Below are 57,671 nucleotides of genomic sequence, written 5' to 3'. Positions count from 1 at the left end.
AATTATACATGAAATGGGACACATATTCGGACTTAGACATTATTTCGCTCAAGAAAGAGAGAGTTCCTGGAGAAGCGAAGTATTTGGGACACATGTCCCATTAACAATCATGAACTACGGCCCCAACTCAGTCTTAACAGATCAGGACAAACTTGATTTACACAGGTTATACGACGCTGTTTGGACCGGTACACTTCAAAACATTAACGGCTTACCTATCCAATTACAGAACTGTTACACTCAGATTAACTAAACCACTAAAAAGGAGTCTACTGCTGAACTCTCACTCCTCTCCCAGCACGCATACTGTAAAAGAAAAAGGTCAGAAAAGCCGGGAAAATCAAGTGAATCCAATACTTGTAAGAGATGTAGAATCACCACCCTCCTTACTCCTTCCGACGGGTTCCTGTCGGGACAGACTCCTCAATAGAGGAGCCTCAAATCGCGCTTCGAACTGAGATTTCCGCATTCTCATTCTCCACTCCCACTCTGAAAACAAAAAATCCCGGCAGAATGAGAAGCGGAACGAGCATGAAGCACAAAACAAAAAAGCTCCATCTTTCGATGAAGCTTTTTTTGTTGACCCACTAGGGCTCGAACCTAGACTCTTCTGAACCAAAATCAGACGTGTTGCCAGTTACACCATGGGTCAATTGCGGTGGCAAAGTTAATACTAAATTCTTTTCGTACAAGGATTCTTTTAAAAAAACTTGAAATTTTCATGCAGAAAATGAAAAAAACATTGAAATTCACTCAATTAGCATTTTTAGACACTTCGATGCGGAATCGTGACAATATATTTATAACTTCGCGAGTCAAACTTTCAAAGTAAATCATGAATTACAATAAACTGAATAACCTTACAGGCTGGTTCGTTTTTTTAATCGCAACGATTGTTTATTTCCTGACCATTGAAGATACTGTTTCACTTTGGGATTGCGGGGAGTATATCACAGCAGCATATAAATTAGAAGTTGGACACCCTCCGGGTGCGCCGTTGTTCATGTTACTTGGACGTTTGTTCTCCTTCTTTGCAGAACCTCAAATGGTCGCAGTATGGATTAACCGCCTTTCAGCACTTTGTAGTTCATTCACCATCTTGTTCATGTTCTGGTCGATTACCATGTTCGGTAAGAAGATCATGCAGCGTAAAGACCGAAACTGGTCCAAAGGTGACCAAATTGCCACATTGGGTGCCGGAGTTATCGGAGCATTGGCTTACACCTTCTCTGATTCATTCTGGTTCTCTGCGGTTGAGGGTGAGGTATACGCGATGTCTTCCCTGTTCACTGCAGCAATTTTCTGGATGATCCTGAAATGGGACGCAGAAATGATCAGCATCAAACACGGTGAAATCAAAGACAAAAGATCTCCGATGCGTTGGATGATCCTGATTTGGTTCATGTTCGGTTTGGCAATCGGGGTTCACTTATTGGGTCTCTTGGCTGTTCCGGCAATTGCTTACGTGATTTACTTTAATTTGTGGGAGAAAACAAGCCTCAAAGGAATCATCCTGACCGGTTTGATCTCCATTGTGGTTCTTGGTTTCGTTCAGGAGGGAATCATCCCGGGAAGCGTTGCGATGGCATCCTGGTTTGAGGTTACTTTCGTGAATTCATTCGGCCTTCCGTTCTTCTCCGGAACCTTCTTCTTCTTCATCCTATTGATTGCCGCATTTATCTGGGCTTTCAGATATGCAAAGCGGAAAGCGAAGCCGATCCTCAACACCGCTTTGTGGAGTTTGGCGTTCCTGTTGATCGGATATGGCTCTTTTGCCGTAATCGTGATTCGTTCCAATGCCAATACGCCTTTGGATGAAAACGATCCTGAAAACTTAGTAACCCTTCACGCTTACCTGAAACGCGAGCAATACGGTTCCTGGCCGATTTTGAACGGTCCGTACTGGAACTCTGCTCCGGCTGAAAACTCCGAATACGGTGACGCAAGTCCGTTCTTCCTGCGACGTTTTGTTGTGATTAACAACAGCACAGGATTAGATGCAAAAGCATTCGTAACGGAAAAAGAAGCCGCAGATTGGGCGAAATCAAAAGAAGGAAGCTACTCCATCAAAGAAAAATACTTCTCCAGTAACGAGAGCGTCCGCAAAAACAGCAAACCGGCTTACAGGCAAACGACTTTCTTACCGCGGATGTACTATACGTCCAACAATCCGAACGATCCGAAGATCATTTCCTACAAAAACTGGTCTGGCTACGATCCGAAAGATGTTTCCGATGCAGATGAAATCGGTACGGATGGATTACGCCTGCCGCATTTCAGTGAAAACATGTCCTACATGTTCAGCTACCAGATGAACTGGATGTACTGGCGTTACTTCATGTGGAACTTCTCCGGACGTCAGAACGACTTCCAGGGACACGGCGACGCGATGCGCGGAAACTGGATCTCCGGATTCTCATTCATCGATGATGCCCGCTTGGGAGACCAGGCAAACGCACCATACTACACGCTGGAAAACCCGGCACACAATACCTTCTGGATGCTTCCGCTTATTTTGGGTGTGATCGGTTTGATTTTCCATTTTTACCGTGCACCGAAAGATGCCTTTATCGTATTCCTGACATTCTTCTTTACGGGAATCGCCATTGTGATTTACCTGAACCAAAAACCATTCGAACCACGTGAGCGTGATTACGCCTACGCCGCCTCCTTCTATGCCTTTGCATTCTGGATCGGTTTGAGTGTATTGGCTCTGTATGACGCTTATAAAAACTTCCAGAAAGCAGACTGGAAAAACATGCTGATCGGATTCGGTGCGGTAACCGGCTTGATGTTGTTCTTTACCGTAGGTGGTGGGATGCTCATTTTGGTAACCTGGTTATTCATTGCACTGATTGCATTAATCATTCTCGGAATAGCCTACGGATTACGCAAAGCACTTCCGAATCACACGGTCGGGGCGGCATTATTTACCCTTTTGACTTTGTTCGTTCCGTACATCATGGGAGAACAGGGATGGGATGACCACGATCGTTCGAACAAAAGTTCGGCACGCGACCTGGCATACAATTACCTGCAGTCTTGTGAGAAAAACGGAATCATTTTCTCCGTTGGAGATAACGATACGTTCCCATTATGGTACTTACAGGAAGTAGAAGGTGAACGAACAGACGTGCGCGTTTGTAACACCAGCTTATTCGACACGGACTGGTATACCAACCAGATGAAAATGAAAATGTACGATTCCGAACCCCTTCCTATTACCTTCAGAGAGGATCAAATCCTGATGTTTGCGGGAGGAACGGATCAGGCATTCTTCATGTCTACAACTCAGTTGCTGAACCAGGGAATCAAACGTGAAACAGTAGAAAAACTGTTCAAGGAAAAAGTAAAAAACAGCTCGCAGCAATTCAAGCAGGCATATGCTTCTTTCTCTAATACGGCTTCAACAGTTCTTTCTTCTGTGAAAGCAAAAGATCCTTCCTACGAACCGCGCATTGCACAAATCCGCGGAGCTTTCGGAGTTTCTGCCGATTCTGCCGATCTTGCAACTATTGAGAACATGGAAAACGGAATCCTTGAAATCTTCGAAGGATACCGAAGCCAGGTGATTGATGCAGATGTAAGCGGATTGGAGCAATTACAGCAAGTAATGGCTTCCTGGGAAGATTCCTGGTCTTTCTTGCCAATCAAAGAAGTGATTGCATTTATGCAGGACGACGATAACATGATCAAATACGGAACAACCTACCTGAGAGTGATTCCAAGCACCGGGTTTATTTTACCGGTGAACAAGAAAAATGCACTGGCTTCCAAAATTATTTCTGCGGAAGAAGCTGAAAACTGTGAAAACGAAATCCGTTTCCGTTTCAACTCCCGATCTGTTCAGGGAATCACGAAGTCAGACATCATGATCCTGGATATGTTGGCAAACAACGACTGGAAACGCCCGATGTACTTCACATCTCCGGGTAACACCGAAGTTTCTACGGCCATGTACCAAAGCGGACACTTGCGTACCAACGGTATGGCATGGGAAATCACTCCGATTCTGGCGCAGGGAAGAACTCCTGCTAACGAGAAACTGATGTTCAAACACCTGATGGAAACATACCAGTATGGGAAAATGAACGATCCGGATGTATTGACAGATTACTACGCACGCCGCCAAACCGTTCAGTTCAGAACGATGTTTGCTCAATTGGCTGAGAACTATGTACTCGAAGCAGAGCAAATGGAAATGAGCAAAAAACAATACGGCCCGATGCTGAAAAACTTAAGAGCAAACGGACAGGCTCGCGTGGCTGACTCCCTGGAGCAATCATTCAGCGGACGTTTGGGAATGACTCCGGAACAATTGCGCAAAAAAGCTTCTCAGTTGATTCACAAATCACTGGAAGTAATGCCTGCTAATGTGGTATTGGATTACGGTGAAAGACCTACGGGAGCCGGACCGATCAAAGACGCAAGCGGAGCAGAATACAGCAAATACCAGGATGGTGTACTACAGGATTACGTAGGTTTGTTGTACCGTGCACACGATAAAGAAGGTGCTGAAAAACTGGGAGCAGAAGTTGCCCGTCAGTTGGAGAGTATTTTGGGTTACTTCAAAAACAGCAAAGCAACTTTTGCAGCGAACAACAGCGCAGATTACATTGCAGCAGTGATCAACTATGCAACAATCCACAAATATGCAGGAGATCCTGAAGTTGGAAATCCGGACGGAGCATTATCGAAAAGAGTGACCAAAGGATTAGAGGAATTGTACAACATGGATTTGAAACGTATCTACGGCGAGTTGGATCAGCTGGCAATGGAAAACGACGATAATTCATTGATCGGAAGCAGACAAAACCTTCAGGGGACTATGAACGCGATCGATTTCACGTATCAATTGACAGGAACACAAATGCCTGGAACTCCAACACCGGCTCCTACAGGTGGAATGCCTGCAGGAAGTGATGCCGTTCTGAATGAAGAAGTATTGAACAATGTTCAGCCTTCAGACGATAGTGTAATGTAGCATTGAAATGAAATTATTTAAACCTCCACGCTTAGCAGACTGGGTTCTCCCAAGGTTAAGGTGGAGGTTTTCTGTTTCCGAGCCAGTCGTTTTTATCACCTTTGATGACGGCCCGAACCCGGAAATCACTCCTTTTGTACTGGATTTGCTGAAAGCATACAACTGGAAAGCGACCTTCTTCTGTGTCGGGGAAAATATCCGGAGATCCCCTGAACTATTCCAGCGGGTGATAGATGAAGGTCATGCGGTTGGAAATCACACCATGAAGCACCTGAATTCCATCAAAACGGACAATGAAACCTACCTGGATTCATTTCGCGCATTCGAAGAAGTTCACCCGGGGAAATTGTTCAGACCTCCCTATGGAAGAATCAAACCGAGCGTTGCAAAAGAAATCGGGAAAACACACCGGATCATCATGTGGTCGTGGTTATCCTATGACTACGATTTAAGCGTGAGCAACGAGCGCATTCTCGACGAAGCGCAACGCATCAAACCAGGCGATATTCTCGTATTGCACGATAACGCCAAAATTGCTTCAAGACAACAGGAATTGCTGCCCCAGTTATTTGAATTACTCCGAAAAAAGGGATTTCGATCTGAAATTATCGCTGTTTAGGCTTCTTGTAGATCGGTACGCTGGAACACGCTTCTCCGTACATGATACTGGAACAAATCGGCTGTACTTTTACCAGGAATTGCGACATCGCTGCTTCCGGCTGTGGGATATCCGAACAGCCTTTTACAATCAGTTTCCCGTCTGTAAATGGTGTTGTATCAAGTTGGTCAATGTATAATTCAAGTGCCTTCTGCTTTGCTTCCGCCAACGTTCCGATACTCACCGAAGCGGCAATACCTACCAGTTTGGAACTCACGAGCATGAAAGCCCAGGAAGGCAAAATGGCTTCCACAGAGCAGTACAAATAGGCATGTTTTCCTGCAAACTGGTTCCAGTCGAAGGTCTTCACATACTCCCGGAAATCTTTTTCTTTCAGAACCAATCCATTCCAGAGAGAAGGCTCGAAATCAAAGCCCATGAATTCGGAATTCTTCGGGCAGTAATCCGCCAGATCCACGGAGATCAGCCCGCTTTGCTCTACTCTATTTACAATTTCAGACATAACACAAAATTACGGAATTCTCCTGCTCGCTTTTCGTGAGATGTTAAAATACGGGATCGCAGCGCTCATTTTAACAAAAATTGGTGAAACGCTTCTTGCCTTTGCTTTAATTTTACGATCATCAAAATAAAAAGCCATGAAAAACGCACTATTTATTGGGATTGCAACGGTATTTATGCTTGGATCCTGTTCATCCGGAGAGAAAAAAATCATTTCCGTAGAAAAAAAGGTTGCCTACAAAAAGCTGGATCCGGTTCATGCAGATCGCAAACTGGCTGTGGAAGTTTCAGGAATGAGCTGCGAGCATGCATGTGGTGGTTCCATCCGCATGGCTTTGAAAGAAACGGGGGCTGTTGACCGTGTTTCCTATGATTTTGAAAGCGGCAGAAAAACCAACACCGCTTACATCACATTCGACAAGTCTAAAATCTCTGCTGATAAAATTGTTTCCATTATCGAAACGATCAATGAAAAGCAGTTCACAACCGGAAAAGTAAGCTCTACCGACATTGAAGGAGAAAGCAAATCCGAAAGTCCGGTTACCAGCGACAACCAGGAGGTGAAAACAAGCAAAATCCATGTCGAAGTTCCTGAAACATCCTGGGAAATTCCGAACGTTTTCAAGTTTTTTGCCCGACTGATCGATTAAAAACGATCGCTTTCGTAGTTTTGTAGTATGAAACTGCAGCACCGCATTATCGGAGAGGGAAAACCTCTCATTATTCTCCACGGACTTTTCGGTTCTTCTGATAACTGGCAAACTCATGCCAAGCGTTTTTCAGATTACTTCCAGGTGATCCTGGTTGACCAGCGTAATCACGGTCACACCGATTGGAGTGATGATTTCAATTACGAACTCCTGGCAGAAGACCTGCATGAACTCATTACCGATTTGGGCTTTGAAAAAGTGCATTTATTGGGTCATTCCATGGGTGGAAAAACGGTTATGCGCTATGCACAACTTTATCCCGACACGATTGAAAAACTGATCGTGGTCGATATGGGGATCAAGAAGTACCCGCCGCATCACCAGCAGATTCTTGCCGGGATTCACGCACTTAGTCAAACTCCGATGGATTCCCGCTCCAAAGCAGAAGAAATCCTGACTCCTTTTGTTCCGGAAACCGGAACCCGCCAATTCCTAATGAAAAACCTGTACTGGATTGAGAAGGGAAAACTGGCCTGGAGAATGAATGTGACCGTTCTGGAAAGGGAAATGGAGAACATCCTGGCTGCACTTCCGGAAGGAGAAGTCCTGGTTCAAACCCTGTTTATCCGCGGAGCACTTTCGGGCTATATTCCGGAGGAAGATATCTCTGCTATTGAAGACCAATTCCCGGATTCGACTTTTGTGACCATTCAACATGCCGGCCACTGGGTACATGCCGAGCAACCGGAAGAGTTCATGAATACCGTCCTGGAGTTTTTGTTGAGATAAGTTTTTCTGTATCAACAGCAACTCTGTGAGGACAGAGAATCAGTGAGAAATCATTGGGGAAAGAGAATCAACAGGAAATCAGTGGGGATGCGATGCATCGCGTCCCCACTGAGATGGATTCCTCAAAATATAATTCTGAATATTTTCAAATTGATCCTGAGACCGGACAATGACATCATAATACCTGGATTGCCAACAGAAATCCAACCCTGAGATTTTACATTGTGTTGTAACTGCTGATTTGTAACCTCTTATAATTGATCCCAAATTATTAGACTGGGGTTTAAACCTATTTCTTTTGAGATCTCCTGATTCATCAAAAAAGGTGTCCTTTCCATTAAACTCTGTCAATCCGATAGTCAACATGGCATGAAAATGATCCGGCATAACCACATAATTGTGCAATGCTATTTTCATCTGGGGTCTTAAATGAATCGTCTTGATCCACTCTTCAGCAGCAATCTTTCCTACTTCACTTAATTCCATTTTACCCAACAGAACCTCTCCCAAAAATGGTACCCGATCTTTTGTACAAATCGTGATAAAATAGGTTGCGGCATTGGAATAGTCCCACCACTTAGCTCTCAAAGAATCATTTTTAAACTTCAATCCCATGATGTTTTCTTATATCATTTAAAGAAAAATATCCTTGAAAGGAAAGAAAATCAGCGATTATCTGAGCTTAAATGTTATCGGCAAGCTATAATACATCGAAATAGGTTTCCCGTTTAGCTTTCCGGGCTTCCAAAGCGGCATGTTTTCAGCCAAACGGATTGCTTCCTGGTCGCATTCCGGGCATCCGGAGATTCCCCGTGCTACTTTCACATCCTGGATTTTGCCGGTTTCCATGACTTTAAATTTCAGGAATACTTTGCCTTCAATCCCGTTTTCTTCAGCGGCCTTCGGGTAGTTCATGTTTTCCGAAAGGTACTTTTTCAACGCTGCCATTCCACCCGGAAACTCTGCCGGCTCTTCAACAACATCCAACACAACCGGTTGCTTTTCCCGTAGCTCCGGAATAGACCGGGGATCCCGGAAAACCATACGGTCTTCTTTCGGAATAAATGCCGGCTCTCCGATCTCTTCATAGACGGAGCGTTCTTCAATCATCGGTGGAAGAAAAATTAACTGGTTCGGGTTCTTCTTTCTTCTCCGCTCCATTTCTTTCATCTCTTCTGCGGTTTCTTTTTCCCGTTCGATTGCTTCTTCTCTCATGCGCTGTTTTCGAACTTCGAAGAATTTCGTTGCCAGCAGATCGGATTTCGTTGCCAAATCGTTGTTGAACTCTTGATAGCTTTTGAAATAAGCCGCATACTCTTCCCGGATGTTGGTAATCTGATCGATCACCCCCTGCATGTCAGTGAGAACGGCTCCGTTCAGTTTGTTCACACTATCATATTGAGCCACTTGCTGCTTCAGGAGTTCATTTTGCGCTTTCAGTTTCACGTCCGTCAAATCCCGGATGGAATCCATCGCAGCAAGCTGGAATTTCTGCTTCTGCAAATCGCTGTTTTTGTCGTAGCTAACCACAGCTTTCGGTGCAGGCACTTTCAGAGTCTCATTCAAATTACAAACCGTATTTGCATCGAAATTCAGTTCCTTCAACAAACGGTGGTTCCGGAGCAAGATCGTCCGGATTTCGGTCTCTTTATTTTTAAACTTAACACTGAATTTAGCGTCTCCCAGGGCTTCTTCCCGAAGCGTATTCAACTGCTTTTGTTTCGACAACAAAGAAGTCTGCATGGAATCGTAAACAGCTACCTGGTGCGCCAGCTCACTTTTCAATTGCTGGTTCATCACCTTTTTGGATTGTGCTGAAACGGCAACCGGTAGTAAAAATGCCGCCAAAAGGAATAAAAGATGTATTTGTGATTTCATTGGGGTTGATTTAATTTAAAGCAAACTGGATGGGTAATGTGAAGTAACAGCCCACGGTTTTTCCATTCATCTTTCCGGGAGCCCACTTCGGCATTTTTTTCACCACCCGAATCGCTTCCTGATCGCATTCCCTGCAACCGGAAACTCCTTTCACAACTGTTACATTGGAAACAGATCCATTCGCAGTAACCACAAAGCGGATTAACACTTTTCCTTCAATGCCATTTTCCGCCGCAAACTGCGGGTATTTCAAATTCTCCGACAAATACTGCATCAATGCAGACATTCCGCCCGGGTACTCCGGAGATTCATCCACAAACTCGTAGATTTCCGGGTTTTTATCCTCCACTACTTTATTTGTTGATGGAAATTCATACCCTCTTTGTTCGTGAATCTCCTCAGGATGCACATCCGGAAAAACAGTCGCATAAGCGCTTGAAAAGCCTTTCGGCCCTTTCAAACGGTAATTTTCACGCAGTGTTTCGAATTGTTTATCCAATTCCTTTCGTTTCAAATGAAGCACACTATCGGCAGTCTCATATACCGAAATAACCGAATCCAAACGCGGAAGTGCCAATTCCAACAGTTTCTTTTTACCTTCATTTCGCTCCAAACGAAGGGTATTCGCCTGGGCAAACTCACGATATTGCGTCAACTTGACTTTCATCAATTCGTTTTGCTGTTTTCGTTTCAATCCGTCGAGTTCAATCTGATCCGGAACCTTCTCAAACGATTCGATCTTTTTTCCCAAATCCTTGATCGGTCTGATCACATCCCGCGCACCGGGCAAATCCATGTAGTTTGCTACTCCGCTCATATCCGGATGCTGATCCAGCTTACCAAGTGTTTTTATTGTTTCCCGGATCGAAATCTGGTTCTGCCGCAAAGCCCTCGCCTGCTGCGACAATTCTTCTGATTTTTTATCTGTCCGGTTTTTGGCCTGGCTCACCGCTGTAACTGATTTCAAAAATACCACGTAGGCTGAATCTTGTTTTTGCTGTTCCACAGCCAGTTCTGCACGCAAGATCCGGTTCAGTTTTTTAGCTGATTGACCGTAAACCGTCGTTCCCGAAACCAGGATTAAAAGGAGTAACACATGTTTCATAAACAAAAATATGGATAAAATGACGTGTACAAACGTGACAACTGATTAATCGGCTCTAAAAGTAATTGGAAAACTGCTGTAAGAACTGACTTGTTCCCCATCCTTTTTTGCAGGAATCCATCGCGGCATTCCTTTGATCACACGAACCGCTTCTTCATTGCACTCCCGGCAGTCCGGAATTCCCTTCTGAACAGTGACATTGGAAATTTCTCCCCGGTCAGAAACCACGAACTTCAGATACACTTTTCCACCAATCCCTTCCTCCCATGCAGATTCCGGGTATTTGATGTTTTTTGCCAGGTAGTGCATCATGGCTGCACGTCCGCCAGGAAACTCAGCTGGCTCATCAACCAGTGAATAAATCTCGTCTTCCATGGAATACGAAGTGTAAAAAGGAGGTAAAAAGACTTCCACAGGTTGAGGCTGGGGTTCAAACTCATTTCGGGGATCGCGGGGATCCGGGTGAATGTCCGGGAAAGCCATTTTATATGCTTCCGGAAATCCTTTCGGTCCTTTCAAACGGTAATTCTCCCGTAACAATTTCAATTGACTGACCAACTCCTTTTGTTTTGGAAGCAGGGCTTTATTTGCATTCCGGTATACCAGGGAAAGTGAATCCATCTGTGTCATGAGTCCTTCCAGTTGTTTCCCTCTCGCTTCATTACGCTGTAAACGCAGGGTATTTTCCTGCATAACCGTCCTGTATTCGGCAATTTTCGCTTTCAGCAATTCATTTTGCCGTTTTCGCTTCAATCCTTCCAACGAAAGGCTATCCGGAGTATGTTGTGCCGTTTCAAATTGTTTCACCAACTCTTTCACCGACCGGGTCAAGTCCGGGTTATCGGACAAATTCAGGTTACCGCTCACGCCGCTCGTATCGGGATGCTCTCCCAGGTAATTCAATGCCTTGAAAAGTTCCCGCACCAACCGCTGCGTCTTGCGAAGCGTTTCCAGCTTCCCCTCAAGTTTTTTGGTCTCCGCACTACTTAGCAACTTCAATCGTTCCTGTTGTTTCCCGGATTGAATAAAGATCAAAGCAACCGAATCCTGCTTCTGCTGTTCTGCAACCAATACCGAACGAAGCTGCTCATTCAGTTTTTTGGCAGACTGTCCGAAAACAATCGTTCCGGAGATCAGGAATAAAAAGAATAATCCGTTTTTCATCGCCTAATTGATTTTAAAAGTCACCGGCAAATGAAAATAAGATTTCACGGGCTTTCCGTTGGTCTTTCCGGGAATCCAATCCGGCATTTCTTTCAGCATACGCAAGGCCTCTTTATCGCAATCAGGGCAATCCGGAATCCCTTTCTTCACCTCAATAGAGGAAATTTTCCCTTTATCGGAAACCACGAACTTCACGTACACCTTTCCCTGGATAGCCAGCTCTTTTGCACTTGGCGGGTACTGTAAGTGATCTTCAATATACTTCTTCAAAGCAGTCATTCCTCCGGGAAACTCGGCCGGTTCGTCTACAATCATATAAATTTCCGGCTCCTGACGATTACGGGGAGCTTCCACCGGAGGAGGCGCAACTACATCATGATCTGAGTAGTATTTGGGAGGAATTACGCCGTTAAATAAATCGTCCGGCAACTTCTCTTTTGTGGCAACAGGATGAATCTCCGGAAAAAGATCCCTGTAGGCATCCGGAAAACCCTTTGGCCCTTTTAAACGGTAATTTTCACGCAGCTCATTGAACTGAAAATTCAGGCTTCTTTTTTTGGCGGCAAGAATCCTGGTAGCATTTTCATAAACCAACGAAGCCGAATCCAAAAGCGCAATGGCCGATTCCAATTGTTTGATTCCGGATTCATTCTGCTGCATCCGGAGTTCATTGCGTTTTGCCAAATTGCGGTATTCTGTCAACTTTACGGTTAATTGTTGATTCTGCTGCTTCCTGTTCAACCCGTTCAGATCCAAAGCCGATGCAACGGAATCAAGTGGTTCGATCTCTTTGTTCATCCCAAGCACGGATTGTAAAAAATACCAACCATTTGACATCCTCATCTGTTTTTGCACATCACTTAAATCAGGGCCCTGTCCCAAACGCTTTAAATCATACTGCAACTTTGCAATCGAATCCCGGCAAAACAAGGTGTTGCTTGATTCCGTAATAAACCGTTGTTTTTCTGATTTAAACTGATCTTTCAAATGTTCCTGTTCCTTGTTCAGCTGAGCAAATGCCCTGAAGATCGAATCATGCTTCTGTTGTTCAACGGCCAGTTCGGCGCGGAGCTGCTCATGCTGTTTTTTGGCAGACTGCCCGAAAACAACCATTCCGGAAACCAGGAATAAAAGAACTAATGCGTTTTTCATACCATTTAGTTGAGTTTAAAAGTCAGCGGTAAATTAAAGTATGATTTGACCGACTTCCCGTTGTTCTTAGCCGCAATCCAATTGGGCATGCCTTTCACCAAACGGATCGCTTCTTCACTGCACTCCGGGCAATCGGAAATTCCTCTCATAACAACAATATTCGAAATTTTGCCTTCCTCGGAGATCACAAACTTCAGGTATACTTTTCCCTGGATTTCATGTTCTATAGCGGTCTGCGGATAGCGGAGGTTCTCTGACAGGTATTTTCTCAAAGCAGCCATTCCACCCGGAAATTCGGCCAGCTCTTCCACCACCACATAAATTTCCGGTTCCTGGCGGTCAGTCCGAGGAGCTTCAACCGGTGGCGGAGGCGGAACAGCATCTCCTTCGTTCATAGAAGAACTTTGTTCCAAATAAGTTCCCCGCGAGAAAGGCTGATCATCCTTTAATTTCTCTTTTGGTAACGGATGAATTTCCGGGAACACATTCCGGTATGCATCAGAGAAACCTTTCGGGCCTTTCAAACGATAAGCTTCACGCAGTGTATTCAGCTGTTCATTCACTTTATTTTTCTCCGAAACGAGCACCTCATAAGCCTGGTCATACACACTACTCGTCGAATCGAGCCGCGCTGTTAATTGCTCCAATTCCTGTTTTACCTGTTCATTTTGCTGCAAACGAAGCTCATTGGAAGGGAACAGCTTTTTGTATTCGTTGATCTGAAGTGTCATCGTTTCATTCTGATCTTTCCGCTTCAGTTCTTCTAAGTTCGGGTAATCGCCATTCGAAAAGGCTTCATACGGCTTGATTTTTAACGACAGTTCCTGAACAGATGATTTGAAATCACGGGGCTGCAACAAGTTCTTGAACGGTTCCAACTCACTCAAATCCGGATTTTGATCCAGTTTCTTCAACTTTTTCACGGTGGCAAAAAAATCTTTGCCCTGTAATTTGACCGCATCCGATTTAAGGGATAATTGACCGATTTTCTCTTCAGTCTGTGTTTTCAACTGGTGAAACCGGGTATCTGCGGCTAAAAATATCACGCGCAGCGAATCGTGTTTCTGTTGCTCCAGAGCCAGTTCGGTGCGGAGCTGCTGATTTAATTTTTTGGCTGATTGCCCGAAGGACACTGCTCCGAAGAACAGTACTAAAAGTAATAAAGGTGTTTTCATCGGTGGAAAGGTACAAACTTTCTATCAGGTACGCGACGCAGTCCAATTCCTGATAAGGTGTTTTCAATCAATGAAGTCGGGCGCGCCATGTATGGCGCGCCCGACAAAATCAAGCTATATAATGATGTTCACTTTAAAATCCGTTTAAAGAGTTGAAAAGTTCAATAGTTTCAAAAACATTCCATTGAACTTTTTAAACCCTTGAAACCTTTTCAACAGGTTACCTTTTCATCCATCCAATAATTAGGAACAAAATCTATCATAACCTGCCCTTTCGTAAACTACCTACATCTACTGAACAGACTGGTCCAATCGTTTGACCATGGTCAAAATGGTTGCAATACCTACCAATGGTTCATCGGTATCATCCAGCATTTCAACCAGCCATTTCACCACTCCGCGCTGAATCAGTGTCTTCGGATCATCCTCTTTCGGCGTTACGTCCGTACTCACTTTTTCCTTACAGGTAAATCGGATATGGATTTTCGCTCCCGGGTATACCGGTTTGGTGAATCGCAGTTCATCAATACCGTAATTGAGCAATACCGGGTTGATTTCGTAGCTGTCTACAAATAATCCCGCTGCAATACTCATGATCAGGTATCCGTGTGCCACCTGCTGGTCGAACATCGTTCCGGCAAAATTCGTTTCCCGTTTATGTGCATAGAAATTATCCCCGCTCAAAGCAGCAAATGCATCGATGTCTTCGGAAGTAATCAAACGGCTGTCTGTGATCAACTGATCTCCCACTTCCAGTTCTTCGTAATGTTTCTTGAACGGGTGAACGGAACTCAATTTTCCTTGTGCTCCCTGCTGGTATTGCTGGGTAATTTCAGTAATCGTTGTTGGGTGTCCCTGGATCGCTGTGCGCTGCAAATAATGCATGATTCCGCGTTTTCCACCCATTTCTTCTCCGCCTCCGGCTCTTCCCGGACCACCGTGCGTCAACAAAGGCATCGGTGAACCGTGCCCCGTACTTTCTTTTGCAGAATCTTTGTTCAGTACCATGATTCGCCCGTTGACACAAGCTGCTTCAACCACAAATTCACGTGCTTCTTTGTCATCAGCCGTTACAATCGACGTCACCAAAGATCCTTTTCCTAATTTGGTCAATTCAACCGCTTCGTCCAGGTTTTTATACGGCATAATCGTTGAAACCGGCCCGAATGCTTCGATGCTGTGCACATCCTGCTTGTCAAACGGGGCATCGTTCAGGAACAGGATCGGCGAGAAGAAAGCTCCTTTGTCCTTATCTGCTCCGACTACATCAAACTGATCCATGTTTCCGTAAACGATCTGCTGGGATTTTGCCAGCAACTCTACGTTTTCACGTACACGATCCACCTGCAAACGGTTGATCAAAGCTCCCATACGCACTCCTTCTACTTTCGGGTCACCGATAGTCGTAGAAGCCAAACGAGCCGAAACTCCTTTTTGTACTTCTTCGATGAAGTTTTCAGGAACCAGGATCCGGCGAACGGCTGTACATTTCTGTCCGGCTTTGATTGTAATTTCTTTTGTTACCTCTTTAATGAAGATATCAAACTCTTCGGTTCCCGGAGCTGCTTTTTCCCCCAACACCATTGCATTCAGGGAATCTGCCTCCAGGTTGAACGGCACCGATTCTTCAATCAGTCTCGGAAGCGCCTTCAATTTTCTTCCGGTGTGCGCACTTCCTGTAAAAGTCACCACATCCTGGCTGGTTACGTGATCAATGATTCCGCGGCCAAAGCCTGAAACCAGCTGCAACGCTCCTTCCGGCAAAATGTTCGATTCGATGATGTCTTTCACCATCACTTCCGTCAGGTAGCTGGTAAACTCAGAAGGTTTTACCACTGCAGGAACTCCCGCCATGAGATTCACCGCGATTTTCTCCAGCATTCCCCAAATCGGGAAGTTGAATGCATTGATATGCACTGCAACACCTTGCTTCGGAACCATGATATGGTGTCCGATAAATGTTCCGTTTTTCGACAAAGGAGCTGCCGTTCCGTCTACGTAATAAGGCAAATCCGGGAATTGTCGTCTCAATGAAGCATTGGCAAACAAGTTCCCGATTCCTCCTTCGATATCGATCCAGGAATCCACTTTTGTTGCCCCGGTCCACGCCGAAACTTCGTAATACGTTTTTTTGCGATCCATCAGGTACAGGGCCAACGCTTTCAACATGCGTCCGCGCTCCTGGAAAGTCATCTTGCGCAATTGCTTTCCTCCGGTTGTTCGTCCGTAGTTCAACACTGCTTCAAAGTCAATTCCGGCACTTGAAACCGAACCGATCTGATCTCCCGTAATAGCGTTGTAGATCTTCTGTTCTTCTCCTTCACCTGCTACCCACTGGCCGCATATGTAGTTCTTAACTTGTATCATTTTAATTGGTTTGTGTTCCATTTTTAATTTCCTCCCAAATATACAACGCCCGGAGGGCATGGGTGCAAATCCGGTCAAATTCTTTGTTAAAAAGACTTTTTCGTTGAACGAAATGAGAGTTTACTTGTATTGAGAGATGGAATAAAAGGAGTTTATATTGTGTTAACATGTGGTTGATTTAAGCGTAACATTCAACAAAATCAATCATTTCTTTCGTTCAATTGAAAATGAAGGTACTTCACATGATTTTTGGAACACTTGGATAAAAAAGGAAAAGCATTTCACTCAAAGGATTGAAACTAATTAAAACCTTTTTAGTATGTTTGGGCCTTAAACATGTAAAAGTTTCAATAAAGACTAAATTATGAGCAAGACAAAAACAGGAGGAGGTTTTTCATCATTAATTGCCTCATTATCTATTGCAATTGCATTAGGAATCGGATTTCTTATCTATTACTTCATTTTAGGAGATCCAGCAAACTTCGTTAACGGAGACGTAAATGAGCACCCAATTGACGGGAACACGCTTGGAACCATTTACAAAGGAGGGATCATCGTACCTTTCCTGATGGCGGTAAACTTGATCGTGATCATTTTCTCCGTTGAGCGTTTCGTAAGCATCTCTAAAACAAAAGGACGCGGAAACATCAACAAATTCGTTGAAAACATCAAATCTTTGATGGAGGCAAATGACATCCAGGGAGCTTTGGAAGAGTGCGACAAGCAAAAAGGATCTTTGGCGAACGTAATCCGTGCAGGATTGGAGAAATACGAATCTGTGAGCAAAGACGCTTCATTGGATAAAGAGCAAAAATCAGAAATCATCAAAGCTGAAATCGAAGAAGCTATTTCTTTGGAATTGCCGATGATGTCTAAAAACCTGGTAATTATCTCTACGTGTGTATCTATCGGTACGTTGATCGGTTTGATCGGAACGGTATTGGGGATGATCAAATCCTTCCAGGCGATGGGTGCTGGTACTCCGGATACAACAAAACTTTCTATCGGTATCTCCGAGGCCTTGATCAACACGTTCTTTGGTATCTTCGCTTCTACTGTTGCAACAGTTATGTACAACTTCTTTAACACGAAGATTGACCAAATGACACACGCAATGGATGAGGCTGGATTTGCTATCGTTCAAAACTTCAACGCAAACAATTAATTCGATCCGTTTCGGCGGTAAAAAATAATACATTAAGGAATGGCAGAAATTAACAAACCCAAAGGATCCCCATCCATCGACATGACGCCGATGGTTGACTTGGCTTTCCTATTGGTTACTTTCTTCATGCTTGCAGCAACATTCCGTACCGATGAACCAGTTGAAGTTTCAATCCCATCGTCAATCGGTGATCAGGAGATCCCTGAAAAGACCTTGGTGTTGGTAACTGTTGATAAAGGTGGACGTGTGTTCTTTTCCTGTACGGGTGAAGAAGTACGTAAAAAAGTGTTGGCTCAAATGGCGGCAAAATACAAAGTGCCGTTGAGTGACGACAATGTGAAAGAATTCGTAAGAATTACAAGTATCGGTTGTTCCATGAGTCAGCTTCCGCAATACCTTGCCTTAGACGGCGAGGGTAGAAAGAAGTTCCCTACTGAAACGGGAATTCCTTCCGACAGTTTGCACAATGAATTGAAAGACTGGGTCAATTTCGCCAACCGCGAAATGCTGGACTACGGAAAGAAAATGTTTGAAGAAGAAAGTTCGAAACAAGGAAAAAATGCAGCTCCTTTGAAGCCTGAAGATTACAAACCGAAGTTTGTATTGAAGGCAGCAATGGATGCGGAATACGTACGTGTTAAAAACGTGATTGAAACATTCCGCGACCTGAATTTGAACAACTTGAACTTTGTGACCTCCCAGGAGGCTGCACCGGTAATAAGATAATTTAACTAACAAGAAAAAGATGGCAGAATTAGCACAAGATGACGGCGGAGGAGGCAAAAAAGGAGGCAAAAAGCGTCCTAAGAAAGGCCCTGCGCGCATCGATATGACTCCCATGGTGGATTTAGGTTTCTTGTTGTTGACATTCTTCGTTTTGACTTCAACGTTTGCGAAACCGAAAGTAATGAGCCTGGTGTACCCTGCGAAAGAGGTTGATAAACCACCGGGTAAGGAGAATGAGGTAAACAATGCGATTACTTTCATCGTGTCTGACGATCGTTTGTTCTATTACAAAGGGGAGTTCTACCCGGAAGGAAATGCAAAAGGGAAACCTGCAACTGAATTGACAGAAACAGATTTTGGCCCTACAGGAATCCGCAAGTTACTGGCTGATGAAAACAAATTCGTTTTGCGTAAAAAAGTTGAGTTAGACAGAAAGCTACAGACCAAGCAAATCAACGATTCGATCTACAAAAAAGAAATGATCGAAGCAAAGAAGAATAAAGAAGCGCTGAAAGTACTGATAAAAACAGATATGAAGGCGAAGACGAAAAACTTCATTGACGTGATTGATGAGTTGTACATTGCATCCATCGGGGTAATTGCTCCGGTAGACATCATGAACAGCGAACAGGCATTGTTAGATAAAACATTAAACAAATAATATGTTAATAACAATCGTAATTCTATTGGTAGCCGGTATTTCGTTATACGAATACCTGAGCTCGAAGACCTGGCAGCAGGTAACTTCTACTGAACGGAATGACATCGTATTCGAGGATCGAAACCACGAATACGGAGCATACCAACTCCGTAAAAATTACAGTAGAAACTTGTTACTTGTCATGGCAGGTGTGATTCTGTTCATCGGTACCACTTTCGGGATTTATAAATTGATTATGAATCTTCCGGAAGAGAAACCGAAGGAAACTCCCCTGGATTTGACAGCTTTTGCTGTGGATGCTCCAATGGACAAAGAGGACATCGTTGAACCTCTTGAACCGGAAATTCCACCGATGGAGAAAACCATCCAGTTCTTACCTCCTGTAGTAACGGATGATGAAGTAGATACTCCTCCGGCAACAGTTGACGAATTGCAGGACACAAAAGCTTCCACCACAACGAACGAGAACGAAGGTGACCCGTTTGCGAAAGTAGACCCGACACCTCCGAAACCGAAAGAAGAAAAGATCGAAAAGGAAAAAGAAATCATTTACGACATCGTAGATGAGAGCGCTGATTTCCCTGGAGGTCGTGCTGCTTTGTTGAAGTACTTGAGTGAAAACATCAAATACCCGCAAACAGCTGTTGAAATGGGCTTGCAAGGTAAATGTTACCTGCAGTTCGTTGTCAGCGAAAACGGTTTCATCTCCAACGTAAAAGTGAAGAAAGGTGTAACAGACTGTCCTGAGTGTGACCAGGAAGCAATCCGCGTAGTAAAAGGAATGCCGAAATGGACACCAGGTAAAGTAAACGGTAAAGCGGTAAACTCAACGTTCTCGCTTCCGGTATCTTTCAAATTGAATTAATTAGTCTATTCAAATGTTATCCCCGCCTTGCAAAAGTGCGGGGATTTTTTTCATCCGATATGTACAAAAGCGTCACTTATTTTATTTCAGGTTTTATGATTATCATGTGTTTGATATTCGCGTACTACCTGCTTTTTACGGATTTGGTTCTGCAAACACTTTACGGTACCAAACGACAAATCATGATCTCCATGCTGCTGGTGTATGCCTTCTATCGTGGTTACCGTTTGTATATTGGTCTCCGAAACGACAGAAAAGAAAAAAGATGAAGCAGTTTAACACCTTCCTGGCAATCATCGGAACCGGCTTGCTGATTTCCGCATGCGATAATGCAGCCAAAACAAAAGACACTCCGCGGAGAGGTCAAAAAGTATTTTATGCAGACGAATCCTTTCAGCCTTTAATGGAAACGTCGAGCTACACCTTTATGGGAATTTACCCGGATTCCGAACTGGATTTCGTATACACTGGTGAAACCGCAGCCATGAACGCCATGGCACAGGGAAAAACCCGGACAATTTTCGTATCACGGGATTTCACCGAAAAAGAAAAGAAAAGCCTGCACAATTCAAACATCCAGGTCGAAACAGGCGTTTTTGCCCATGATGCTGTTACCTTCATCGTCAATCTGGGGAATAATGACACACTTTTGACACAGGCACAACTCAAAGCTATTCTTAGCGGGAAAAGCACCGTGTGGCCTGCTTCCAATAAACCGGTCGAGGTGGTATTTGACCGCGTTCAGTCAGCCAACTTCAACTACATGCTGAAATGGCTCGGCGGAACTTCCTACGGAAAAGGAGTTCACGCCACCAAATCGACTGCTGAACTGATTCAATATGTGCAGAATCACCCGCTGACTTTGGGAGTGATCGGGTACAACTTCATCAGCGACCTGGACGATCCCGCAGTAAAAAACCGCCTGAAACAATTCAAAGTTGTTGCGGTTCAGGGAAAAGAAGGTAGCTACTGGCGCCCAAACAAAGCAACCATCACCGAAGAGAAATACCCCTTCCATCGTGAAATCTGGTACATCAACTCCGGTGCTCCGGATGGTCTGAATACCGGCTTCATTCATTTTCTGACCGGAAGACAAGGGCAATTACTCCTCGAAAAGTGTGAACTCGGCCCCGGAAAAGGAACCCCGCGTGAAATCAATTTTATTACGGAGTAATTCCGAATGTCGAATGCCTAATTCCAAAAATTCGTAATTCGTAATTCGTAATTCGTAATTCGTAATTCGTAATTCGTAATTCGTAATTCACTAAAAAAACATTTAGTTCCCTCCGATTCACTTCAATCAATGAAGCACACACTCAAGTCGATTTGTATGAAATAATCGTTAAGAAATACTTCGATTTGATCAGTTTATACTAATTTGGCAAAGGAATTGTACAATGTATCACTACGTTGAAAAGACAAAATAACATGAACAAGTTACAACTATTCGTTCTTGCACTAGGTTTAGGAAGTGCCGCACAGGCTCAAACATTGCAAGACGCAAACAAGAAAACGGAAAACGAGCGCTACGATTTGGCGCGCAAAGAATACCAGAAATTGGTTCAGGCAGATCCAGGCAGCGTGGAAAACGCTTTCTTTTTTGGAAACTTCTATGCAACAATCAATGAGAAGGATTCTGCCATTATCCAATGGAAAAAAGCGGGTTCAATCAACCCGGAAGATAAATTGGGAATGGTTGCCGCTTCAAAGGCCATTTACTTCTCCGGTGATACAGCAACAGCAAGCGCTCAGTTTTGTGAGTTGATCAAAAAAACCAAGCGTAAAAACCCGGTTGTGCTTTACCGCATTGCGGAAACGTATGCAACAGGTCCTTTGAAAAACCTGAAACTGGCAGAAGTATACCTGAGAGACGTAATCAGACTGGAGCCAAAAAACATGGATGCTTACGTATTGTTGGGGGATGTATTACTTGCTCAAAGTGCGTCAAACGCTTCCCAGGCAACAGAACAGTACAACAACGCATTGGCTATCGACCCGAATTCTGCAAAAGTAATCGTTCGTAAAGCACAGATTTACCAGCGCGTTCAGAACTACAAACTGGCAAACGAAGAGTACAAAAAAGCACAGGCTGTTGACCCGAATTATGCTCCGGCATACCGTGAAAACGCTGAGTTGAATATCTTGTTCGACCAATATGCAGCTGCAATCGAGTGTTGGGAAAAATACCTGAAACTAAACGACACGGACGAAGCGCGTTACCGTTATGCAAGTTCCTTGTTCGGAGGAAAACAATACTGCAACGTATTGCCGCAGGTAGAAAAAATTGAGAAGGATGGATTCACAAACCTGTACACCAAACGCATGTTGTTCTACTCTTTGTACGAATGCAACGAAATGGGCGACAGCCTTCGCTATGTGGAAGCATTGAAAGAAAGCGACAACTTCCTGAAAATTGCTCAGAAAGACAAAATCATTTCTACCGATTACAAATACCGCGGGATGATTTACGACAAATTGGGACAGGAAGATAAAACCATCGAACAATACTACCTGGCTGCAGGAATTGATACGGCGAAAGCAGCTGAATACCTGGCAGACATCGCGAAATTGTACGCAGAGAAGAAAGATTACCCGAAACTGATTGAAGTGTACACGAAGAAAATGACGCAATACCCTTCCAAAATGCAGGCAATTGAGTACTACGATTTCGGACGTGCATACTACTTCGGGCCAAAAGACTTCAAAATGGCTGATTCTATCTTCGGACGTTTGGTTGCATTTTCACCGACATTCCCGGGAGGACACTTCTGGCAGGCAAGAGCACGCGTTCAGTTAGACAACAACCCGAAAGCAAAAACGTACCTGGCAAAACAACAGTACGAAAACTTCCTGGCAGCTCTTTCTGAAGAAGATTTGGCTTCCGGTTCATACAAAGCTTACATCATCGAAGCTTCCAAGTACCTCGGAGATTACTACGTAAACTCTCCTGAGAAAGACAAAGTAAAAGCAGATGCGATGTGGAACAAAGTATTGGAATTGGATCCAAACGATGTTCAGGCAAAAGCTTACTTCAAGAAATAAATTTCAAAGAAATACCAAAAAGTCCCTTCGCATAGCGAAGGGACTTTTTTTGTTTATAGCTATGCAGAAAGCATCCTGTTGTTTTGTTTCCGCAAGGCTCGCTCTTCTATAATACACATCAGTAAGAGCTGAACGAAAACGCAGGGTTCATGCACTCCATCATTACTTATTTGTCAGGGAACCTTACTCCGGGAAATACATTCTGAAGGGATCACAAAAAAAAGGGACGCGATGCATCGGGGTATATGTACTATTCACACCCAAACCATTTTACAATAGAAACTTTGTCATATTTTCCCGCAAATGCACAAATATTGGAGGCGCTTACCAGTCGCCTCTTTACTTTGTAAACACTGAAAAATCCATGTTTATCTGGTTCAAAAGCGAGCGCAGCCTGTCCCGATTTCTTTCGGGAGTAGCCGAGCTGAAAATTTGCATTTATGGGAATAATTATGTCTGGGTGTCAATTATGATTAATTTCCGATGCGTCGCGTCCCTTTCTGATCAAAAATACAGGCTTCTTATTTCTTTCCGATCGTCAATGCATCGTTCCAACGCAATGGAATCACTGCACGATCCATTTTTGTCTGCGTACTTTCCTGGAAAACTCCTTCGAAATGAATCAGCATTTCAACCAGCTGCATATCCATTTTCGATCCACCCTCCATGCGATCCCAGGAAGCCTGAAATGTTTCCGTCTCTCCTTTTTTCATGGCAAATACATCCGCTTTCGAACGCGTAGTCGCATACAAGTTTCCGTCGGGCATTTTCACCGCTACTTTTGCCGGAGAAATGAACGCCAGGCCTTCACCGTTGTAAGTCACCTTGAATTTCACATCTGTTCTTCCGGTTTCTTTCAGTGAATTTGCCAGTGTAATTTTAAAGTTCCCGGCAACAAACTCATTGCTCGAAGCCGGCAAACGGAATTCCGGTGTTGCAACCGCTTCCTTCAAAACCACTTTGTAGAATCCTTCGCACACAAAATTGAAAGACCGCGCTTCATTCAGGTTTGCTCCCACCGCACGCATCACTTTTTTCTTACTGTCATGCGGAGCGATCAAAATGAACTTGTCTTTTGTATCGAGAGACTTCCCTCCTATTTCAAATTTACTCTCATCCGAATTGTACAAAACCCAATCATTGGTTTTATTGGTAATCGACATCCGGAACTTCACTTCTTTCGGAAGCGCAACGATGTTATCAATTTCCACTTTGTAGCTTTCGGTCTCAAACGTAGTGTCGTTGTAGTATACTTTTTCGTATTGGCCGTAGGTATTTCCCGCAAGTGTCATGCTTCCCAAAATCCCGGCAGCAACTAATATCTTCATAGGTTTTGATTTAAATTTCGCCCAAACTTACCAAATTCGTGCCAATCCCGTCTTACGAGAGCTTCTTTAAAAAGGGTTCAATAAGTTTAAAGCGTTCAAATTGAACTATTCATTGGAAATTTCAAAAAACACGCATTTCAAGCTCGTTAAATTCACAGAATTGCTTCAAACTACCATTAAATAAGACATTTCAACACTTAAAATTCTTTTCAAAAATCACCTTTAAATAATACGTAGATTAGAATAGAGGTAAACCCAAAAAAGGCCTGTTGGATCAACCTTATAGTCAGATAATAAACTTAAAAACCGAATGAATCATGGTACTTACACTTTCAATCATGGCAATCATCGTAGCATTTTCGCTCTATGATTATTTTTCTTCCAGATCCTGGCAAATGGTCACTTCCAGAGAGCGAAACGAAACGGTATTTGAGAACCGCAACAAAGCATACGGGGCTTATCAAATCCGGAGAGATTACGACAAACGCATTCTATTGATCTTTTTAGGATTCATTGTCGGAATCGGAGGATTGTGGGCTGCTTCCGGGCTGTTCAGACCGATCGAACGCACAAAACCACATGTTGTGATCATTGATCCGTTTGCAGGAACAATGGATGAGCAAAAGGATCAACTGCCTGAAATTCCAAAACCGGAAGTCGAGAAGCCGGCAGCACAATCGCTTGCAGACATCACTGCTTTTCGTGTTCCAACACCGACAGATGACCGCATCGACGATCCTAAAATCAACATTGTGGATCAAAACACCAATGTAGGATTGGTAGATCAAAAAGGTGATCCGAATGTGGATCCGTTCGATCCGAACAAAATCCTGACCAATAAAGGTACTGGAGACGGACCCGGCATTGAGACAAAAATCGATGACAAACCTGTCGAAATCGTTGACGAACCGGCAAAATTCCCCGGAGGAATGGATGCACTTCGCCAGTATATTGCGGACAACATCGACATCAATTCCATCGAGGGAAGCGCAAAAGTGTATCTGAAATTTGTGGTAGACACAGACGGAAGCATTTCCCTGGTAACAGTTACCAAAAGCTCGGATGATTGCAAAACCTGTGAAAAAGCAGCGATCAAAGTGGTGAAATCCATGCCGCACTGGACTCCGGGAAAAGTAAACGGACAGCCTGTAAAAAGTTATTACAGAATGCCGATCAACATCCAATAAAACAATCTTTTCTTTTTTTTACGACTTCCAAGCGCCCGTCGGTCGACGGGCGCATTTTTATTGCCCGCAACTTGAACTGCTTTAATTCTAAAATTTTAGCAAGTATTTTTCAAGAAAAATTGGATAAAAAAATAAAAACCGTAACTTTGCGCCCAAATTGAAGGAATACACTTAAAAGGCAACAAAATGTCCAAAATTCAAGGTAAAATATCACAGGTTATCGGACCGGTTGTCGATGTAACATTCGACAAAGGCGTTTCGCTTCCAAATATCTACGACGCACTTGAGGTGTTCAAGGTAGATGGAACAAAAGTAGTACTGGAGGTACAATCACACGTTGGAGAAAACTCAGTTCGTACCATTTCGATGGATTCAACGGATGGTTTCCGTCGCGGAATGGATGTTATCTCAACAGGAAGTGCAATCAAAATGCCTACAGGAGACCAAATCAAAGGTCGTTTGTTCAACGTAGTTGGTGAAGCAATTGACGGAATCAACACGGTAGACAACGCAAATGGTTTGCCGATTCACCGTGAAGCACCGAAATTTGAGGACTTGTCTACTGCAACAGAAGTGTTGTTCACAGGTATCAAAGTAATCGATTTGATCGAACCTTACGCAAAAGGAGGTAAAATTGGTTTATTTGGTGGTGCCGGTGTAGGAAAAACAGTATTGATCCAGGAATTGATCAACAACATCGCGAAAGGACACGGTGGTTTGTCTGTATTCGCTGGTGTAGGTGAGCGTACCCGTGAAGGAAACGACTTGCTTCGCGAGATGTTGGAATCAGGAATTATCAAATATGGAGAGGCTTTCCTTCACTCTATGGAAGAAGGAGGATGGGATCTTTCCAAAGTGGATTTGAACGAAATGAAAGAGTCTAAAGCTACTTTCGTATTCGGGCAGATGAACGAGCCTCCGGGAGCACGTGCACGTGTAGCTCTTTCCGGATTAACCATGGCAGAATATTACCGTGACGGGGATGGTGAAGGACAAGGTAAAGACATTCTTTTCTTCGTTGACAACATCTTCCGATTCACTCAGGCAGGTTCTGAGGTATCTGCACTTTTAGGACGTATGCCTTCAGCGGTAGGTTACCAGCCTACTTTGGCAACTGAAATGGGTGCGATGCAGGAACGTATTACTTCAACGAAAAAAGGTTCCATTACTTCCGTACAAGCGGTTTACGTACCTGCGGATGACTTAACGGATCCGGCTCCGGCAAATACCTTTGCTCACTTGGATGCAACAACCGTATTGTCCCGTAAAATCTCCGAGTTGGGTATCTACCCTGCGGTAGATCCACTGGATTCTACTTCCCGAATTCTGACTCCTGCAATTTTGGGCGAAGAGCACTACAACTGTGCAATGCGCGTAAAAATTACGTTACAGCGTTACAAAGAACTTCAGGATATCATCGCGATTCTTGGTATGGACGAGTTGTCCGAAGAAGACAAATTGGTTGTACTTCGTGCACGCCGCGTTCAGCGTTTCCTTTCCCAGCCGTTCCACGTTGCTGAGCAGTTTACAGGAATCCCGGGAGTATTGGTAGACATCAACGAAACAATCAAAGGATTTAACATGATCCTGGATGGTCAGATGGACAAATACCCTGAAGCAGCATTCAACCTGAAAGGAAGCATCGAAGATGTGATCGCTGCAGGTGAGAAAATGTTGGCTGAAGCTTAAAAATAGACAACAAGACATTAAGACGTCAAGATATTAAGACTTAGATTTTAGGATACTGTATCATGCAGGTCCTAAAATCTTAAAGTCCTAAAGTCTTAAAATCCTAAAGTCCTAATATCCAAAAAAGATGCAATTAGAAATTATCACTCCGGAAACGTTAATTTTCAAAGGTGAAGCTACTGCGGTTCAATTTCCGGGGTTAGACGGTTCTTTTCAGGTGTTAAACAATCACGCTCCGATTATCTCCGGTTTAGCTGCCGGAACAATCAAAGCAGACTTGTCTGAAGCGATCAAAACAACCGGGAAAACAAATCCTCACATCACGACTGAAAACCAGGGAAAAATCATCCACGTGGCTATCAAAGGCGGTGTAATGGAAATGCAAAACAATAAAATCATCGTATTAGCAGAATAATACGTAGTAATAAACAAATAAAAAGGGGCTCGCCGTGGCGGGTCCTTTTTTGTTTTTACCGGTTTGAAAACGAAACAACGCACACCGATACATTGCAACCAACTCCATAGCGCAATTATTCTCAGCAATTTCAACCGGACAAAAAACGCAAAATCACTTATTTTTAGAGCACTACCTTTTGTTAAGGTCTGTTATAAAAACGTATTTTTGCACCAGTACATAAGATTCTTTAATTATTTTCGTTCTGTTATCATGAATCTACAGAATCAAATAGATTTAACAAACGTACCTCAACACATTGCCATCATCATGGACGGAAACGGACGATGGGCAAAAAAACAAGGACAAGAGCGCTTATACGGTCATTCTTTCGGAGTTGACTCGGTTCGTGCTGCCCTGACCGCATGTAAAAATATCGGCGTTAAATACGCCACGATGTATGCCTTCTCTACCGAAAACTGGAGCAGACCCCAGGACGAAGTAGAAGGCTTGATGAACCTATTGGTCTACACAATCGCCAATGAAGTCAATGAGCTGAATGCACAGAACGTCAAACTGCTGAGCATCGGAGATACCGACGGACTTCCGGAAGACTGCCAGAACGAACTGTACAACGCCATTGAATCGACCAAAAACAATACCGGAGTACATCTCGTTATTGCCCTGAACTACAGTTCGCGCTGGGAAATAACAGAAGCTGTAAAAGGATTGGCAGCACAGGTAAAAGATGGATCGCTGGATCTTTCCGACCTGACTCCCGAGCTGATTTCACAAAACCTGTCAACCAAACATATTCCTGACCCGGAATTACTGATCCGAACCAGTGGGGAACACCGTTTGAGCAATTTCCTGCTTTGGCAGGCCGCTTACAGTGAATTCCATTTCACTCCCGTTCTTTGGCCCGACTTCCGCGAGGATGATCTATACAAAGCGGTTCTTGATTATCAATCACGAGAAAGACGATTCGGAATGGTATCCGAGCAATTATAATGAATTCTATGAAAAAATCCCTATCAATTTTATTTCTTGCATGTGCGCTTATGTCCTATGGGCAGATAGACACCACGTCTGTAAAAAACCCGGCAGATAAAATTGATTCCATAAGCTCTTCCACAACCATCGGCGGTGGAATGAATTTCAGCTATACCAATACTGAAAAGTATACGCTTGGACCAATCCGTATTGAAGGAGCAGATAATTTCGACCCGCAGGCTATCAAACTCATCGCTGGGTTGAAACAGGGGGATCAAATCACCATTCCTTCGGATCGGATCAGTAACGCGATTAAAAACCTGTGGAATGAGGGACTTTTCTCGCGCATTTCCATTGAAGCAGAAAGAGAGGTTGCCGGTGTAATCTATCTGGTGATCAAACTGACTCCACGCCCGAAACTTTCCCGTTTCAGATTCACCGGTGTTACTAAAAGAGAAGTGGATAAAATCCGCGAGGAAGTAGATCTTTCTTCGGGACAAACGATCACGGAAAACCTTTTGTTTACAACCAAAAACAAAATCCGGGGCTACTTCCTGGAAAAAGGGTTTAACAACATTGTAGTAAACATTACGCAGATCCAGGATACCCTGATCAACAACTCCGAGATTTTCTTCATTGACATCGATAAAGGTAAAAAGGTAAAAATCAAGGAAATCATCTTTGACGGAAACACGACCATCAAGCCTTGGAAACTCCGCAAAGTGATGAAGGATACCAAGAGACGTTCCATCATGCGTGTCTTCAAGCGCTCGAAATTCAACAACACCGCTTACCAGAGAGACAAGGAAGCAGTTCTGGATAAATTTCGCGGAGCAGGATTGCGCGACGTTCATTTTGCAGTGGATTCCGTTTACAAAATCGATAGTAAAAACCTCGGTATTTACTTCAAAGTGGTAGAAGGAGAAAAATACTACTTCGGTGATATTACCTGGATCGGAAACACGAAGTTCAGTTCCGGCTTGCTTGATACTGTTTTGGGAATCAAATACGGGGACATTTATGACAAACCGCTTTTGGATCAGCGACTGAAACAAAGCCAGGACGGAAGAGATATTTCTTCCCTGTACATGGATCGCGGGTATTTATTCTACCACCTCGAGCCGGTTGAAATCGGTGTGAAAGACAACCACATCAACTACGAAATGCGCATGGTTGAAGGAAAAGAGGCACGTGTGAAGAATATCATTATCAAAGGAAACTACAAAACCAATGAGCACGTAATCCGTCGTGAAATCCGCACCAAACCGGGAGATCTTTTCAGCAGAAACGACATCATCCGTACACAACGTGAGTTGGCTCAGCTGGGGTATTTCAACGAACAGGGATTCCAGGTAAACCCGATTCCGAATCCACAGGATGGAACCGTAGATATTGAATACGTAGTAGAAGAAAAAAGTGCCGATCAGATCGAACTTTCCGGAGGTTACGGGGCAAACCGTATCATCGGAACACTCGGATTGACATTCAGTAACTTCTCGATCAAAAACATTTTCAAACCGAATTCATGGAGCCCGCTTCCAACAGGTGACGGACAGCGTTTATCGATTCGTGCACAAACGAACGGACGTATCTACCAGGGATATAACTTCTCGTTCACAGAGCCGTGGTTGGGTGGTAAAAAACCAAACTCCTTTACATTCTACGTGAACCATACTTCATTTTCAACCAGTACGACAATCAAAAAACGCGACCCAAGCTACCAGGGAGTAGGAATTTCCGGAGCAGGGATCGGTTTGGGAAGACGTAAAAAATTCCCGGATGATTACTTCAGCGCGTACTACGAACTGGCATACCAGTATTATGACGTACGCAACTACTCTTCGCTCTTCCCTAGCTTCAGTAACGGGTATGCGAATGACATCAGTTTGAAATATGCCCTGCAGCGTAACTCCGTGAACTCACCGATTTACCCGACAGAAGGATCCAAAATTTCCTTCACGGCAAAAGGAACACTTCCGTACTCCCTGTTTGACAAGAGTAAGGACTACAGTTCCTTGAGTGCACAGGAAACATTCAAATACCTGGAGTACTACAAACTGAAATTCACATTCGAATACTACATGCCGTTGACACCGGACAAAAAACTGGTCTTGATGCCGCGCGTTGGTTTCGGATACATGGGAGCATACAACAAAGCAAAAGGATTGACTCCGTTTGAGCGCTTCAACCTGGGTGGTAGTGGTTTGTCCGGGGTGAACCAGTTCGGAGGTCGTGAAATCATCGCATTGCGTGGTTACGATGACAATGCACTGTCTTCCAGTGCAGGTGATCCGATCATTGCGAAGTACACGCTCGAAATGCGTTACCCGATTTCCCTGAACCCGCAGGCTACTTTCTTCGTATTGGCATTTGCCGAAGCGGGAAATACTTTCACCAGCTTCAAAACCTTCAATCCGTTTAACGTGAAACGAAGTGTTGGTGCGGGTGTGCGCATCTTCCTTCCGATGTTCGGTATGCTCGGATTGGATTACGGATGGGGCTTCGACAAATTGGATCCGCACTCCAGCGGATATGGCGGAAGTATCGATCAATCAATCGACTCAAAAGGATACTTCCCTAAATTCACCTTCACCATTGGTATGAACTTAGGAGAATTATAATATTCAATCTTGTTGGGGCGCAATGCATCGCGCCCCAACACTTTCTACCTGATTATGTTACGTAAAACAATAAAAATAGTATCTTCGTCGTTCTTTCAAATTTCGCATATGAAAACAGTTATCATTCTACTATTCATGGTGTTTGGCATGACCTTTGTCAGTTCTGCTCAGAAGTACGGTTATATCGACTCAGAATTTATCCTGGGAAAGATGCCGGAATACAAGGAAGCGAAAGAACGCCTTGACAAGTTGGCAGAACGTTGGACAAAAGAAATTGAAGAGCGCTATGAAATGATCAAAAAGAAAAAGGAGAACTTCCTGAGAGAAGAGAGTTTATTACCCAGCGAAGAAAGAACGAAACGGGAAGAAGAAATCAAAACACTGGAATCTGAAGCTATGCAAATGCAGCAAACACGCTTCGGAGTTTCAGGAGATTACTTCCAAAAAAGACAAGAATTAATCAAACCGATTCAAGACCGGGTTTACGAAGCAATGCAAGCAGTTGCATCAAAACGGAATTATAGTTTTATCTTTGACAAATCAAACCAAAGTAACTTAGTATATGCCGATAGTAAATTCGACATTAGTGACGAGGTTTTAAGAGAAATGGGTGTAAGCACCAAGTAAGAACCAGCCGCAGCTGGTGATAACACAACAAACGGCAATGCCGCTGTAAAAAACAAAACGAAACAAAAACAAAAATGAAAAAAATCCTATTTGCCCTGGCACTTACAGTATGTGCAATCGCAACTTCACAGGCTCAAACAAAAATCGGCCACGTGAAATCTCAGACATTGTTGGATACAATGCCTTCCAGAAAAGCGGCTATTAAAGAAATCAAAGAGATCGAAGCTGCCGGATTGAAAGAGCTGAGAGACATGGATAGCGCTGTTCAGGTTGCTTACAAAACATATTTGGACAAAAGAAGTGGATATTCTCCGACAGTTGATCAGTACGAACAGCAGCGTATTCAGCGTATGCAGCAGGCTTTGGAAGATCGTCAGCAACAGATTGACCAGCAATTGCAGGTGATGACGCAGGAAATGAATGCTGTGATCCTTGACCGTGTTAAAAAAGCTGTAAACATCGTAGCAACAGCGAAGAAATTCAACTACATCATCGACGAAAGCACAACGCTTTATTCCGCAGGAGGAGTTGACGTTACAAACGAAGTAATCGTTGAGTTGCTGAAGCTGGAAGCTGAAGTGAAGAAAACAAGATAAAAACAATCGGAATAGAAGAAAGGGGACGCGACGCATCGCGTCCCCTTCTTTTTTAACCTCACTTTTTTATTTAACACACTTTAATTACCACGGTAAATAAATTGACGTATCTTTGTTTCATGAAACGTCAGTCATTTGTAAAAGGTATGTTAGGATTTGCAGCACTTGGCGGATTAACTTCTGCCGTATCACTTGGAAAATTACTCAGTGAGGAAGATTATACCTATCCCGTTTTGTTTATCGGGCACGGATCTCCGATGAACGGGATCGAAGACACTTCTTTCTCCAGACAGTGGAAAGCAGAGGTAGAACACCTTCCTGCTCCCAAACTTGTGCTCGTTATTTCCGCACACTGGCTGACGAACGGAACCTATGTCACAGCGATGGAGCATCCACAAACGATCCACGATTTCGGCGGATTCCCGGATGAACTGTTCGCAGTGCAATACCCGGCTCCCGGAAGTCCGGAATGGGCCCAAAAAACCAAAGACCTGGTGACCAGCACACAGGTTGGATTGGATCATGAGTGGGGATTGGATCACGGAACCTGGACCGTGGTGCGCCACATGTATCCGAATGCAGATATTCCGGTCATTCAACTTTCCATCGATTACGGAAAACCGGCTGCATACCATTATGCACTTGCTCAAGAGCTCAAATCACTCCGCAAGAAAGGCGTCTTAATTATCGGAAGCGGAAACATGGTTCACAACCTGCGCATGGTTGCCTGGAACAAGCTCAACACACCGAATTACGGGTATGACTGGGCGATTGAAGCGAATGAAACGTTTAATAAGCTGATTCAGGACAGAAACCACCAGGCATTGATCGATTACCAAAAACTCGGACAGTTTGCAAACCTGGCGATCCCGACACCGGATCATTACTTCCCGATGATCTACACCCTCGGTTTATCCGATCAAAAAGAGGACATTGCACTGTTCAATAATGAATTGGTGGGCGGTTCTCTCAACATGACTTCCGTCCGATTTGGGTAAAACGGAAACGTTGTGTACTTTTGACACATGTCAGTAAAAGGTCCGATTGGTGTTTTTGATTCAGGGTACGGCGGTTTAACCGTTCTAAAAGAGATCCGGGAGAAACTTCCCGAATACGATTTTCTCTATTTGGGCGACAATGCACGCGCTCCCTACGGTTCCCGGAGTTTCGATGTGATCTATGATTATACCTGGCAGGCCGTACAAGCACTTTTCGAAAAAGGTTGTTCCCTGGTAATACTTGCTTGTAATACCGCTTCGGCAAAAGCACTCCGCAATATTCAACGTTTAAAATTACCGGAACTTCATCCTGATAAACGTGTGTTGGGTGTGATTCGTCCAAGTACGGAAGAACTCGACAAGCATACGAAAACAAAACACGTAGGTGTATTGGCAACGGAAGGAACCATTCGTTCCAACAGTTATGAAATTGAACTGGCAAAGTTTGCCCCCGACCTCGTGGTGAATCAGCATGCCTGCCCGATGTGGGTTCCATTGATTGAAAACAACCAGTTTGACACTCCCGGAGGCATTTATTTCATCCAGGAAGACCTGGTACAAATCCTGGATAAGGATCCGAAGATTGATACCATCCTGCTGGCATGTACCCACTACCCAATTTTAATCGAACAGGTGCGCAAACTGCTCCCTCCGCAGGTCGAAGTACTTGCACAAGGGAAAATAGTTGCTGAGAGCCTTGCTGATTACCTCGACCGGCATCCGGAAATGGTGGAAAAATGCACCCAAAACGGTACGGTAACGTACCTGACAACCGAAAATGCCCGAATCTTCAGTGAAAAGGCTTCTTCGATGATGAACGACGAGATTGTAGCCGAACATCTGACGTTACATTAAAACACACGGATGTGGTTCTCGAAATAATCGGATATTTTTCTGCCCTCTTTGTGGGACTCGTACTCGGAACACTTGGAGGAGGAGGTTCTATTCTTGCCGTTCCGATCCTGGTGGTCTTCTTCCAGCTCGAACCGCAAAACGCTACGGTCTATTCCCTGTTCATAGTAGGCGTGACTTCGCTTTACGGAGCAATCCAGCACTTCAAATCCAAGTTGATTCATCCGAAAAATGCACTTTTGTTCGGAATTCCGGCCGTGATCAGCATTTCACTGACGCGGTTGATCGTTGTTCCGGCTTTGCCTCCGGTTATTCATTTTGGAGAGCACATTGTATTTGAACGGAATACATTCATCATGTCGCTGTTCGCCATTTTGATGATCCTGGCATCCGTTCCGATGATCAGAGGACAGAAAGAACTCACAACAGCCCGCAAAAACAGGCCCACAATCCTCGTTATATTCGGGTTGATTATCGGATTGATCAGCGGACTTGTCGGAGCAGGAGGTGGATTTATGATCATTCCTTCCCTGTCTATTTTCATGAAAGTGCCGATCAAAAATGCTATCGCCACATCGATTGTCATTATTGCGATTAATTCCCTGAGCGGTTTCACAGCTGAATTGTTTAAGCCCGACCTGGTCCTGGACTGGACTTTACTCCTGGGTTTTACACTGATTGCTACCGGCGGACTGATCATCGGGTTAAAGATCAACCACAAGATTCAATCCGTTAAACTCAAAAAGGGCTTCGGGATTTTCGTGTTGTTGATTGGAGTTGCTATTCTGATTACAGAAGCGCTTGCCGCAAGCAAATAGCTGAATAAAATACAGATAGACATCCTGCAGTGGTGGGACAAGTTGTGTCTATTTGCCCAGATACAGTAAGGGTTTCAGACCAAATTGACCTCCACCCTAAAAACCTTCCTCCAATACTTCTTAAAACAGGAAGTTAATACTGAACTTCGCTGTGATGTTATCCGCGACTTTCGGAGAAATAACTCCTCCCGCATAATGATAGAATCCACCAATTCCGAAACCGATCCGGTTCAAAATGATTACACTGTTTGCCAATGCACCCGCTTCGGCATATCCTTTATCCAATGAGTGAAACGCAATGGAATGACGGCTCGGGTCTTCCTTACTTCCGTAACCAATTGCATGGTGGATTGAGAACTGAGGCTTCGTCCATTTTTTACCTGTTTTAATCGCCTTGAAGTCGAAACGTGTGAACAAAGCTGCCATTCGGGAAGAATAGTACGTAGAAGCAATCATCGTCTCAAAGGAATTTGCGGCCGACAATTTCCACATACCTCCTGTACCCTGTCCTACTTGCTGCAACAACAAAGGAGCATCACCTTCCAACACGGTTCCCATCAAAACATAGGTCAGTTTACCAACCGCACGAACCGGCAAAATCTGCTGCACACCTCCCGTCAACCGGGTATAATCGATCTTCGCGGCAGTAACTCCGGGAAGACTCTTGGTCACTTTCAAGGTCAGGATCGGCCATTTGGAACCCAATGACACGCGTTTTGTACCCAAAGACATCACTTTATCGCGAATTGCCCAGATCAACTCCAGTGAACTTTCTGCAATATCGTAGTGATCAATCGATCCCATTTCGGTATTCTTCCACTGATAGGTATAGTTATCCGTAAATTCAATGCGCTGATACGATCCGGAAAGGCGGAACTTCATGCGCGGGAAAATATACCCCGAGAAAGCAATCTCCCCGATGCGCTGCTTATCCATCTGGCGGATGTAAATATCGCGGTAGAATGAATTCAACTGCGTCACAACCGGTTGATTCGTCAACCCCGTTCCTCCGCGTTCCACGATATCCTGCTGGTAACGCGCTTCAAAATCCAGGAAGTATTTCGGAAGCAGAGTTACTTTTCCATAACCGCCGTATTTCCACATTTTGTCTTTGAAACCATATGCGAAGTACCCTCCAACACGGAAACGATCCGATAGTTTATCGCTGGTTTCCAGTCCGACTCCCAAACGGAACCCTTCGTAATCACGGTAATTCACCAAACGCAGGATATCTGCCTGCAGGTAACCCAGCGGAATTTTCCCTTGCAGAAGCGATTGGAATGTTTTCAGCTTTCCTTCCAGGTTTTCCTTTTCCGAAAGGCTGTCTACAAACTCATAAGTTCTCAAATCTTTTTCGTCCAGGTCGTATTTCCGCTTGCCCTCCCAATGCGAACTGTCTTTGGAATTCGCATCCCGGGCTGTTTCCACGAATACGGCATTGAAGCGTTCATCTTTCAAATCGGCATTGAGTACCACGTGATCAATGTAGGTATTTCCCTTTCCGACCAGGTAGGCATCTTTGATTTTACTGCTGAAAGAAAGTCCCGGAGCGGTCACTTCTGTTGACAATTTATACGGGAACCACTTTTTCCCTTCCAAAAAGACATATTCCTGGATAATCTTCGGATGGATTCCTCCGTTGTTTTCAGCGGGCTCCGCAATCACTTTTTCCACCGCAAAACCTTTCGTATTGATGAACAAAGTCCCTTTCATTCCTTCGAAATTCTTATCTCTTCGCGGTTGGAAACGAATGGTGTATGTGGTATCTCCCGGCGCAGTAATCGTCGTATCTTCCAAAATGAACAAGTAGCGGCGAATCGATCCCAAAGCCAACGGATTCAGGTATGTTTTACCAAGAATATCAAACTGATTGTCGTAGAAATTGAATGATTGCAACTGATTGGCAAAGGTCGAGAACATCGGATCGGAGAAACCGGAAACCCGGTAAGCACTGATGACTTCCTTTTCCTTGAAAGGCGGTTTAAAGAACTTGGTCGATGTACTTTCCAACAGGAAAATATGCTGCTGGTCGAAGAATTTTCTCAAATCCAGCAGGTTGGTGTCTTTCACCGTATCTGAAATCTGTGCCAGTGCATCCTGGTTAATCGTAAACACAAACTTGCTGTAGCTATCGTATTTAAATGCCACGTCTGATTTCGGGTGGTTCTTCTTCCTGTTTTCGATGGCCAATTCCATGATACGTTCCGCCGGATTCACTCCCGGAAGAATCACTACTTCATCAATCAAACTGGCTTGTTCGGTCATATAAACCGTCATGTCACCTGTAATTTCGATCGTGGTATCGCGGAAGCTGGTCATTTTCAAGGTCACCTGCGTATTTCCTTCCGGGTTGGTAAATCGTCCGTCCAGATCGGCTAAAAATGCTTTCCCTTCTTTCGGGTATACTTTCACGAATGGAATCGGTTCTTTGGAAATGTCTTCCCGGATTTGAATTTGCTGCTGCGCGTAAAACGACTGAGGAATAAGTAGTACTAATAAGCTTCTTAAAAGGTATTTCATGGTTTTCATTGTCTTAGCCTTAAGACAAACTAAGTCAAAAAAAGTTACAGTGGATCAAAAAAAACAATCAATCTCGTCAGACTTCCTTAAATTCGTAGTACAAAATGAGTGCATTCAAAGATCGGCAAAACATCCTTAAACAACTTAGCTTTCAGCGGGTTTGGAATATCGTATTGCTTCGATCGTCCTACTTTTTAGCACGCATTTTTAAACAGGAAAAAAATTGGGGCAAACCCTTTGCCTTGAGCATCGAACCTACCACAGCCTGTAATCTGGGTTGCCCGGCTTGTCCGAGCGGCTTGAAAGCCTTCACCCGCCCTACCGGGAAAATCGATCTGCAGAAACACCAGGACTGGCTTACACAAGTCTCCAATACCGTATTTTATGTGAATTACTATTTCCAGGGCGAACCTTTCCTGCATCCGCAGTTCCTCGAATTGATCCGCGAAGCCAAAAAACACCGGATTTATACGGCTACTTCGACCAATGCGCATTTTATAGACCAAAAGAAAGCACGCGAAATCGTGGCGTCCGGACTTGACCGGCTCATTATTTCCATTGACGGGCTGACTCAGGAAACATACGAATCTTACCGCATCCACGGACAACTGGAAAAAGTGATTGCCGGTTCGAAAGCACTCGTGGAAGCCAAGAAAGAAGCTCAAAGCGCCACACCGCATCTCATTTTTCAATTCCTCGTGGTAAAAGCCAACGAACACCAGGTTCCGGAAGTCCAGGAGCTTGCAGATGCCATCGGGATTGACGAAGTGCGTTTCAAAACCGCCCAGGTCTATGATTACAAAAACGGTAATGAACTGATTCCCGACAACGAAGCGTATTCGCGTTATGTGAAACAAAAAGACGGCACATACCGCTTCAAATACAAAGGCGGAAACAGTTGCTGGAGAATGTGGTCATCGAGTGTGCTCACCTGGGACGGGCAAGTGGTTCCCTGCTGTTTCGACAAAGATGCGGAACACACACTCGGGAGTTTACAGGAACAATCGTTCGAATCGATCTGGAACAGCAACCCATATCGTTCATTCCGGAATACCGTTCTCCGCGACCGCAACTCAATCGATATCTGCACCAATTGCTCGGAAGGTGCAAAAGTGTGGGTGGAGTAATTCAAAATTTGAAAATGCAAAATTCAAAATGGAGAATGGAAAAAATCAACTGGTCTGCAAAGCTATTCGGACTGAATGAATAACATACCTCTAAATCCCTTCCCAATTTTTGAATTTTGCATTTTGAATTAATTCTATCTTTGCTAACAAAATAAACAAGGTCATGTACGGAAAACTGAAAGATCATTTGTCTGCTGAGTTGACAGCCATCAAAGAAGGAGGTATCTTCAAAAAAGAACGCATCATTACTTCTCCTCAGGGAGCCCGCGTAAACGTGAGTTCGGGAGACGAAGTAGTGATTATGTGTGCAAACAACTACCTGGGTCTTTCATCTCATCCGGATGTGATCGGGGCGGCAAAAGAAGCTTTGGACACACATGGTTTCGGAATGTCGTCTGTTCGTTTTATTTGTGGTACACAAGATATCCACAAAGAACTGGAAGTGAAAATCGCAAAGTTCTATGGAACGGAAGACACGATTTTGTATGCAGCAGCTTTTGATGCAAACGGAGGTGTTTTCGAACCGCTTTTCGGTGAAGAAGATGCCATTATCTCCGATGAATTGAACCACGCGTCTATCATCGACGGGATTCGTTTGTGTAAAGCACAGCGTTACCGCTACAAGCATTCGGACATGGCTGACCTGGAAGAGCAGTTGAAAAAAGCTCAGGGGCAGCGCCACCGCATCATTGTTACTGACGGAGTATTCTCTATGGACGGTGATATTGCCAAAATGAATGAAATCTGTGATCTGGCGGATAAATACGATGCACTCGTTATGACGGACGAATGCCACAGTGCCGGATTTATCGGGAAAACAGGACGTGGTGTTCCGGAATACCACAACTGCATGGACCGCGTAGACATCATCACCGGAACCTTAGGAAAAGCATTGGGTGGTGCTATGGGTGGTTACACCACCGGGAAGAAAGAAGTGATTGAAATGCTGCGTCAGCGTTCAAGACCATACTTGTTCTCCAACTCACTGGCTCCGTCAATCGTAGGAGCAGCAAACAAAGTATTCGACATTCTGAGTTCAACAACAGAGTTGCGTGACAAGCTGGAAAGCAATACCAAATACTTCAAGGAGCGCATCCTTGCAGCCGGATTTGATATCAAACCGGGAGATTCTCCGATTGTTCCGATCATGTTGTATGATGCAGCTTTGTCTCAGCAATTCGCAGATAAATTATTGCAGGAAGGAGTTTACGCGATTGGCTTCTTCTACCCGGTAGTTGCAAAAGGTGCGGCACGCATCCGAACGCAAATCTCCGCAGCTCACAGCATCGAAGACCTGGACAAAGCGATTGCTGCGTTCATCAAGGTCGGGAAAGAATTGGGCGTTTTAAACCATTAATCCGGATTCTGCGCTGACGGTTCTTCCGTCTCCACAAAAGCCAGATTCCACGCAAAGGAAAATACAATAACCCTGCAGTGCAAGCTCTGAACAGCCATGTTTGGAGCTTATTCTCTTTGGGTAGCTGCATCGCACTCAAGGATGCTTTTGCATTTGTTCCGTCATAGCGGGTAACCGGGTTCAGGTAAATATAACTTTCTGCGTTTTTGGCAATCACCCGGATATACGTATCGTCTTTTTGGAGTTTATAGACTGCCCGGTCTGAATACGTCGTTTTCTGCTTTACCTTTCCTCCCTGCCCGATAAACAGGATCGTATCTGCCGGAATAGCAAAACGGACATCAATACTATCGGTTTTCAGTTCACAACTCACAAAATTATTTTCACAGCGGTTGTAGAGGGTATATACTCCGAATGCTTTTCCGCTGAGCAGGGAATTCAGTGCCTGTTGTTTGTTTTTCTCCGGAGCGAGAATCACCGTCCAGACTCTTCCCATTTCATCTTTCTCCGTACTGTGCGAATCATCGTTCGCAAGCAGGTAGCCCAGTTTTCCATTCGAAAGTGCCATGTCCCAGTGCTCATCCGAAATCCGGAAATGATTGAGTACCTCAACCAAATCATAATGCTTCAGGTATTTCATATCATTGAGACTTCTTCCGTGGTTGAATTCCGGATGTGCAATTGCTACGATCCCTTTATTTTTCTTGATCCCCTCAATAACTGTTTGCTGATGTGACGTAGACTGATAGAGGAAATAATCGCACCAGGAAACGTGTTCCGGATTCAGTACCAGGCAGTGAGATTTGAACACATTCAACCCGTGTTCGTATACCGGAATGTACAACGGATCATTCTGTTTTCCGGTCGTATCCAGACAAAAATAGTTGGAAATAGCAGCGATATCGTAACCTTTCTCCTGATAAGCCCGCCTCATTTTTTCAGGGGTGTTCTTACCATATGTCAGAGACCTCCAGGCGCAGGAGTGTGCATGAAAGTTGGCTTTAATCCGCTGGTTTCCGACCGTTTGATACGGGTTCAGCCAATGGTTTCCTGAAAAAGGTTTGGGGTCTTCGAAATCGTAGATTGTTGTTGTCAGGTATTGAATCCCGATCAGTAGGATCGAGAACAACAAAACAGAGGCCAAAAACCGAAGAAGAAAATACGCAAGTACAGCTATAGCATTCACAGGAAAAACAGAATCATTACGAATCAAAAATACAGAAACGAATCATTATAAAAAGCTATCCTTCAACAGATAATAAAATCATAATCTGGAGGAAACGCCGGACACCACAAGGATATTTCCGATAAATGATTAAAGTCGTGCAGGTTGAGCATCGAAATTTAGAATAAAAGCTATCTTTGTCCCCTAAATTCTACCACAAAGTGGTGGTAGGTGTTGATTAATTAACTAAATGTATCTATGACAAGGTCATTACTTGTTTTATTTTGTGCGGTATTTACGCTTTCCGCATTCGGACAAATCAAACGTGACGTTTCCGGTTATTACCAGGATTACAGAACGAAAGGTCCTTCTGAAGAAGTTCCTGTTCAGCTGGTGAACAAAGAAACGGGTAAGACCTACAAGGCAGTTACGGATGAGAACGGGAAATTCCTGTTCAAAGGTGTTGAATTAAACGCCAATACCGATACATCTCTTTTCGACCTGTCTGTTGCTGACATCAAGTATAAGCAGGAGAAATTTTTGATCAAAATTGACGCTCACCACACGAATGAGTATCAAATGGATCAGAAAAATCCGTTCAAAACGTCTACGAAAGTAACCTGGATGTTTGATTGGGGAACCTGGAACGGAAAAGAGAACTACTGGTCGCATTTTACTGCCAAAGTGGTGTTGGTCATTTACGGAGCTTGCCTGGTTCTTGTTTTCATTTATTCGTTGCTCCAACTTTCATTGTCTATTGCCTATGCAAGAAGTAAAAAACGTAAAGCGTTGGAAGTAAAACCGGTTTTTAACCCGGAAACAGCACTTACCGTGACGGTGCAATTGCCGATGTACAATGAAATGTATGTAGCAGACCGTATCATTGAGGCAGCTGCCAATTTTGATTACCCGAGAGACAAATTCGATATCCAGGTGCTGGACGATTCTACGGATGAGACAAAGGATCTGATTGCGAAAAAAGTGGCTGAAGTTGCCGCAAGAGGAATTCAGATCGAGCACATTCACCGCGTAGACAGAACCGGTTACAAAGCAGGAGCACTGGATTCTGCTATGAACAAAGTAAAAGGAGAATTCATCGCGATTTTCGATGCGGATTTCGTTCCGGAAAAAGACTGGTTGCAACAAACCATGCCTTACTTTGAAACGGATGATAATATCGGTGTGGTGCAAACCCGCTGGGGACACTTGAATAAATCGTACTCTTTATTAACGGAATTGCAGGCTTTCGGGCTAAACGGACACTTCGCGGCTGAACAAGGTGGTCGTAACGCAGCAGGACATTTCATCAACTTCAACGGTACGGGCGGTATATGGCGCAAAAAATGTATCGAAAGTGCAGGTGGTTGGGAACATGATACGCTGACAGAAGATTTGGATTTGAGCTACCGTGCACAGCTGCGTGGATGGAAATTCAAATACCTGGAGGATGTAGTTGCTCCGGCTGAATTACCGATTACCATGTCGGCACTGAAAGCACAGCAGCACCGCTGGATGAAAGGTGGAGCCGAATGTTTCGTAAAAATGTGGAAAACGATCCTGACGTTCAAAAATGTACGTCTGACTGACCGGATCCACGGATTATCCCACTTGTTCAACTCATCGGTGTTCATGTTCATTTTAACGATGTCATTGCTGAGTTTGGTGGTACTTCAAATCAAGGACAGTTTCTCCGATTTGAACTACGTGATCCAGTACGGTTCGGTCTTCATCCTGAGCACGGTTTTCCTGATGTATTATTACTGGTTGGCATACCGCGACAAAACGGCGAATAAATTCACTTCTTTTATCCGCTTTTTGGGTCGATTCTTCCTGTTCCTCACTGTTTCCCTGGGGCTTTCACTGGCAAATACGATTGCGGTATTGGAAGGATTCATGGGAATCAAGAGTTCATTTGTACGTACTCCGAAGTTTAACGTGAGTAAGAAGGGTGAATTCAAAGGAAATAAATACGACAAGAAGAGCATTTCATTGATCACAATCGGAGAAGGAATCCTGATGTGTGTATTTGGATTTACGGTTGTAAACAGAGCTATTTACGGCGATTTGGGAATGGTTCCATTCCACCTGATGCTGGCAGTAGGTTACGGAATCGTATTCTTCAACTCACTGAAAGAATTGAGACAAGGAGCTTAACAAAATTGATTACAATACGAAGGGGGATGAGATTCATTCCCCTTTTTTGTTTTTATCTGGTATTGGAATTTAGGTGGTCGTTTGGGGATGCCGATGCGTCATTTGCGTTTATGGTTTCCCGTAGACTTCGGCGTGAGCTCAGTCGAACTGAGTTCGCAAATATGTCTTTGGTATTTTGTCTCAAATAATGAAAAGCATTATTCGACTCAGCGAACGTTAGGTAAGATACAGAGAGCGTAAAGCCGACTCCTTACTAGAAAAGAAACAATGCATTCACCTTCGTGCCCCCTTTTTTTCGCGCTGCAACGCCCTGTTTGCAGAGGGTTCGCAATATGGCGATATGGCAATTTCACGAACTTTAAAAACAATCTGAAAGTTCATAAAACAAGAAAGTCCGGACGGCAATCCGGACTTTTTTTGCTAACTATGGTTCTTAAAAATCTCAAAAACTAACTAACGGAAATCTGTGCTTTTTCCGGCAAACCATAACTATTCAAAACTGGGAGTGAGAAACCTTCAGGATTTCAACTTCCTGTACCCCATTGGGGAATTCCCACATAATCTTATCTGTTTCTGCATATCCGATCAGCGCCGAACCCATCGGGGTCAGGATCGAAATGCGTTTTTGTTCCGAATTCGAATGTTCCGGAAGCACCAATTGAATCTTCATAATTCCAAAAGGCGTATTCACATCCACGATGCTGTTCAAACGAATCACATCTTGTGGAAAATCTTCCGTTTCATCCATCACTTTTGCTGTTTTCAATTCCTGTTTCAACCGGGAAATACAGCTATTCATCAAATTGGATGATTCCTGGATCGGATGGATCAACCCGGTAATGAGTTCATACTCCTTTTTATTTAAAACGATATGGTCGTACTTCATGACTTAAAAGCTCACTGTTTTTAATTCTCCGATAATTCCGGATAAAGCATCTTTTGCATCGGCGAAAAGCAGGGTGCAATTGTCTTCTCCAAACAAGTTGTTCTCAACTCCGGCATACCCTTTACTCATTCCCCGCTTGATCACCACCACTTGTTTCGAATCGTAAGCCTTGATAATCGGCATTCCGTAGATCGGACTGGAAGCATCTGTTTCTGCCGCCGGGTTCACGACGTCATTTGCCCCGATGACGATCGATAAATCGTAACTCGACATCTGATCATTTACCTCTTCCATTTCCTTCAGCTTGTCGTAATGCACATCCGCTTCTGCAAGCAGTACGTTCATGTGGCCAGGCATTCGTCCTGCAACCGGGTGAATGATGTAATCCACTTCGATTCCTTTCGACTCAAGTACCTGCTCCAGCTGTGTACACAAATGCTGTGCCTGCGCAACTGCCAAACCGTATCCCGGGATAATCGCCACTTTACTGGAGAAAGCCAGGTTTGTCGCCAGTTCACCTACGGAAGTGCGCTTGATTTCGATTTCCACATTGGAAGTTTGTGTTCCCAGGGAAGCTCCTTTGAAGTTCCCGGCCAGTACATTCCACAACGAGCGGTTCATGGCCTTACACATCAGTAAAGTCAGCAAAACACCCGCAGAACCCACGAAAATCCCTCCGGAGATCATGAGTAGGTTGTGGAACATGATTCCCGCCAAAGCCGTAGCAACACCTGTCAGGGAATTCAGCAGGGAAATCACCACCGGCATATCTGCCCCGCCGATCGGGAACACGAAAACCAGTCCGTAGATACTTGCCAGAACAGCCAGGATCGCAATTTCCTGGATTAATCCCAGATGCACTACTTCAAACGAAACCAGGAACGGGATCGCGATCATCGCCAGCAGTAAAATACGCGAGGAGATTGAAACCCAGCCTTTACGAATATCTTTCAGTTTACCGGACAATTTCAAGTATGCCACGATACTTCCGGAAAATGAAGTTGCACCGATCATCATGGCTGTCATCAGGATCACAGCCGCCGTGCGGTTTGCATCACCTCCGTGAACCAATTGTTGTCCTTCAATGATTCCAAGCAGCAGGGCGCAACCTCCACCCATCGCATTGAAGTAGGAAACCAACTGCGGCATTTTGGTCATTTCCGCTTTGTCCGACATCCGTTTTCCAAGTACGGTTCCCAACAGGATCGCCACGATAATCAGGATCAGGTTAATGGTCACCGGACCACCGTAAAATGCATGGATAACGGTAGCCACAATAGCTAGGGTCATTCCCGCTCCGGCGATAATATTTCCAAGTTTGGCACGCTGAGGCGAGCTCAGGAATTTCAGCCCGACAATGAATGAGATCATCGCCAGGAAGTAACTTACTTCCAGTAAAATTGTCATATGTTGTAATTTGAAAAGGTGAACGAAAGTCTTTAAACGGACTTACTTCTTCTTTGAAAACATGGACAGGATGCGGCCTGTCACAAAAAATCCTCCCGAAATATTGAGGGTTCCTAAAAGTACTGCGATGAATCCGAGTGTGAGATTCAGGTAATCATCAGAAGGTACGTGATACATCGTAATAATCGCACCTGCGAGGATCACTCCGTGGATGGCATTTGCCCCGGACATCAGGGGCGTGTGTAAAATGGCAGGAACATTCGAAATGATCTCAATTCCCAAAAAGATACACAACAGAATAAAATAAAGGGGTGCCTGGTTTCCGGTAATAAAGTCTAACATACTGTTTCTTTAATGAGTGATACTAATCGTTCGTTTACAATTTCCCCGTCTTCGATCAGACAACTTCCTTTCAGAATCGGGTCTTCAGAACGGGATTCAGAATCTTCTACCTGCAAATAATGCTTCAGGAAGTTGAAATAATTCGTTGCCAGCAGCTGTGAAGCTGTTTCGGCCAGTTCCCGCGACAGGAATGAATTTCCCAGGATTTTGACACCGTTGTGCGTGGTGATCAGTTCACCGTCTTGTGTCAGTGCGCAGTTTCCTCCCTGCTCCGATGCCAGGTCGATGATTACAGAACCTTTCTTCATGCGTTCCACACTGGATTTTTCGATCAGCAAAGGCGCTTTTTTCCCAGGGATATTGGCCGTTGTAATGACCATCGCCGATTCGGAAACGTACTTGTCGATCAGTGCACGCTGTTTTTCCAGGTATTCTTCGGATTGCTCAATGGCATATCCGCCTGCTCCGGCACTTTCGGCTGCTCCTTCCACTTCAATGAAATTGGCTCCCAAACTGTTCACTTCTTCTTTGGCAGAGCTCCTCACGTCGAAAACATGGACAATCGCTCCCAGTCTGCGCGCTGTTGCAATGGCCTGCAATCCGGCAACTCCGGCACCAAGGATTAGAACTCTTGCGGGACGAATCGTTCCGGCAGCAGTTGTAAACATTGGAAGAACAGAACCATACAATTCAGCCGCTTTGATGACAGCTTTGTAACCCGAAAGGGAGGCCATGGATGACAAAACATCCATAGCCTGTGCTTTCGTAGTTCTCGGAACCAAATCCAGACTGTAGACAGTCCGGTTTGGTTTTCTCAATTTTTCCACCTCATCTGTCCGAAACAGGGGATTGATCATGGAAACAACTACTTTTTTTCCGTTTTCTGAGTGAAAGGGGGAATCAAATGGATTGATGATCGTAATTATGTCAAGTAATTGTATGATTTCATCGCGCTCCATCAAAACCGCTCCCGCTTTGATGTAGTCATCATTTGAAAACCCCGCTTTCTCACCAGTTCCGCTTTCAAAGTATACTTCAAAAGCCAGTTCTTTTATTAATCGCTGAACGATTGACGGAACAATAGCCGTTCTTGTTTCTTCACCCTGTTCTTTCAGAATTCCTAGTTTCATTTCTTGATTTGGAAATTTATGGGAATACTCCCCGCTCGTTATATGTTAATTCAATACGCTTGATTGCCTCGATGTAAGCCGCCGTGCGGAAATCTGCGTTATACTCTTCCGCTGTGCGAACCACCCGGTTGAAAGAATCCAGCATTTTCTTTTCCAAACGGGAGATCACGTCTTCAAATTCCCAGATCTCACCGCTGCGGTTCTGAAGCCACTCAAAGTAACTTCCGATCACTCCTCCTGAGTTACACAGGATATCCGGAATGACATCAACTCCTTTCTCACGCAAAATAGCTTCTCCTTCCGGTGTTGTAGGACCGTTTGCTCCTTCAGCGATTACTTTCGCCGTAATGGAGGCTGCATTCTCACCTGTAATCTGATTTCCTAATGCTGCAGGAATACATACGTCGCATGCTACAGAGAAGAACTCTTCATTCGGCATTGGAACTGCTTTCGGATAGTTTGCAATTGCTCCATTGTTGTTTTTCATGTAATCCAGCAAATCGATCGGATCGATTCCCTCTGCATTGTAGATAGAACCGGAAGCATCCTGAACTGCGGTCAGAATCGCACCATTTTCCTGCATGAAAACAGAAGCCCACTGCCCCACGTTTCCGAATCCCTGAACGATGTACTTTTTCCCCTCCAGCGAGGTGTTTCTCCACTTCGCCCAGGCTTTCAAAGTCACCACTACTCCGAATCCGGTTGCACGGTCGCGTCCGCGCAAACCTCCCGAGTTCACCGGTTTTCCGGTAACCACGTGGGAATACTTGGAACGCTCGTTCGGCTGTTTTGTCGACATGTATGTATCGGCGATCCAGGCCATGATTTGTGCATTGGTATTTACATCCGGTGCTGGAATATCATACTCCGGCCCGATGTTGTCGCCCAAAGCGTGAGTAAAACGGCGTGTGATACGCTCCAACTCTGCTTTGGAATACTTCGACGGATCCAACTGGATACCTCCTTTTCCTCCACCGTAAGGCAAACCTGCCAGCGACGTTTTCCAGGTCATCCAGATTGCCAGTGCCTTCGCATCATCCAATTCAATTTCCGGGTGGTAGCGAAGACCTCCTTTGTATGGACCTAATGCGTTGTTGTGCTGCACCCGGTAACCGGTGAACACTTCCACGGAACCGTTATCCAGACGTACAGGAAAATGGACGACCAATTCATTGTTTGTCTGCGCCAAAATCTTGCGGATGTCCGCATTCAGATTCATCACGTCTGCTGCTTTCTCAAACTGTTGACGAACGCTGTCAATCATTCGGGGCGCTTTTTGTTCTTTTGTCATCATTATAATTTGATTATTGATAATTTTCGCAGGTAAAGATGAATATTTCCGGCGAATAATAGCAACATGAATCCTTCTGATCGCAATGCTTGCATAATGTTCCTGTATTCGCTGCTACATCCTGATAAACCGGAGCCTTCAAAAACAGACTCTGCGTTCCTGAAAAAACAACCAGCGGTTCGTATTCGGAACACTCCCAGGTAGTCTCACCCGGAGCATGCAAAGTACATTCTTTTGCGAAGTGACAAGATTCGCAAATTCCTTTCCCATATCGATTCATCACCCAATTAAAAATCGTTGACAGGGCATTTTCAGAAAGCATGCCAGAGATGGGAAATTAATTGAAATAGAATCCCCGTTGGTGCGTAATGCATTGCGCAACAACGGATTATTAAAAAACACCAGTTTGATTCAAAAACAGAACAACCGAGTAATTTTTACTCAGCGGGGAATTTTTACCCGGGGAATCACTTGATTTTTTGCCCCAGGGTTTTGCGGTCAATTCCTAAAATTTCGGCGGCTTTTGTTTTATTCTGATCGACGGAATCGAGCACTTTGAGAATGTACTCTTTTTCCTGCTCCTTCAATGTTTTGAATTCCGTTTGGGAAACCGTGTTTTTCGGAGCATCGATTTTCAGGTAATCGGATAAATCTTTCACATCAATGTTTCCGCGACCCATGATCAATGCGCGCTGAATGACATTTTCCAACTCGCGGACGTTGCCCGGCCAACCGTGACGGATCAAAATAGCAAGTGCTTGTTGTGAAATAACGGGTGTGCGTTCAAATTCCGAACCGTGTTTGCGAAGGAAGAAATGAACCAGCAACGGAATATCGTCTTTGCGGTCTCGCAATGGCGGCATTTCAATGTTTACGACATTGAGGCGGTAATACAAATCTTCCCGAAAGGTTCCCTGGCGTACCATCTGCTGTAAATCGGCATTGGTAGCGGCAATGATCCGCACATCAATCTTTTGTGCTTTGGAAGAACCGATCATGGTGATTTCCTTTTCCTGGAGCACACGCAGTAAACGGCTCTGCACATTGTGCGAAGCATTTCCGATTTCATCCAGGAAGATGGTTCCCGTATTCGCCGCCTGGAAAAATCCCGTGCGGTTTTCCATGGCCCCCGTAAAAGATCCCTTGAGGAAACCAAACAATTCACTTTCCAGTAAATTTTCAGGAATCGCTCCACAGTTGACGCTGATGAAAGGCGCTTTGGAACGCTGTCCGCTGTAATGAATGGCGCGGGCAACGAGTTCTTTTCCCGTTCCACTTTCCCCGGAAATCAACGTCGTGACCGTATTGTTGCGGATCAACTGGATGATTTCTGCCAGGCGTTTCATGGATTCGGAACGACCAATCATACCCAAAACAGCAAAAGGACTCGGATTATCGAGATTTTCCTGTTCTTGTTTGCGGTGTTTCTCTTTCCGGTTTTTCGAAAGGCAGTTTTCCACCGATTGATGCAACTCAGATTGCGTAAACGGTTTCACCAGGTAGTCGATCACGCCTGATTTGACTGCTTCAACGGCTCCTGAAATGGACGGATACCCCGTTACGACCAACACCGGCAGCTCGGGATAGTGTTCCTTAACGTAGTGAACCAGCTGCATGCCGTTCACTTCGGGCATCTGCAGATCGGTAATCAATAAATCAACGGAAGTATGTTTCAGTACATCAATCGCATCGGGCACATTGCTTGCCTGGAAGGTGATAAACTGCATGCCTTTTAGCTGCCGCTGAAGCAATTCCAGCATTTCCGGTGAATCATCAACAACTAAAACGCTTTCTCCTTTCATGATGCCTGTTTTTTCGGAAGAACAATGCGGAACACCGTTCCTTCTCCTGGTTTTGATTTCACAAAAATACTTCCTTTGTGGGATTTGACAATTCCGTGAACCACGCTTAAACCCAGTCCCATTCCCTCGCCCACTTCTTTCGTCGTGAAAAACGGTTCGAAAATCTGGGCTACGGTTTCTTCCGACATCCCGGTTCCGGAGTCTTGCACAATCAGTTCTGCATTTTCTCCTTTATCGCAGGTTTCAATTAAAATTTTGCCATTTTCTTCCGATGCGTGCAATGCATTTGTGATCAGGTTGAAAACAACCTGCGTGATCTGAACGGTATCCAGCTGCACCGAAAGCGGCGTTTCTGAAAAACGGGTTTCCAAACGGATCTGCTTGCTTTCAAGGTATGGTCTGATGAGTATGATCGTATCCTTGATGAGTTCATTGAACGAACTGAATTCCAGTCGCTGGGGAAGTTCGCAGGAGAAGTACATCAGTTTTTTAACGACTTCGCGGGCATGCATGGCGGCATGCATGATTTTTTCTGCATCAGATAGCGTTGCCACATCCCGCGAATCATCCATAATCAGTTGCGAAAACCCGAGAATGCTCCCGAGCGGCGTGTTCAGTTCATGTGCTATTCCCGCCGTAATTTCTCCCAACACTTTCAAACGGTCGTGATGGCGAAGACTTTCCAGGTAGCGTAACTCCCGCGATTTGATTTCCTGGCGCTCGATAAACAGGGAAAGATCCAGTGCCAGTTTTTCCAGCAAACGGTACTCTTCTTCCAGGAAATCGGCTTCGGTATATTTCGGTGCAGGATAAAAAATCCGCAGCCTTCCGATTCCCTGGTCTTCAATGCGGATGAGCTGCTCCTGGAAAACATGCGCTTCCGGTGCTTCCGCAGATTTATACCAAACCGTACGGATTTGAATATGACACACCGCATCTGCTTCAAACTGCCAGGCTTCCGGAATCCGACGCACAATGTCTTGAATGATTTCATCAAAACTCCGCGACGCATCCAGCGTGATTTTTGCAATGTCATACAGACAGCTCAATTCCTTGAGGCGCTCGTGTAATAATTCCCGTTCGTTATGCTCCACTTCAGTTAATAAATTTGTAATTGCTGATCCAGGTCGAATCCGTCACGTCATATAAAAGCTGCCAGAAATTCGTATCGACGATGTAATCAAAATCCAGTTGTTTGATATGGTATCTTTTGGCGATGTATTCCTCCTGCTTGAGACCCGGACGCATCCTATTGAGACTCCACCCGGCTTCGTTCCATCCTTTATAGGGCCAGTCGGAAAAGCGGATTTTCCACAAACTGTCAAGTGCCGGACAATAACCGATTTCCACCCGGATAGTATCGTTTACAAAAACACCGCCCATCACCTTATTTTCTTTGAAATAGTCTATTCGCTGCGGGTTGAAGGGACTCGGCCAGTAACCACTCAGTACTTTAATGAATTCGTCTTTGCTGGTGTAATAGCGTTTGGCTCTCAATACTCCGTCGCTGGAATAGCGCATAGCCACAAAACTCACCATCGTGGAATTGGGTCCGGTAGAGATTTTCGCCCCGAAAATTACACGCGACGATGGCTGTTTCACGTCGGAAAACGCAAAGCTGAAAAACAATCCTATGAACAGTACCCAATGTTTCACACTCGTTAAACGCAGTTTGTATCAAAATTGTTTCCGGATCGGCAGAAACCGTCTGTTTGTACCTGTTCACTGACCTCACGTCAACTCCAATCAACTAGTCGAAGCGGATTACTTTAGTCGGCGTTACAACAGCATTCAGCCGGATATCTGTCGGCAAAACATCGTCGATCTTACTTTCCACACCAAAATAATGCAGTCCGATGAACAGACAACCCGGCGAGCATTTCCGCAGAAAACGGTCGTAAAATCCTTTTCCGTAACCCACCCGGTTCCCTTTGGCATCTACAGCCAAAAGCGGTACAAAAACAATATCAAAACGATCGGCAGCAATTACCTTGCCCTTTTTGGGTTCGGGAATTCCTTTTTGGTTCACTTCCAGCTGGTCAGTGGATTCGAACAAATAGTGGCGCATTTCCATGGTTTCGAAATTGGTTTTCGGCACAGCTACTGCCGCCCCGATTCCCATAGCCCGCTCCCAAAGCAGGTACGTGTTAACTTCGCGTTGCCGCTCGATGGGAAGAAACAGGGAAACGGTTTTCTCAGACAGCTGAAAATGCGTCAAAGCCTGTTCTACGATCTGTTCCGAAAGCCGCTCAATCTCTCCGGGAGAAAGCTGCAATCTCATCTCTTTATATTTTTGTCGCAAATCTGCTTTTGTCATAGACTCCTCTTTAATCTGCTTTGGTGGACGGCAGATTTTTCCTTAAGTTACGCTTTTTCCCGTGTTTTTTTAATCCTTCGATTATTTCATCTTTCCGGCGGGGTTCCCGGCTTTATTTTCCCGACTAAATTAGTTGAAAGGTAAGAACTGATCCCTGCCATTCACGAACTCAATATGGTTTTTTTAACAAAAAATCCAGCAGGTTTCACTCACTCACTTCTTGAAGTACGTATCTTTACATCGTGTATAAAAGTCTGCGTTTCTTTTCACTGGCCTGTTTGCTTGCACTTGGGAGTAACCTCGCGGGTAATTTCGTATGGGCCTGCATGGATAAGAAAGTCTCCGTAAACCTATCTTCCGAAGAAGATGACAACGAACCGGGATCTGACAGCGGAAAGAAAAACAACAACAGCAAAAGAGGCATTAATTTACTGGAAGAAGAGCTGCATTTAGCAGAAAACACTTCACTTTCTCCTATCGAAACAAACCCGGCTCTGATCGAAAAAGCTTCGTTTTCGCTTATTTCCGGCAAAACAAAACGAGCTGAAAAGGCTCCCCTTGAAAATCCTCCCGAAGACAGAACGAAACTCAGCTAAACACCCTGTTATTTAGTTTATTTCGTTAATCTTTTCTCATGAAAAATTTATTTCAGACCTGGAAGCAGGATGTCCCTGCAGGCCTGGTCGTTTTTTTGGTGGCCGTTCCGCTTTGCCTTGGAATTGCGCTTGCCTCCGATGCCCCTGTATTTTCCGGGTTAATTGCCGGGATTATGGGAGGTGTGGTCGTAGGAAGCATCTCCGGCTCTGCAATCGGTGTATCCGGGCCGGCGGCAGGTTTAACTGCCATCGTAGCTGCCGCAATCGGTGATCTCGGATCGTTTGAGTTGTTTCTGGCGGCGGTGGTCTTTGCAGGTATTTTCCAGATCATCCTGGGGTTAATCCGGGCAGGTTTCATTTCCTTTTATTTTCCGAATGTGGTAATCAAGGGAATGTTGGCAGCGATCGGACTACTGATTATTTTCAAGCAGTTGCCGCATGCCGTAGGATACGATGCCGATTATGAAGGAGATGAAACCTTTTTGCAGGCAGACGGTCACAACACGTTCTCCGAATTGATTTACAGTTTCAATTACATTACGATCCCGGCACTCATCATCTGCGTGGTTTCCATCGTCGTATTGATCTTATGGGAGCAAAAGCGGGTTCAGAAAACGTTCCTGAAATTTGTTCCGGGGCCGCTGGTAGTGGTGTTACTCGGAATTCTGACCACCATTTGTCTCGAAAACACCTCCTGGAGCCTGATCGCGAAGCACCGCGTAGACCTTGGAATCAACGGTAAACCGTTTCATGAACTATTCACTTTTCCGGATTTCAGTCAGCTCGGGAACTACAAAATCTATGTAACGGCAGCTACACTAGCTGTTGTAGCAAGTTTGGAAACGCTTTTAAGTCTGGATGCTTCCGATAAACTGGATCAAAAGAAACGCATTACTTCCGGGAACCGGGAACTGATGGCACAGGGATTCGGAAACGTGGCTTCCGGACTCATCGGCGGGCTTCCGGTGACACAGGTTGTAGTCCGAACTTCGGCCAATGCCAACTCAGGAGGAACGAATAAACTATCAACGATTTTGCATGGTGTCCTGATTGCACTGGCAGTTCTCTCTATTCCAGGTGTGTTTAGCTATGTTCCATACGCAACGCTGGCAGCTATTTTGATCCAGGTTGGGTTCAAACTGGCAAAGCCGGCTCTATTTAAGAAAGTGTACAAAGAAGGATGGCTTCAATTTCTTCCGTTTGTTGCAACGATTGTCGGGATTTTACTTACCGACCTTCTCATTGGAATTTCGATCGGATTGGGCGTTTCTTTTTTGGTCATTCTCTATCACAATTTTAAATTATCTCACTACCTTTCGGTAGAGGAAAATGTATACCGCATCCGCTTAACGGAGCACATGACATTTTTGAACAAAGCTTCTCTGATCGAGACACTTCTGAAGATTCCAAATAACGTCAAAGTGATCATTGATGAAAGCGAAGCCAAATTTTTAGCAAACGATATTATTGAGTCGATTGAAGACTTCAAAATACGTGCAAAAGACAAAAACATTGAAATCGAAATAATAACTCCGAAAAAAGTAACATATGAAAGACATCTTTGAAGGAAACAAAGCGTGGGTTGAGGAAACCCTGGCAAAAGACCCGACATTTTTTGACAACCTGTCGAAAGGACAAACACCGGAATACCTGTGGATCGGTTGTTCTGACAGCCGTGTACCGGCAAATGAAATCGTGAACATGCCTCCGGGAAGTATCTTCGTACAGCGCAATATCGCGAACCAGGTGATCAACTCCGACATGAACCTGTTGAGTGTGGTTTACTACGCGGTGAAGTACCTGAAAGTAAGACACATTTTGGTTGTCGGACATTATGGATGTGGTGGTGTAGCTGCAGCTATGAGCAACAAAAGCTTCGGATTCCTGGATAACTGGTTGGTGAGTATCAAAAATGTGTACATGAAGTACCAGCAGGAACTGGACAACATCCAAAGTGAAGAATCACGCGTAGACCGTTTGGTAGAACTGAACTCTATTGAGCAGGCGCGCAATATGGCAAAAATTTCGTTCATCCAGGAAGAGTGGCAGAATGGAAATCCACTGGAAATCCACGCCATGGTATACAGTCTGAAAGACGGAATGCTGCGCGACCTGGAGATGAGCTTCAACAATTCAAATGATTTGAAACCGGTATTCCAGATTAACCAATTTTAATCATGATTGACGAAACGATTCAGCACCTGGAAGAGTTGTTCGACCCCTTCCGCAACCCTAAGCGGGCGCAAACTGCAGCAGCATATATGAAACATCATTTTTCATTTATCGGGATGCAGACGGAAATTCGGAGGGCGGCTCAAAAAAGCTGGATCGATTCATTGAAATCACTGGAAGACCGTACAATAAGATGGTCGGTAATTCGCGCTCTTTGGAATAAAAAAGAGCGCGATTATCATTATGCCGCGATCGATTACCTGAACTCCTGGCCAAAAAAATATTACTCCGAAGACGATGCCGTTGAACTGGAATACCTGCTTGGACACCATTCCTGGTGGGACAGCGTGGATGCCCTTGCGTCCAATTACCTGGGCAAATGGGCACTTTTATACCCGGAGAAAGCTCGCGAAACATTTGAGAAATGGCGTTACAATGAGTCTTTTTGGCTGCAACGCTCGTGTTTGATCTACCAATTAAAGTACAAAGACAAAGTCGATACCCTCTATCTCGAAGACCTGATCCAGCAGATGAACGGCAACAAGGAATTTTTCATCCAGAAAGCCATCGGCTGGTCGCTCAGGCAATTGTCAAAATACAACTCCGATGAAGTAATCCGGATTTTGGGAAACCATCCGATTAAGGGTTTGGCATTCCGGGAAGCGAGTAAGTATTTGGATTAATTACGAATTACGTCCAACACGGCGGAACGAATTACTTAATTATCAAACAATTCGTAATTCGGTATTAGGAATTTGTAATTTAGCCTGTTACTTTTCCAAAAGAATACATTCCATTAGCAAAACCCGGAACTTTGTTTAAGAAGAAAAAACATCATCCGCTCAATGAAGCCCAGCAAATTGACCTTGCGAAGAAGGATCACCGGTATTTCGGTCCCTTGTATGAAACGTATTTTGAGCAGATTTTCCGTTTCATCTTCAAACGACTGGGCGGAAACGAAGAAGCCGCGGGAGATTTGGTACAGCAATGCTTTATGAAAGCAATGGCCAATATCCACAAATACGAAGACCGCGGACTTCCCTTCAGTGCATGGCTTTACCGCATTGCGCAAAATGAAGTAAACATGTTTTTCCGCTCACAGAAAAAGAACTACTCCGTGGAGATTTCTGACCGCCAGCTGTATGCGATCCTGGAAGAAGGAAACGAAAACACTTCTTTCCAGCAGGAAGACCTCGACCAATTGATTGAAATAATCAATAACTTAGAGGAAACGCAAGCAGATTTAATAGAATTACGATTTTTCCAACAGCTCAGCTTCAAGGAAATTGCAGATATTTACCAGATATCGGAAGCAAATGCCAAAATGAAGATTTACCGCTTGCTGGAAAAAATCAATAAAAACTGGAAACGCGAGTCATGAGAACATTTCAAAGAAAAACGAACGAGAAATCACCGGAGCCTACCAAAGAACAAATGGTACGCTACAAGGATTTTGCCTCGCTTTCTCATCAATACGAGCGTTTGGCAAAGCGTCCTAAAAAACCGCTTTACAGGGATCCGAAATTATTCCTGCTACTCCTGATCATTGGGTTGATGTTCCTGCTGATCTTCCTGGAATCTTAGCATTCCAACTTGTAACGCATTGATTTTCAAATCCGTCCCAATATTGGGAAATGGGGATTTTGGGAATTCCCATTATATATCAAGACGAACACTTATCTATTCAGAGAACCAGGAAATTAGATCACACCTGGAGCAGACTCAACCTTTCTAGAATCCCTCAATATCCAGCTTCCTCATGGCAACAAATGCCTTCAGTACGCGCTCTCCTAGTCCTGGAACTTCTACATGCACCAGGTACACACCTGAAGCAACAGGAATTCCGGTCTTATTGGTAAGTGTCCAATCGAGATACGTCTGCGGATTATCCTTCTTAAACTGGTTCACCAATTTCCCGGAACTGGTGTAAATGCTGATCGTACAAACTTCCGGTAGATTCGTGAATTTGATCCGCGTATCCACTTTATTCCGCTCGTATTCAGAGAACGCATAGTATGGATTCGGAACCACATTGATCAGATCCAATGCACTTGCCAGTACATCTCTGCTCGCTGTCGTTGTTTGAAGATCATTCATGGACCAACCGTAAGTCGGACGTCCGCCATAGTTACCAGTTGCCGCGTACTCTGCGTACTGCTTGTTCACACGCAGTTTCATGCGTACATCTGACTCCATGAAGTCGTGTCCGGATGCTGTTACGGTGTTGGCAACCCACATCAAGCTCGTGTACAATTTCTTGTAAGAGGTGTTTGTTGCTAACTGGAACTGGTCGTATACCCAGTTGTTTACTCCGTCGTAGTAAGGACAGCCTTCGTTGTTGATGTTCACTCCGAACACCCAGATCGGCTGGTTTCCTCCAAATACCGGAAGACCGTTCCCGTCATACTGACGACTGCTTGGGTTCCAGATCATGTCTGCTCCGTTGTCTCCTCCCAAGA

52 protein-coding genes and 1 tRNA gene (1 of these 53 running past the window's edge) are annotated in these 57,671 nt (G+C 44.5%); 31 read left to right on the top strand and 22 right to left on the bottom strand.

Annotation, left to right across the window (positions count from 1 at the left end):
* On the top strand, positions 1–253 hold the 3' portion of the coding sequence (locus ABDV94_RS08190) for a matrixin family metalloprotease (protein WP_343606371.1). It extends 521 nt beyond the left edge of the window; only the last 253 of its 774 coding nucleotides appear in the window; its start codon lies beyond the left edge, outside the window; the stop codon is at positions 251–253.
* A gap of 326 nt (positions 254–579) precedes the next feature.
* Here ABDV94_RS08190 and ABDV94_RS08185 read toward each other — a convergent pair.
* Positions 580–652: transfer RNA gene (locus tag ABDV94_RS08185), tRNA-Gln, on the bottom strand.
* Positions 653–835: 183 nt separating this feature from the next.
* On the opposite strand from ABDV94_RS08185, the gene ABDV94_RS08180 reads away from it, so the two are divergent.
* Positions 836–4,984, top strand: a complete 4,149-nt coding sequence (locus ABDV94_RS08180; protein WP_343606369.1) for a DUF2723 domain-containing protein — start codon at positions 836–838, stop codon at positions 4,982–4,984.
* Between the two features lie 7 nt (positions 4,985–4,991).
* On the top strand, positions 4,992–5,603 hold the full coding sequence (locus tag ABDV94_RS08175) for a polysaccharide deacetylase family protein (protein ID WP_343606368.1): 612 nt from the start codon (positions 4,992–4,994) through the stop codon (positions 5,601–5,603).
* Here ABDV94_RS08175 and ABDV94_RS08170 read toward each other — a convergent pair.
* Positions 5,590–6,105, bottom strand: a complete 516-nt coding sequence (locus tag ABDV94_RS08170; protein ID WP_343606366.1) for a DUF2480 family protein — start codon at positions 6,103–6,105, stop codon at positions 5,590–5,592. The two genes, ABDV94_RS08175 and ABDV94_RS08170, sit on opposite strands and share 14 nt — an antisense overlap.
* 136 nt (positions 6,106–6,241) lie before the next feature.
* Here ABDV94_RS08170 and ABDV94_RS08165 point away from each other — a divergent pair, with 136 nt between their 5' ends.
* Together ABDV94_RS08165 and ABDV94_RS08160 are read left to right on the top strand one after the other, a co-directional pair.
* Entirely contained in the window at positions 6,242–6,754 is a 513-nt protein-coding gene (locus ABDV94_RS08165) for a heavy-metal-associated domain-containing protein (protein ID WP_343606365.1), read from the top strand.
* A gap of 27 nt (positions 6,755–6,781) precedes the next feature.
* Positions 6,782–7,543, top strand: a complete 762-nt coding sequence (locus tag ABDV94_RS08160) for an alpha/beta fold hydrolase (protein WP_343606363.1) — start codon at positions 6,782–6,784, stop codon at positions 7,541–7,543.
* Between the two features lie 78 nt (positions 7,544–7,621).
* On the opposite strand, the gene ABDV94_RS08155 is transcribed toward ABDV94_RS08160, so the two are convergent.
* The 7 genes from ABDV94_RS08155 to paaZ all read right to left on the bottom strand — a co-directional run bounded on the left by ABDV94_RS08155 (position 7,622) and on the right by paaZ (position 16,384).
* Positions 7,622–8,158 (bottom strand): transposase, encoded by a 537-nt coding sequence (locus tag ABDV94_RS08155; RefSeq protein ID WP_343606361.1) that lies wholly within the window; start codon positions 8,156–8,158, stop codon positions 7,622–7,624.
* Between the two features lie 57 nt (positions 8,159–8,215).
* On the bottom strand, positions 8,216–9,421 hold the full coding sequence (locus ABDV94_RS08150) for a TonB family protein (protein ID WP_343606360.1): 1,206 nt from the start codon (positions 9,419–9,421) through the stop codon (positions 8,216–8,218).
* 10 nt (positions 9,422–9,431) lie between these two features.
* The gene (locus ABDV94_RS08145; protein ID WP_343606358.1) at positions 9,432–10,526 is read right to left on the bottom strand and encodes an energy transducer TonB; all 1,095 of its coding nucleotides are present in this window, start codon (positions 10,524–10,526) and stop codon (positions 9,432–9,434) included.
* Between the two features lie 45 nt (positions 10,527–10,571).
* Entirely contained in the window at positions 10,572–11,690 is a 1,119-nt protein-coding gene (locus tag ABDV94_RS08140; protein WP_343606356.1) for an energy transducer TonB, read from the bottom strand.
* Positions 11,691–11,693: 3 nt separating this feature from the next.
* A complete protein-coding gene (locus tag ABDV94_RS08135) occupies positions 11,694–12,842 on the bottom strand; it encodes a TonB family protein (protein WP_343606354.1) in 1,149 nt (382 codons plus the stop codon).
* Between the two features lie 5 nt (positions 12,843–12,847).
* Positions 12,848–14,017, bottom strand: coding sequence for an energy transducer TonB (locus ABDV94_RS08130; RefSeq protein WP_343606353.1), 1,170 nt, complete (start codon positions 14,015–14,017; stop codon positions 12,848–12,850).
* Between the two features lie 291 nt (positions 14,018–14,308).
* Entirely contained in the window at positions 14,309–16,384 is a 2,076-nt protein-coding gene (gene paaZ, locus ABDV94_RS08125; RefSeq protein ID WP_343606351.1) for a phenylacetic acid degradation bifunctional protein PaaZ, read from the bottom strand.
* Positions 16,385–16,748: 364 nt separating this feature from the next.
* On the opposite strand from paaZ, the gene ABDV94_RS08120 reads away from it, so the two are divergent.
* From ABDV94_RS08120 to ABDV94_RS08090, 7 genes are all read left to right on the top strand, one after another.
* Positions 16,749–17,549 carry a MotA/TolQ/ExbB proton channel family protein gene (locus ABDV94_RS08120; RefSeq protein ID WP_343606349.1) on the top strand — a complete coding sequence of 267 codons (801 nt, stop codon included), beginning with the start codon at positions 16,749–16,751 and terminating at the stop codon, positions 17,547–17,549.
* A gap of 39 nt (positions 17,550–17,588) precedes the next feature.
* Entirely contained in the window at positions 17,589–18,275 is a 687-nt protein-coding gene (locus ABDV94_RS08115) for a biopolymer transporter ExbD (RefSeq protein ID WP_343606347.1), read from the top strand.
* A gap of 19 nt (positions 18,276–18,294) precedes the next feature.
* The gene (locus tag ABDV94_RS08110) at positions 18,295–18,936 is read left to right on the top strand and encodes a biopolymer transporter ExbD (protein ID WP_343606345.1); all 642 of its coding nucleotides are present in this window, start codon (positions 18,295–18,297) and stop codon (positions 18,934–18,936) included.
* A gap of 1 nt (position 18,937) precedes the next feature.
* Entirely contained in the window at positions 18,938–19,801 is an 864-nt protein-coding gene (locus tag ABDV94_RS08105; RefSeq protein WP_343606343.1) for a TonB family protein, read from the top strand.
* Between the two features lie 104 nt (positions 19,802–19,905).
* Positions 19,906–20,070 carry a hypothetical protein gene (locus ABDV94_RS08100; RefSeq protein ID WP_343606341.1) on the top strand — a complete coding sequence of 55 codons (165 nt, stop codon included), beginning with the start codon at positions 19,906–19,908 and terminating at the stop codon, positions 20,068–20,070.
* A complete protein-coding gene (locus ABDV94_RS08095) occupies positions 20,067–20,975 on the top strand; it encodes a substrate-binding domain-containing protein (protein ID WP_343606340.1) in 909 nt (302 codons plus the stop codon). Before ABDV94_RS08100 ends, ABDV94_RS08095 begins: the two co-directional genes overlap by 4 nt.
* 254 nt (positions 20,976–21,229) lie before the next feature.
* The gene (locus ABDV94_RS08090) at positions 21,230–22,843 is read left to right on the top strand and encodes a hypothetical protein (protein ID WP_343606338.1); all 1,614 of its coding nucleotides are present in this window, start codon (positions 21,230–21,232) and stop codon (positions 22,841–22,843) included.
* A 521-nt stretch (positions 22,844–23,364) separates the two neighbouring features.
* Here the strand turns inward: ABDV94_RS08090 and ABDV94_RS08085 are convergent.
* On the bottom strand, positions 23,365–24,171 hold the full coding sequence (locus ABDV94_RS08085; protein WP_343606336.1) for a hypothetical protein: 807 nt from the start codon (positions 24,169–24,171) through the stop codon (positions 23,365–23,367).
* Between the two features lie 317 nt (positions 24,172–24,488).
* Between ABDV94_RS08085 and ABDV94_RS08080 the strand changes: the two genes are divergently transcribed.
* The 10 genes from ABDV94_RS08080 to ABDV94_RS08035 all read left to right on the top strand — a co-directional run bounded on the left by ABDV94_RS08080 (position 24,489) and on the right by ABDV94_RS08035 (position 34,946).
* The gene (locus ABDV94_RS08080; RefSeq protein ID WP_343606335.1) at positions 24,489–25,358 is read left to right on the top strand and encodes an energy transducer TonB; all 870 of its coding nucleotides are present in this window, start codon (positions 24,489–24,491) and stop codon (positions 25,356–25,358) included.
* 186 nt (positions 25,359–25,544) lie between these two features.
* Positions 25,545–27,047: a F0F1 ATP synthase subunit beta gene (gene atpD, locus ABDV94_RS08075; RefSeq protein ID WP_343606333.1), complete on the top strand. Its 1,503-nt coding sequence runs from the start codon at positions 25,545–25,547 to the stop codon at positions 27,045–27,047.
* A gap of 127 nt (positions 27,048–27,174) precedes the next feature.
* Positions 27,175–27,462, top strand: a complete 288-nt coding sequence (locus tag ABDV94_RS08070) for a F0F1 ATP synthase subunit epsilon (RefSeq protein WP_343606331.1) — start codon at positions 27,175–27,177, stop codon at positions 27,460–27,462.
* 252 nt (positions 27,463–27,714) lie between these two features.
* Positions 27,715–28,452, top strand: coding sequence for an isoprenyl transferase (locus ABDV94_RS08065; protein WP_343606329.1), 738 nt, complete (start codon positions 27,715–27,717; stop codon positions 28,450–28,452).
* Between the two features lie 8 nt (positions 28,453–28,460).
* Positions 28,461–31,055 (top strand): outer membrane protein assembly factor BamA, encoded by a 2,595-nt coding sequence (gene bamA, locus ABDV94_RS08060; protein WP_343606328.1) that lies wholly within the window; start codon positions 28,461–28,463, stop codon positions 31,053–31,055.
* Between the two features lie 108 nt (positions 31,056–31,163).
* Positions 31,164–31,682: an OmpH family outer membrane protein gene (locus ABDV94_RS08055; RefSeq protein ID WP_343606326.1), complete on the top strand. Its 519-nt coding sequence runs from the start codon at positions 31,164–31,166 to the stop codon at positions 31,680–31,682.
* A gap of 74 nt (positions 31,683–31,756) precedes the next feature.
* Complete coding sequence (locus tag ABDV94_RS08050; protein ID WP_343606324.1) at positions 31,757–32,278, top strand: OmpH family outer membrane protein; 522 nt, start codon at positions 31,757–31,759, stop codon at positions 32,276–32,278.
* Between the two features lie 119 nt (positions 32,279–32,397).
* Positions 32,398–33,276, top strand: a complete 879-nt coding sequence (ygiD, locus tag ABDV94_RS08045; RefSeq protein ID WP_343606322.1) for a 4,5-DOPA dioxygenase extradiol — start codon at positions 32,398–32,400, stop codon at positions 33,274–33,276.
* A gap of 27 nt (positions 33,277–33,303) precedes the next feature.
* Positions 33,304–34,131: a glutamate racemase gene (gene murI, locus ABDV94_RS08040; protein ID WP_343606320.1), complete on the top strand. Its 828-nt coding sequence runs from the start codon at positions 33,304–33,306 to the stop codon at positions 34,129–34,131.
* An 11-nt stretch (positions 34,132–34,142) separates the two neighbouring features.
* Positions 34,143–34,946 carry a sulfite exporter TauE/SafE family protein gene (locus tag ABDV94_RS08035; RefSeq protein WP_343606318.1) on the top strand — a complete coding sequence of 268 codons (804 nt, stop codon included), beginning with the start codon at positions 34,143–34,145 and terminating at the stop codon, positions 34,944–34,946.
* A gap of 120 nt (positions 34,947–35,066) precedes the next feature.
* Here the strand turns inward: ABDV94_RS08035 and ABDV94_RS08030 are convergent, their stop codons facing one another.
* Complete coding sequence (locus ABDV94_RS08030) at positions 35,067–37,466, bottom strand: DUF5686 family protein (RefSeq protein ID WP_343606315.1); 2,400 nt, start codon at positions 37,464–37,466, stop codon at positions 35,067–35,069.
* A gap of 242 nt (positions 37,467–37,708) precedes the next feature.
* On the opposite strand from ABDV94_RS08030, the gene ABDV94_RS08025 reads away from it, so the two are divergent.
* Both ABDV94_RS08025 and kbl read left to right on the top strand, forming a co-directional pair.
* Positions 37,709–38,593 (top strand): radical SAM/SPASM domain-containing protein, encoded by an 885-nt coding sequence (locus tag ABDV94_RS08025; RefSeq protein WP_343606313.1) that lies wholly within the window; start codon positions 37,709–37,711, stop codon positions 38,591–38,593.
* Positions 38,594–38,756: 163 nt separating this feature from the next.
* Positions 38,757–39,950, top strand: a complete 1,194-nt coding sequence (gene kbl, locus ABDV94_RS08020; protein WP_343606311.1) for a glycine C-acetyltransferase — start codon at positions 38,757–38,759, stop codon at positions 39,948–39,950.
* On the opposite strand, the gene ABDV94_RS08015 is transcribed toward kbl, so the two are convergent.
* Positions 39,913–41,136, bottom strand: coding sequence for a hypothetical protein (locus ABDV94_RS08015; RefSeq protein WP_343606309.1), 1,224 nt, complete (start codon positions 41,134–41,136; stop codon positions 39,913–39,915). The two genes, kbl and ABDV94_RS08015, sit on opposite strands and share 38 nt — an antisense overlap.
* Positions 41,137–41,373: 237 nt before the next feature.
* On the opposite strand from ABDV94_RS08015, the gene ABDV94_RS08010 reads away from it, so the two are divergent.
* Positions 41,374–43,269, top strand: a complete 1,896-nt coding sequence (locus tag ABDV94_RS08010) for a cellulose synthase family protein (RefSeq protein WP_343606307.1) — start codon at positions 41,374–41,376, stop codon at positions 43,267–43,269.
* A 493-nt stretch (positions 43,270–43,762) separates the two neighbouring features.
* Here ABDV94_RS08010 and ABDV94_RS08005 read toward each other — a convergent pair whose 3' ends face one another.
* The 9 genes from ABDV94_RS08005 to ABDV94_RS07965 all read right to left on the bottom strand — a co-directional run bounded on the left by ABDV94_RS08005 (position 43,763) and on the right by ABDV94_RS07965 (position 52,444).
* Positions 43,763–44,155: a GreA/GreB family elongation factor gene (locus ABDV94_RS08005; RefSeq protein ID WP_343606305.1), complete on the bottom strand. Its 393-nt coding sequence runs from the start codon at positions 44,153–44,155 to the stop codon at positions 43,763–43,765.
* 3 nt (positions 44,156–44,158) lie between these two features.
* Positions 44,159–45,562, bottom strand: a complete 1,404-nt coding sequence (locus ABDV94_RS08000; protein WP_343606303.1) for an NAD(P)(+) transhydrogenase (Re/Si-specific) subunit beta — start codon at positions 45,560–45,562, stop codon at positions 44,159–44,161.
* A 42-nt stretch (positions 45,563–45,604) separates the two neighbouring features.
* Positions 45,605–45,904: an NAD(P) transhydrogenase subunit alpha gene (locus ABDV94_RS07995; protein ID WP_300666567.1), complete on the bottom strand. Its 300-nt coding sequence runs from the start codon at positions 45,902–45,904 to the stop codon at positions 45,605–45,607.
* Positions 45,898–47,034: an NAD(P) transhydrogenase subunit alpha gene (locus ABDV94_RS07990; RefSeq protein WP_343606301.1), complete on the bottom strand. Its 1,137-nt coding sequence runs from the start codon at positions 47,032–47,034 to the stop codon at positions 45,898–45,900. Before ABDV94_RS07990 ends, ABDV94_RS07995 begins: the two co-directional genes overlap by 7 nt.
* 16 nt (positions 47,035–47,050) lie before the next feature.
* The gene (locus tag ABDV94_RS07985) at positions 47,051–48,328 is read right to left on the bottom strand and encodes a Glu/Leu/Phe/Val dehydrogenase (protein WP_343606299.1); all 1,278 of its coding nucleotides are present in this window, start codon (positions 48,326–48,328) and stop codon (positions 47,051–47,053) included.
* A 464-nt stretch (positions 48,329–48,792) separates the two neighbouring features.
* The gene (locus tag ABDV94_RS07980) at positions 48,793–50,127 is read right to left on the bottom strand and encodes a sigma-54 dependent transcriptional regulator (RefSeq protein ID WP_343606297.1); all 1,335 of its coding nucleotides are present in this window, start codon (positions 50,125–50,127) and stop codon (positions 48,793–48,795) included.
* Positions 50,124–51,221, bottom strand: a complete 1,098-nt coding sequence (locus ABDV94_RS07975) for a HAMP domain-containing sensor histidine kinase (protein WP_343606295.1) — start codon at positions 51,219–51,221, stop codon at positions 50,124–50,126. Before ABDV94_RS07975 ends, ABDV94_RS07980 begins: the two co-directional genes overlap by 4 nt.
* A gap of 1 nt (position 51,222) precedes the next feature.
* Positions 51,223–51,783: a hypothetical protein gene (locus ABDV94_RS07970; protein WP_343606293.1), complete on the bottom strand. Its 561-nt coding sequence runs from the start codon at positions 51,781–51,783 to the stop codon at positions 51,223–51,225.
* 94 nt (positions 51,784–51,877) lie between these two features.
* On the bottom strand, positions 51,878–52,444 hold the full coding sequence (locus tag ABDV94_RS07965; protein ID WP_343606291.1) for a 5-formyltetrahydrofolate cyclo-ligase: 567 nt from the start codon (positions 52,442–52,444) through the stop codon (positions 51,878–51,880).
* Between the two features lie 242 nt (positions 52,445–52,686).
* Here ABDV94_RS07965 and ABDV94_RS07960 point away from each other — a divergent pair, with 242 nt between their 5' ends.
* The 6 genes from ABDV94_RS07960 to ABDV94_RS07935 all read left to right on the top strand — a co-directional run bounded on the left by ABDV94_RS07960 (position 52,687) and on the right by ABDV94_RS07935 (position 56,796).
* Complete coding sequence (locus tag ABDV94_RS07960) at positions 52,687–53,040, top strand: hypothetical protein (RefSeq protein WP_343606289.1); 354 nt, start codon at positions 52,687–52,689, stop codon at positions 53,038–53,040.
* Positions 53,041–53,078: 38 nt separating this feature from the next.
* Complete coding sequence (locus tag ABDV94_RS07955; protein WP_343606287.1) at positions 53,079–54,605, top strand: SulP family inorganic anion transporter; 1,527 nt, start codon at positions 53,079–53,081, stop codon at positions 54,603–54,605.
* Complete coding sequence (locus tag ABDV94_RS07950) at positions 54,589–55,215, top strand: carbonic anhydrase (protein WP_343606285.1); 627 nt, start codon at positions 54,589–54,591, stop codon at positions 55,213–55,215. Before ABDV94_RS07955 ends, ABDV94_RS07950 begins: the two co-directional genes overlap by 17 nt.
* A 2-nt stretch (positions 55,216–55,217) precedes the next feature.
* Positions 55,218–55,895, top strand: coding sequence for a DNA alkylation repair protein (locus ABDV94_RS07945; protein ID WP_343606284.1), 678 nt, complete (start codon positions 55,218–55,220; stop codon positions 55,893–55,895).
* Between the two features lie 131 nt (positions 55,896–56,026).
* Complete coding sequence (locus tag ABDV94_RS07940; protein ID WP_343606282.1) at positions 56,027–56,593, top strand: sigma-70 family RNA polymerase sigma factor; 567 nt, start codon at positions 56,027–56,029, stop codon at positions 56,591–56,593.
* Positions 56,590–56,796, top strand: a complete 207-nt coding sequence (locus ABDV94_RS07935) for a hypothetical protein (protein ID WP_343606281.1) — start codon at positions 56,590–56,592, stop codon at positions 56,794–56,796. Before ABDV94_RS07940 ends, ABDV94_RS07935 begins: the two co-directional genes overlap by 4 nt.
* Positions 56,797–56,943: 147 nt before the next feature.
* Here the strand turns inward: ABDV94_RS07935 and ABDV94_RS07930 are convergent.
* Positions 56,944–57,671: T9SS type A sorting domain-containing protein (locus tag ABDV94_RS07930; protein WP_343606279.1), on the bottom strand; the 728-nt coding region annotated here is incomplete at its 5' end.

It is taken from the genome of Fluviicola sp., from assembly GCF_039596355.1.
Lineage (GTDB): Bacteria > Bacteroidota > Bacteroidia > Flavobacteriales_D > Crocinitomicaceae > Fluviicola.
Note: the sequence above shows the minus strand (reverse complement) of the source record. Positions and strands in the feature narration are given on the sequence as shown.

Bases quoted from the DNA above. Each gene is read 5' to 3' on its own strand.
- ABDV94_RS08155 (WP_343606361.1), bottom strand. From the start codon at position 8,158: ATGGGATTGAAGTTTAAAAATGATTCTTTGAGAGCTAAGTGGTGGGAC.
- ABDV94_RS08080 (WP_343606335.1), top strand. From the start codon at position 24,489: ATGGTACTTACACTTTCAATCATGGCAATCATCGTAGCATTTTCGCTC.
- ABDV94_RS08140 (WP_343606356.1), bottom strand. From the start codon at position 11,690: ATGAAAAACGGATTATTCTTTTTATTCCTGATCTCCGGAACGATTGTT.
- ABDV94_RS08065 (WP_343606329.1), top strand. From the start codon at position 27,715: ATGAATCTACAGAATCAAATAGATTTAACAAACGTACCTCAACACATT.
- murI (WP_343606320.1), top strand. From the start codon at position 33,304: ATGTCAGTAAAAGGTCCGATTGGTGTTTTTGATTCAGGGTACGGCGGT.
- ABDV94_RS08085 (WP_343606336.1), bottom strand. From the start codon at position 24,171: ATGAAGATATTAGTTGCTGCCGGGATTTTGGGAAGCATGACACTTGCG.
- ABDV94_RS08070 (WP_343606331.1), top strand. From the start codon at position 27,175: ATGCAATTAGAAATTATCACTCCGGAAACGTTAATTTTCAAAGGTGAA.
- ABDV94_RS08170 (WP_343606366.1), bottom strand. From the start codon at position 6,105: ATGTCTGAAATTGTAAATAGAGTAGAGCAAAGCGGGCTGATCTCCGTG.
- ABDV94_RS08165 (WP_343606365.1), top strand. From the start codon at position 6,242: ATGAAAAACGCACTATTTATTGGGATTGCAACGGTATTTATGCTTGGA.
- ABDV94_RS07985 (WP_343606299.1), bottom strand. From the start codon at position 48,328: ATGATGACAAAAGAACAAAAAGCGCCCCGAATGATTGACAGCGTTCGT.
- ABDV94_RS08030 (WP_343606315.1), bottom strand. From the start codon at position 37,466: ATGAAATACCTTTTAAGAAGCTTATTAGTACTACTTATTCCTCAGTCG.
- atpD (WP_343606333.1), top strand. From the start codon at position 25,545: ATGTCCAAAATTCAAGGTAAAATATCACAGGTTATCGGACCGGTTGTC.
- ABDV94_RS07935 (WP_343606281.1), top strand. From the start codon at position 56,590: ATGAGAACATTTCAAAGAAAAACGAACGAGAAATCACCGGAGCCTACC.
- ABDV94_RS08175 (WP_343606368.1), top strand. From the start codon at position 4,992: ATGAAATTATTTAAACCTCCACGCTTAGCAGACTGGGTTCTCCCAAGG.
- ABDV94_RS08110 (WP_343606345.1), top strand. From the start codon at position 18,295: ATGGCAGAATTAGCACAAGATGACGGCGGAGGAGGCAAAAAAGGAGGC.
- ygiD (WP_343606322.1), top strand. From the start codon at position 32,398: ATGAAACGTCAGTCATTTGTAAAAGGTATGTTAGGATTTGCAGCACTT.
- ABDV94_RS07995 (WP_300666567.1), bottom strand. From the start codon at position 45,904: ATGTTAGACTTTATTACCGGAAACCAGGCACCCCTTTATTTTATTCTG.
- ABDV94_RS08180 (WP_343606369.1), top strand. From the start codon at position 836: ATGAATTACAATAAACTGAATAACCTTACAGGCTGGTTCGTTTTTTTA.
- ABDV94_RS08130 (WP_343606353.1), bottom strand. From the start codon at position 14,017: ATGAAAACACCTTTATTACTTTTAGTACTGTTCTTCGGAGCAGTGTCC.
- ABDV94_RS08120 (WP_343606349.1), top strand. From the start codon at position 16,749: ATGAGCAAGACAAAAACAGGAGGAGGTTTTTCATCATTAATTGCCTCA.
- ABDV94_RS07945 (WP_343606284.1), top strand. From the start codon at position 55,218: ATGATTGACGAAACGATTCAGCACCTGGAAGAGTTGTTCGACCCCTTC.
- ABDV94_RS08005 (WP_343606305.1), bottom strand. From the start codon at position 44,155: ATGAAGTACGACCATATCGTTTTAAATAAAAAGGAGTATGAACTCATT.
- ABDV94_RS08150 (WP_343606360.1), bottom strand. From the start codon at position 9,421: ATGAAATCACAAATACATCTTTTATTCCTTTTGGCGGCATTTTTACTA.
- ABDV94_RS08000 (WP_343606303.1), bottom strand. From the start codon at position 45,562: ATGACAATTTTACTGGAAGTAAGTTACTTCCTGGCGATGATCTCATTC.
- bamA (WP_343606328.1), top strand. From the start codon at position 28,461: ATGAAAAAATCCCTATCAATTTTATTTCTTGCATGTGCGCTTATGTCC.
- ABDV94_RS07965 (WP_343606291.1), bottom strand. From the start codon at position 52,444: ATGACAAAAGCAGATTTGCGACAAAAATATAAAGAGATGAGATTGCAG.
- ABDV94_RS07990 (WP_343606301.1), bottom strand. From the start codon at position 47,034: ATGAAACTAGGAATTCTGAAAGAACAGGGTGAAGAAACAAGAACGGCT.
- ABDV94_RS08050 (WP_343606324.1), top strand. From the start codon at position 31,757: ATGAAAAAAATCCTATTTGCCCTGGCACTTACAGTATGTGCAATCGCA.
- ABDV94_RS08100 (WP_343606341.1), top strand. From the start codon at position 19,906: ATGTGTTTGATATTCGCGTACTACCTGCTTTTTACGGATTTGGTTCTG.
- ABDV94_RS08160 (WP_343606363.1), top strand. From the start codon at position 6,782: ATGAAACTGCAGCACCGCATTATCGGAGAGGGAAAACCTCTCATTATT.
- ABDV94_RS08095 (WP_343606340.1), top strand. From the start codon at position 20,067: ATGAAGCAGTTTAACACCTTCCTGGCAATCATCGGAACCGGCTTGCTG.
- ABDV94_RS08115 (WP_343606347.1), top strand. From the start codon at position 17,589: ATGGCAGAAATTAACAAACCCAAAGGATCCCCATCCATCGACATGACG.
- ABDV94_RS08145 (WP_343606358.1), bottom strand. From the start codon at position 10,526: ATGAAACATGTGTTACTCCTTTTAATCCTGGTTTCGGGAACGACGGTT.
- kbl (WP_343606311.1), top strand. From the start codon at position 38,757: ATGTACGGAAAACTGAAAGATCATTTGTCTGCTGAGTTGACAGCCATC.
- ABDV94_RS07980 (WP_343606297.1), bottom strand. From the start codon at position 50,127: ATGAAAGGAGAAAGCGTTTTAGTTGTTGATGATTCACCGGAAATGCTG.
- ABDV94_RS08010 (WP_343606307.1), top strand. From the start codon at position 41,374: ATGACAAGGTCATTACTTGTTTTATTTTGTGCGGTATTTACGCTTTCC.
- paaZ (WP_343606351.1), bottom strand. From the start codon at position 16,384: ATGATACAAGTTAAGAACTACATATGCGGCCAGTGGGTAGCAGGTGAA.
- ABDV94_RS07950 (WP_343606285.1), top strand. From the start codon at position 54,589: ATGAAAGACATCTTTGAAGGAAACAAAGCGTGGGTTGAGGAAACCCTG.
- ABDV94_RS08135 (WP_343606354.1), bottom strand. From the start codon at position 12,842: ATGAAAAACGCATTAGTTCTTTTATTCCTGGTTTCCGGAATGGTTGTT.
- ABDV94_RS07955 (WP_343606287.1), top strand. From the start codon at position 53,079: ATGAAAAATTTATTTCAGACCTGGAAGCAGGATGTCCCTGCAGGCCTG.
- ABDV94_RS08055 (WP_343606326.1), top strand. From the start codon at position 31,164: ATGAAAACAGTTATCATTCTACTATTCATGGTGTTTGGCATGACCTTT.
- ABDV94_RS08090 (WP_343606338.1), top strand. From the start codon at position 21,230: ATGAACAAGTTACAACTATTCGTTCTTGCACTAGGTTTAGGAAGTGCC.
- ABDV94_RS08105 (WP_343606343.1), top strand. From the start codon at position 18,938: ATGTTAATAACAATCGTAATTCTATTGGTAGCCGGTATTTCGTTATAC.